Here is a 57,671-nt window from a genome sequence, read left to right as displayed (position 1 = left end):
TGCGATTCCGTTCGTGCAGCAATTGGCTGATAATGTGGCGTATAAACGGATGGTTAATAACGCAAGCCTGCAAAAGTTCAGACGGGACACGGTGTTTGGCGAATATAAGCTGACTGCGAGAGAGAAGGAGGTAGCTGCACTATGGCTGGCGGACAAAAGTGCGCTGCATATCTCGAGCGCGCTGGGGATCAGTGAGGGCTCTGTACGGAATGTAGTAAAGAGCATTTATATCAAAATGAATGTAAATGACCGCTCCCATTTTGCCAAAAAGCTTATATGAACGTAAAAAAGCGGCGGCTAATCCGCGAAGCCAGGAATGACTTCGGGATTAGCCGCCTTGCGTTCAGGGTTTGATAGAGCGCAGCTTTAGCCGCAAGAACAATTCAATACCGGCTTGCGCGCAGCCTGGGTCTCATCCAGACGGCTGATCTCCGTAGTATGCGGAGCATTGATTACGATCTCCGGCGTTTCCTGGGCTTCCTTGACGATTTGGATCATCGTCTCGATGAACCCGTCGAGCGTTTCCTTGCTTTCGGTTTCGGTTGGCTCGATCATCATACATTCCTCTACCGTCAGCGGGAAATACACGGTTGGCGGGTGGTAGCCGAAGTCGAGTAGCCGCTTAGCCACATCCAGTGTCCGTACCCCGTACTGCTTAAGGTTTCGGCCGGACATGACAAACTCATGCTTGCAGATACCCGGATAAGGGATTTCAAAATACGGCGCGAGCCGGTGCATCATATAGTTGGCGTTCAGCACGGCATTCTCAGAAACCTCACGCAGGCCGTCCGGCCCGTAGGTACGGATATAGGCATAGGCACGGACCAGGATGCCGAAGTTGCCGTAAAAGGCTTTGACGCGTCCGATGGATTCCGGACCGCCGAAGTTCAGCGAGTAGCTGCTGTCTTCGTTTTGGATCACCGTCGGCTGTGGCAGGAACGGAATCAGCTTCGCCTTCACGCCGACTGGTCCGGCTCCCGGACCACCGCCGCCGTGCGGGGTGCTCATCGTCTTGTGCAGATTCAAATGCACGACGTCGAAGCCCATATCGCCGGGGCGGGTAATGCCCATAATCGCATTGGAGTTCGCTCCGTCGTAATAGAGCAGGCCGCCCGCTTCGTGTACGATCTGAGCGATTTCAATGATTTGTGTTTCGAACAATCCGAGTGTACTCGGGTTGGTTAGCATCAGGGCTGCGGTATCGCTGCCGACAGCCGCTTTCAGCGCTTCAAGGTCAACCATCCCCTTATCGCCCGATGGGATCGTTATCGTTTCCAGGCCGGCTGCAGAGGCGCTGGCCGGATTGGTTCCGTGCGAGGAATCGGGCACGATGACCTTGGAGCGGGTCTCGCCGCGGCTCTCATGGTAGGCGCGGATCATCATCAGGCCGGTCCATTCCCCATGGGCACCGGCGGCTGGCTGCAGAGACACGGCATCCATGCCGGTCAGGGCGGCCAGGTCCTTTTGCAGAGTATGCATCAGTTCAAGGGCACCCTGAATGCTCTCTTCCGGCTGGTAAGGGTGAATCTTGGCCAGTCCCGGGAAGCGGGCGACGTCCTCATTGATCTTCGGATTGTATTTCATAGTACAGGAGCCGAGCGGATAAAAGCCGTTGTCCACGCCGAAGTTGCGGCGGGACAGGGCGGTATAGTGGCGGATGACATCCACTTCCGATACTTCCGGCAAGACTACCGGCTCGCTTCTCAGCAGTCCGGCGGGAATCAGGGCATCGATGCTCTCTTCCTGCGGAACATCACACACGGGCAGGGAATAGGCCGTGCGGCCGGGACGGCTAAGCTCAAAGATCAGACTTTGTTCCGGTTTCATATACAGCCCTCCAGTGCCACTTTGAATTGGTCAATTTCCGTTTTGCTTCTTTTCTCGGTGACAGCGACCAGCATATGTCCGTTCAATTCAGGATAGTCCCGGCCCAGATCATAGCCGCCGAGGTAGCCTTCCTTCAATAGCCTGGAATTGATCTCGCTGACGCTGGAGCCTTCCGGCAGTTTCAGAACAAATTCATTGAAGAACGGTGCCGTGAACGCTGAGGCTGCGCCCGTTAATTCGCCCAGCTTGGTGGCTGCATAATGGCTCTTGCGGATGTTGAGCTCCCCAACCTCGCGCATGCCTTCTTTGCCCATGACGGACAGGTAGACGGAAGCGCACAGTGCGAGCAGCGCCTGGTTGGAGCAGATGTTGGAAGTGGCCTTTTCGCGGCGGATATGCTGCTCGCGTGCCTGCAGTGTCAGTACGAAACCGCGTTTGCCGTTACGGTCAACGGTCTGTCCGACGATCCGGCCCGGCATGCGGCGCATGAGGGGTTCGGCTACGGCGAAGAAGCCGCAGGTAGGACCACCAAGTGAAGCGGGAATGCCGAGCGGCTGGGCGTCACCGACAACAATGTCTGCGCCAAGCTTGCCCGGCGTTTCGAGAATGCCTAGCGCCAGCGGATTGGCACTGACCACGAGCAGGCCTTTCACGGCATGGATCAGCGGCTCCATCGCACCAAGGTCCTCAATGGCGCCGAAGAAGTTCGGCGACTGTACCAGCACGGCTGCAGTGTCGCCGTCAATTGCGGCGGCTAGCTTGGCCTGATCCGTTACTCCGTTTGTGTAGTCAATTTCCACAACATCCAGGCCCCATGCACCCGCTGAGGTACGCAGTACCTGACGTGCTTCGGGATGGACGGTGCGGGAGACGATCAGCTTTTTGCGTTTTGTCGCACCGGCGGCAAGCACCGCAGCTTCCGAGAAGGCGGTCGCGCCGTCGTACATACTGGCATTCGCTACTTTCATGCCGGTCAGCTCGCAGATATAGGACTGGAATTCGAAGATCGCCTGCAGCTCACCTTGGCTGATCTCCGGCTGGTAAGGGGTATAGGCGGTATAAAACTCCGAGCGGGAAATCACATGGTTAATGACAACAGGGATATGATGGTCATAGAGCCCAGCACCGAGGAAGCTGGCGTGAGTGTCGAAGCTGGCATTTTTGTCGGACAGCTCCTTCATATGGCGCAGCAGCGCGTATTCATCAAGTGCTTCTGACATCGGCATCGTTCCCTGATAACGGACAGCTTGCGGGATGTCGGCGAACAGCTCCTCCACGGACTGAATCCCTACAGCCTCCATCATCTCCTTGCGGTCTTGCTCGGTCATCGGCAGATAACGGTGCTTCATTGCGGCTTCACTCCTTGGCTCTTTTTATAGAATGGCGCTTTGACCACGGCTGCTTTAAGCTGTTTGCCGCGGATCTCCACGTATACCTCTGTTCCAAGCTCCGAATAGGCGGCGTCCAGCAGGGCCAGACCCAAATTGCGTTTTAGCGTTGGAGACTGTGTGCCTGTCGTGACCTCACCGATCTTCACACCATCCGCATAGACCGGATAATGCGAGCGCGGAATCCCGCGGTCAATCATTTCCAGGCCCACGAGGCGGCGGGGCAGTCCGGCTTCCTTCTGCTTCACCAGTGCGTCCTTGCCGATGAAGCTGGCTTTGTCCAGCTTTACGAAGAACTGGACTCCCGCTTCCAGCGGTGTAATATCGGCCGACAGCTCCTGGCCGTACAGCGGCAGCTTCGCTTCGAAACGAAGCGTATCGCGCGCGCCGAGTCCGGCGGGAGTCAGACCGTGCGGAGCGCCTGCCGCAAGCAGGCCGTTCCACAGCACAGCTGCCGTATCCAGTGGCGCGTACAGTTCAAAACCGTCCTCACCGGTATATCCGGTCCGGGAGAGCAGAACCTCTACGCCGCAGACTACAGCGCGCTCGATGAAATGGAACGGTGCAAGCTCCGCAAGGGGAGCTGAGGTAACTTCGGCCAGAATCGTCTCAGCCAGAGGGCCTTGCAGTGCGAGCAGCAGCGTCTCATCGGAGACATTGTTCAGCGTCACACCGCTGAATTCATCTGTGAGATGCTCCTGCAGCCACTGGAAGTCCTTGTCGATATTGGAGGCATTGACGACCAGCATGTAACGCTCTTCGGCCAGTCGGTAGACCAGAAGATCATCGACTACCCCACCGCTTGGGTAGAGCATCAGGGTGTACTGCGCACCGCCATCCTGAAGACGGCTGACATCATTGGTGGTCATCCGCTGCAGAAAGGCTTCCGAGCCGTTGCCGCTGACCATGAATTCGCCCATATGCGATACATCGAACAGTCCGGCCTGCCGGCGTACAGCCTCATGCTCCTTCACGATTCCCGTGAATTGCACCGGCAGCTCCCAGCCGCCGAAATCAATACATCTGGACTCCGCGTAGGCGGAGTAGAGGTCGTAAAAAGGTGTTCTTTTCAAAGCATCCATCGGCTCACTCCCTTGTCTGATTACATGCGAAAAAGGACAGGCAAAAGACAAATATGCACAACCCGCATATAAGCCTTTCGCTCTGTCCCTTGTACCTGAGAGTTACCCTGCTGACCAGCGCGCAGGTTTCCCCGTTGGTGATCCGAATCCCTGCCGGGCAGGTTTCAGATAGCTCTCCAGAGATGCGTCCGGCAAAGGTCCTTTTGCCTGAGAGATTCACCCTCCCGGGCTTACTCCTTCGGCGCTGTCTTCTCAGAGACAGTCTCTCCCTATGCCATCATTCGCAAACCGTATTGTTTTCTACTGACTCCATTAAAGCGGGTATACAACTCCGATGTCAACAAAAAAACGTCAAAAAGATGACAAATTTTATTTTCCTGTCAGTTATATTGACATTGAGCGGCGCAATAACTTAGTCTATAACTAATTTTATAACTCCAAATTTGGAAAAGAGGCGGCTTAAGAATGAGTGAAGTGCTAGACAACCTGTTGTACAGCGAAGAGCATGAATGGGCGCAGCAGGGTGAAGGGCGCACAGTACGTGTCGGAATTACGGACCATGCCCAGCATCTGCTTGGCGATATCGTATTCGTGGAGTTTCCTGAAGTGGGTGCGGCCCTCTCGGCTGGCGACAGTGTAGGCAGCATCGAATCCGTCAAGACGGTATCTGAGCTCTATTCTCCGGTATCGGGAACAGTGACCAAAATCAACGATGCACTCGAAGCCAGCCCGGAGCTGATTAACGATCAGCCATACAGCGGCGGATGGATTTTTGAACTGGAAATCACCGGGGAGTTTGCCGAAGTCGCGTCTGGACTGCTGGATGCAGCGGCTTATGGCAAGTTGATTGAAGAATAGAATAACCTACGGACACTAGTTTTCTGCATATAAAATAAAGACAGGCCTTCACATCGCATTTCGTGTTACTAATGTGTGAGGTCTGTCTTTTTTGTGATTTTTAATGTGTACTTATACATTGGAATCCGTCTTTAATTAGGGAATTCGAATAGCCCGGGAGACAACTGCGGTGCGATGTTCCAAAACACAGGATGTAGAGCGACCGCATTACCCGCGAACACTATGCACAGCAGGGCGAAATGTTAACGTGTACGCGGCCGTATGGCAGGCCTTATTAAGGCTACTCCTTTTCCTGGAGCTGCCGAAGTACCGTAATCTCCACGCGCCGGTTTTTCTGCCGTCCTTCTGGAGTAGAATTGCTCACAGCAGGACGGGTATCTGCATATCCGGCATATTGAAACGTATCCGGGTTCAATCCCTCTTTATCCAAAAAGAAGCGCAGCACCGAGAGGGCACGGGCGCCGGATAATTCCCAGTTATCGTTATAACGGGAACCAGCAGACACCGGCATATTATCAGTATGGCCTTCGATACTGATTGTTGCTCCAATGCCGCGGAATAGTCCTGACAGCTGACGCAGCGCAGGGAGGGCGGGCGCTTTGAGCTCGGCTCTGCCTACATCGAACAGGTAACGGTCACTGAGTGTAATGGCAATACCTTGCGGTTTATCCGCCACAAAAATCTGGTCACCCAGATGGTTGTCTTGGACATACTGGGTGATGACGCCCATGAGCGCAGCCAGTTTGGCTTCTTGCTCGCGGAAGGCCTGCTCACGCGCCGAAGGCTCCGGGTCGGCAGGGGGCGGACTGGCCGTCGGGCCGGTAGCCGCATTCTTTTGCTCCTGGCCTGTATCCGCGCTGTCTCCGTTCCCCCCGTTCTTCCCATTCCCCGTTCCTGCGGATTGTAGCCTTTTTTGACCCTCCAGAACACCATTTCCACCATCTAATACCGGATTTCCACTTTTAAAAGTGTCCGATAAAGAGCTCGTGACGATGTTGAATTTATGTGTATCCAAACTGCTCATGGCAAACAAAATCACGAAGAAAATAAGCAGCAGTGTAATCAGATCCGCGTAGGTGATCATCCACCGGTCGCGGTTCTCCCGTCCATCTGTGCGAGGCTTTCTGCGGTTTCTCTGTCTCATGAGGGACCTCTGGTAATATCGCTGCCGTGTTCCTTGGCGGAACGGTTCAAGAAGGAACGGAGCTTTTTACGCACAAGCTGGGGATGATCCCCGTTCTGCAGGGCAAGAATGCCTACCATAAGCATTTCCATAGTACCCAGCTCACTTTGGCTGCGGGATTTGATCTTGGAGGCAATGGGTAAAAATATTAGATTAGCGCTGGCCACACCGTATAGCGTCGCTGTAAAAGCAACTGCGATGGAAGCTCCCAAGTTAGAAGGATCGGTTAGACTGCTGAGCACGCGGATCAGACCCATAACCGTACCGATGATGCCCATGGTGGGCGCATAGCCGCCTGCGGCTTCAAAGATTTTGGCATAGCCTTCGTATTTGAGCTCTTTAGCATCCATCTCCAGTTCCAGAATCTGCCGGACCTGCTCGGGGTCTGTTCCGTCAACAATGAGCATGAGTCCTTCACTGGTAAAGGGGTCGGGATGCTCTTCGGCTCTTTTCTCCAGGGCCAGCACACCGCCGCGTCTTGTGATTGTAGCCATGGAGATCAGTTCTTCTGCCTGTTGTTCCATGGTGTCCGCATGTTTGCCAAAAGCTACCCGCACAGCCGCTGGGACGCAGCGCAGTCTGGAGGCCGGGAAGCTGATCAGCACGGCGGCAAGCGTGCCTCCGAATACAATGAGTGCAGCATTTAACTGCAGCAGGCCGGACAGGCTTCCGCCTTCCCAGAAAAAGCCGCCGATGAGTGCTGCTAGACCAGCCAGCAAGCCAATAATTGAAGTAATATCCATGAGTTCAAGCTCCTTAAATTTCTATATATTATGGTTTGCATGAATCTGGGCAACACTGTATAATAAACGGGAACAAGTATTCTTATCTTCCATATATTTCAGATCGTATGGAGAGAGAATCATCAGGGCCACAATTATAATATATTCATATATTTTAGACGATAGAGGGGAGACGGGCAAATGAATGATATTGTCGTCAGTACGCAGACTTTTCAGTTGGAGTCCGAGTACACACCCCAGGGCGATCAGCCTCATGCCATACAAGAGTTAGTGGACGGCATCCGGCAGGGCAAGAAGCACCAGACGCTGCTGGGAGCGACCGGTACAGGGAAGACCTTTACCATCGCACAAATGATTTCCAAGCTGAACCGGCCCACGCTGGTTATTGCGCACAACAAGACGCTGGCTGCCCAGCTTGCGAGTGAGTTCAAGGAGTTTTTTCCAAGTAATTCGGTCGACTACTTCGTCAGTTACTACGATTATTACCAGCCAGAGGCGTACATTCCCTCCTCCGACACCTATATCGAGAAAGATTCCAGCATAAATGAAGAAATTGATAAGCTGCGCCACTCTGCGACCAGTTCTTTGTTCGAACGGCGTGACGTCATTATTGTGGCCAGTGTTTCCTGTATTTACGGCCTCGGTTCCCCTCAGGAATACGGAAGCCTGCTGCTGTCGCTGCGTGTGGGTATGGAGAAGCCGCGGAATCAGATTCTGAGCCGGCTTGTGGATATCCAGTACCAACGCAACGACATTAACTTTGTGCGGGGCACTTTTCGCGTGCGCGGTGATGTGGTGGAGATCTTCCCGGCCTCACAGGGTGAGCATGCCATCCGTGTAGAACTGTTCGGCGATGAGGTGGAACGGATTACTGAAATTGATGTGTTGACCGGAGAATTAATCGGAGAACGCGACCATGTGGCTATTTTCCCGGCATCCCACTTTGTCACCCAGGAAGAAACCATGCGTGTGGCTCTGGTCAATATTGAGCGTGAGCTGGAAGAACGGCTGGCTGTGCTCCGGGATGCAGGTAAACTGCTGGAGGCCCAGCGTCTGGAGCAGAGGACCCGTTACGATATCGAGATGATGAAGGAAGTCGGCTTCTGTTCCGGGATCGAGAACTATTCCGGACCGCTCACCTTCCGTGAGCCGGGAGCAACCCCTTATACACTTATGGATTATTTTCCTGACGATATGCTGATTGTAATCGACGAGTCCCATGCGACATTGCCGCAGATTCGGGCGATGTACAACGGTGACCGCGCGCGCAAGACAGTTCTCGTGGAGCATGGCTTTCGCCTGCCATCCGCGCTGGACAACCGGCCGCTGCAGTTCGAAGAATTCGAAGACAAGGTGAATCAGATTGTATATGTATCCGCCACACCAGGCCCTTATGAAATTGAACATTGCGAGACGATGATTCAGCAGATTATCCGGCCTACGGGTCTTTTGGACCCGATTATCGAGGTTCGTCCGACAGAGGGGCAGATTGATGATCTGATCAGCGAAATCCGTGACCGGGTGGAACGTGACGAGCGTGTACTGGTTACGACTCTGACCAAGAAAATGTCCGAGGACCTGACTGATTATTTCAAGGAAATCGGCATCAAGGTCCGCTACATGCACTCTGACATTAAGACGCTGGAGCGTATGGCGATTCTGCGTGATCTCCGGTTAGGCGCCTTCCATGTTCTCGTGGGGATCAATCTATTGCGGGAAGGCCTGGATTTGCCGGAGGTATCCCTCGTCGCGATTCTTGATGCCGACAAGGAGGGTTTCCTGCGTTCCGAGCGTTCACTCATTCAGACCATCGGCCGTGCGGCCCGTAACTCCAATGGCCGTGTAATCATGTACGGTGACCGTATCACAGACTCGATGGAAAAGGCTATGTTCGAAACCCAGCGCCGCCGGGAAACGCAGATTGCCTACAACGAAAAGCATGGAATCACACCCACAACGATCAACAAGAAAGTGCGCGAAATTATCGAGGCCACTAAGGTTGCTGAGTCCAAGGCCGAGTATCTCACCGGCGTGGGCGGCAAGATGAGCAAGAAGGATCGCCAAAGTCTGATTCAGCGTCTGGAGGCCGAGATGAAGGATGCCGCCAAGAACCTGCAATTTGAGCGTGCCGCAGAGCTGCGCGACGCTCTGCTGGAGCTTCGGGCAGAGTGAGGTAGTGACTTATGCAAACTTGTTTTGCACAGTAAAGTACAGGAACGGCGCTGCATATGGCCGTTCCTTTTGGATAAATTGCTCTAGGCCCTTGCGTATCCCGAAGGGACAGCCCGCAGTTCGCAGTCTGCGCATCCCGAAGGGACAGCCTGCAGTTCGCAGTCTGCGCATCCCGAAGGGACAGCCCGCAGTTCGCAGTCTGCGCATCCCGAAGGGACAGCCCGCAGTTCGCAGTCTGCGTATCCCGAAGGGACAGCCCGCAGTTCGCAGTCTGCGTATCCCGAAGGGACAGCCTGCAGTTCGCAGTCTGCGTATCCCGAAGGGACAGCAGTTGTCCCTGAAGCGCCAACAGTCCAGCGGTCCCGTTAGGGACAAGCGCTCTTCAGTCCACATCAACTAAGCCCATCCGCCCTCACTCCTTCGCCAGCAGCATTGCGGGTGTCCAGAGGGTGCAACCCTTGGGGCCCTCCCTTGGCTAAGGGAGGGTTTGGGAGGGATCGAAAATATTTTGATATAGCTTTGTAATAGGCTTGATATCTAGGAGGTTATACCGTTGGCGAATGAAAATATTGTAATTAAGGGTGCCCGAGCGCACAATCTCAAGAACATTGACGTAACGATTCCGCGTGACCGCTTCGTCGTGCTGACGGGACTTAGCGGCTCCGGCAAATCGTCGCTTGCATTCGATACAATCTACGCTGAAGGACAGCGCCGTTATGTGGAATCCCTGTCAGCGTATGCACGACAGTTCCTTGGTCAGATGGAGAAGCCGGATGTTGATTCTATTGACGGGTTATCCCCGGCGATTTCCATTGACCAGAAGACAACAAGCCGCAACCCGCGTTCTACTGTAGGTACAGTTACGGAGATTTATGACTATCTCCGGCTGCTGTTTGCCCGGGTAGGACATCCGCATTGTCCGGATCATGGCATCGAAATTACTTCCCAGACCGTGGAACAGATGGTAGACCGGATTATGCAGTATCCCGAGAAGACCCGGCTGCAGATTCTGGCACCGGTAATCTCAGGGCGCAAAGGTGAACATAAGGGACTGTTCAGCGACATCTCGAAGCAGGGCTTTGTCCGTGTGCGCGTGAACGGTGAACTGCGTGAGGTTACTGAGGATATCGTGCTGGAGAAGAATAAGAAGCATACGATTGAGGTCGTGGTGGACCGTGTCGTCATTAAGGATGATGTACAGACCCGGCTGACGGATTCGCTGGAGACCGCGCTGAAACTGTCCGGCGGGCAAATTCTGGTTGATATCATTGGCCAGGAGGAGTTGTTGTTCAGCTCGAACTTTGCCTGTCCGATCTGCGGGTTCAGTATCGAGGAACTAGCGCCGCGGATGTTCTCTTTCAACAGCCCCTTCGGGGCTTGCCCGGAATGTGATGGGCTTGGTGTGAAGATGGTTGTCGACCCGGATCTTCTAATTCCTGATCAAGAGAAGAGCATTGAAGAAGGCGCCTTTTTGGCCTGGACCGGCAACACATCGAACTACTACCCGCAATTTCTGATGTCGGTTTGCGAGCATTTCAACATCCCGCAAAATGTGCCGGTAAACAGTCTGTCACCAGAACATATGCAGAAGCTGCTGAACGGAAGGGGGAGCGAGAAGATCCGCTTCCGTTATGAGAATGACTTTGGCCAGCGGAAGGACACGCTTGTCGTCTTCGAAGGGATTATTCCCAATCTGGAGCGGCGATACCGGGAGACGTCTTCCGATGGCATTCGTGAGTTCATTGAAGGCTTCATGAGTGCCAAGCCTTGCCATGTGTGCAAAGGTAAAAGATTGAAGAAGGAAATTCTCGCCGTAACGGTCAATGAACGGAATGTTGCGGATGTTACCGATCTGTCGATTGGAGATTGCCTTGAATTTTTCGACAACATTGCTCTGAGTGAGAAGGAAACAGCCATTGCCAACCTGATTCTCAAAGAAATCAGCAGCCGCCTCGGCTTCCTGGTCAACGTAGGTTTGAACTATTTGACGCTCAGCCGTGCAGCGGGCTCACTCTCCGGCGGTGAAGCGCAGCGGATCAGGCTGGCAACCCAGATCGGCTCCAGTCTGATGGGCGTGCTGTATATCCTCGATGAACCGAGTATTGGTCTGCATCAGCGGGACAATGACCGCCTCATCTCAACACTTGGGCATATGCGCGATTTAGGCAATACCCTGATTGTGGTTGAACATGATGAAGATACGATGATGGCTGCCGACTATATTATTGATATTGGTCCGGGTGCGGGTATTCATGGGGGGCAGGTCATGGCACAAGGCACACCTCAGGAGATTATGAATGATCCGAATTCCCTGACCGGGGAGTACTTAAGCGGACGCAAGTTCATTCCGGTTACCTCCAATCGGCGCGCTACAGATGATCGCTGGATTGAAATCCGCGGGGCCAAAGAGAACAACCTGAAGAATGTGAACGTCAAAATTCCACTTGGTGTTTTCACGGCTGTAACCGGTGTTTCGGGTTCGGGCAAGTCTTCGCTTATTAATGAGATTCTCTATAAGAGTCTGGCGCGTCAGCTGAATAAGGCTGTCAAGGTGCGGCCGGGTCAGCACAAAGAAATCCGCGGGCTGGAAAATCTGGACAAAGTCATTGAAATTGACCAGTCGCCAATCGGACGTACACCGCGTTCCAATCCGGCAACCTATACGGGTGTCTTCGATGATATTCGTGATTTGTTCTCCAAGACGAACGAAGCCAAGGTGCGCGGCTTCCAGAAAGGCCGATTCAGCTTCAATGTCAAAGGCGGACGCTGCGAGGCATGCCGTGGGGATGGCATTATTAAGATTGAGATGCACTTCCTGCCGGATGTTTATGTTCCCTGCGAAATATGCAAGGGTAAACGTTACAACCGTGAGACGCTGGAAGTGAAGTATAAAGGCAAAAGCATCTCCGATGTACTGGAAATGACCGTAGAAGATGCAACAGAATTCTTTAAGAATATCCCGAAGATTCACCGTAAAATGCAGACCCTGCTGGATGTTGGGCTAGGGTACATCAATATTGGTCAGCCGGGAACCACCTTGTCCGGCGGTGAGGCACAGCGCGTGAAACTGGCCTCCGAGCTATACCGGCGCAGTACCGGCAAGACATTGTACATTCTGGATGAACCGACAACGGGACTGCATGTAGATGACATAGGCCGTCTGCTTGAGGTGCTGCATCGTCTGGTAGACTCTGGTGAATCCGTGCTCGTCATTGAGCATAACCTCGATGTGATCAAGACCGCCGACTATATCATTGATATGGGCCCAGAAGGCGGTAGTGGCGGGGGGACTGTTCTTGCTACAGGAACACCGGAGAAGATCATCAAAGTGGAGGAATCCTACACTGGCAGATACCTGAAACCAGTATTACTCCGTGACACCGAGCGAACCAAAGCTCTCGAGCTGCAGACCTCAGATAGCATATAACCGTTAGGATTCGAAGCAGGGCAGAGGCGTATCTGGCTTGTAGCCGAAAACAGGAAAGGGCCGAGGAATGCACCACGGCCCTTTTACATAAATGGAAACTATTTAATGACTGCTGATCCCGATGATGATTTTGAAGGCATTGCGCGTTTTTCTTGAACGCTTGAAGCCCTCTCTAAAATCCATAATCCATACGGTCTTTCTTATCCATACTCTAATATACAATGAGTGGAATTTGATAGGGTGCACAACACCCCTTTCTTCGATCTCTGTGCCATCAGTCAGTTCCGTTTCCGTTCTTAGTAGCCATCTGTTGCCAACACCGAACTCAATATATTTCAGAAGACATTACTCCTTGGACGTAGTTACAGGTTCGGATTCCAGAATAGCGGTAAGCTGTTCCTGAAGGGCAGGTACGCCTACGCGTCCCGTAAATGCATGGAAATTCTCCTGGTCTTGACGCTGTTCCGTGTAGAAGGAAATGAGCTGCTCCAGAACGGGGCCCACCCGTTCTGCCTGTACGCGGCCCTTCAATGGCCGGGCGAATTCAGCTGCAGGACCATGGTCTCCGCAGCCAAGCGTTCCGCCAACAGCAATATCGAACGCATCGGTCATGCCGTCCGGTGTCTTGATCAGCGTGCCTTGCAGGCCGATATCGGCAACCTGCTTTTGTCCGCAGGCATTGGGGCAGCCGATGAAGTGAATGCGCAGCTTCTCATCAAGCCGGATATGCTCATCCAGATAGGCAGCGACACTGACAGCTCTCTGTTTGGTCTCGACGAGGGCCAGGTTGCAGAATTCATTGCCCGTGCAGGCGATTGTGCGGCTGATGAAGGGTTTGGCTGATGGGGACAGCCGCTGCAGCACTTGTGCATCCAATAGAGCGCTAAGCTTCTCATTCGGAACCCCGCTGATGATGATGTTTTGTGACATCGTGGTGCGGAGCTTGCCTTCACCGTACTGATCCGCAAGCTCGGCTAACTGATCCAGCTCATCGCTGTTCATCCGGCCGACGGGAACATTCAATCCAACATAACTGAGACCTTCCTGAACCTGTGGATGGACTCCGTCAAAATAAGCGGCTTGCCAGCCAATCGTCTGGTCCTCGCCGCGCGGGGGTAGCTCGCCTACGGCTTCAATCAGTTTTTCTTTGAATTTCTCCGCGCCCCAATCGGCGACAAGGAATTTCAGGCGGGCGTGATGACGTTTCTCCCGGTAGCTGTAATCCCGGAACAGTGTGATAACACCGGCAGCTACCTTCAGTGCCTCTTCAGGCTTAACGAAGACATCAAGCTTTTGCGCCAGATGTGGTTTGGCTGACAGTCCGCCGCCAACCATCAGATGGAACCCCAGAGTTTCAACACCATCGATGACTTTTAGCGCAGGTGTATAGGCCAAATCATTAATTTCCGCTTGTGCGTTATTGTACTTGTTAGCAGACACGGAGATTTTGAATTTGCGGGGCAGGTTGGAGAAGTCACGGTTCAGCATAAAAAAGTCATTCAGTTGCTCTACTATATCCGCCGTATCAAACAGCTCATCCTTGTCGATCCCTGCCAGCGGGTTGCCGACGATTGTCCGCGGACAATCGCCGCAAGCTTCGAAGGAATACAATCCGGCGGCTTCGAGACGCTTGAAGATATCCGGCAGATTCTCGACAGTAAGCCAGTGGAACTGGATGGCTTGGCGTGTAGTCACATCAACCAGGTTCCGCCCGTACAATCTGCCGATTTCAGCCAGTGCTCTGGCTTGACCTGAAGTCATAATACCGGTGTTGATCCGCACGCGCATCATGAAATGGCCATCCCGCGGCTTTTGCTGATATACCCCGGCCCATTTGAACAGATCCATATCATCGGCCGGGATGGAGCTGTAGCCCTCCAGGGCATATTTTTCAATAATGGTGCGGATCACATCCAGGCCGTCCTTCTGCAGTTTGACGAATTCGAATTTGCTCAGTTTCTCGGGAGCAGCATTCCATATCGGTTCGTAAGCCATATCTAACTTCCTTTCTGGTGATGTATCGGATGAATCAAGAAGCCCTAAGATTATAAGCCCGATGGTAACATAGCCTGGAGTCATCCGGCAGTGAGGGTTGTAGCACAACAGTATAACGATTGTTTATCAAAAAATAAGGACTTGCTGATAGTTCAAATAGACATACCTAGGGCATGTCCGTCGTAAGATTCAAAGAGGGGTATATTCGTTGATTAATAGATAAAAGCTGAGTTCTTTGACAAAGAGTGCACAACAGCTACTTTTGTGATCTAAATTGCTGATGTGCAGTATATTTTTCCGGAGAAAAAAATTTTTTGTGACAATTACATAATTTTTTAAGGATTTTCTATTGCGTCACTGAAATGGTAGCGATAACATAGAAGGAGATATGGAATAGATGAACTAGCTTGACAATACTCTTGGGGAGGTAATGCCATGCTGCTTGCTGAAGCTGCCGCGCAAGGACCGTCTAAATTTCATACCTTCGATGTATTTATGATTTTGTTCACCGTTCTGATCTTCATTGGAGTGATTCGGCTGCTACGGGCACCTCAGAAGAACAAATTCGCTATTGCTTTTGGAGTGGTGAGTCTGTTGGTGTTCGTGGTTTCGGACTATGCAATGGTGATGAACTGGATAAGTTAGTACACAAGTGACAATTACAGAGCATTATATTCTAGGAAGACACCTTTAACCGCCACTGGCGCTGCTGAAGGCGTCTTTTTATCATTACTAAAGGGTATATCCATTAGATTTCAGCAATTCATAGATACAGAGAGGGCCGGTGAAGACGGATGTGGTGGGGGAAACGAAAGTATAGAAAGAGTCTAGGCTTGCTACTGTGCGGAGTGCTGCTGTCCGGTACGGGGAGCGGTGCCCATTCAGCACTTGCAGCGGTAATTCAAGACAGTAGTCAGGCTGGAGCCAAGGACTTCAGGGTTGGGGCTTTCAAGCAAGTAGGAACCGCAACAGCTGCCGGCAAAAAGAATGTGGTGATGACAGATGACGCGGTGCCGCAGATTATAAAAGAGGTGTCCCCCTCTGTGGTGGGCATTATCGGCAAATATTCCGGTGACCGCAGCAGCGGACCGGATGACCGGTACAATCTGACCCATGGCTCGGGAATTATAGTCAAAGCGGACGGCTGGATTATAACCAATGCGCATGTCATAAAAGACTTGCAGAACGCGGTAGTGGTAACGTCAGACGCTAAAAGCTACAACATCACAACATCCTATATCGATGAAGTCAGTGACCTGGCGCTAATCAAAATCAATGCCAAATCCCTGAAGCCCGCCAGGTTTGCCAGTCCATCAAGCAAGCTCCAGGTGGGGGAAAAGGTGATTGCTATCGGGACCCCTATTTCCTTTTCGCTGCGGAATTCGGCTACAGTGGGTGTGGTCAGCGGACTGAACCGGGCCGTCGATGCCGCCTATCGTCTGATTCAAAGTGATACGGCTATTAACCCCGGGAACAGCGGCGGTCCACTGGTCAGTATGAAAGGGGAAGTGCTGGGGGTGAACAGTCTGAAATACGCTGCGGTTGGTGTGGAAAATATGGGATTTTCCATTCCGGCGGATACCGTTCAGTACATCATGAACCAGTTGTTCAAATATGGTGAGGTAAAACGTCCCAGCCTGGGCCTGGAGCTTGAGGAGAGCTGGTCCGCGATTGTTGGGCTGCCTGCACAGGACCCGCTGACTGTAACCAAGGTCGTATCTGCAGAAGCAGAACAGGCAGGAATTAACGCAGGCGATGTGCTGTATGCGATTGACGGACATCGTGTTGCTTCACTGGTGGATATCAATGAGTGGTTCAAGAGTTATAAACCGGGTGCAGCAGTGAAGTTGCTGATGCAAAGTGACGGGGATATTGTGACCCGCAAGCTGGTGCTTAGTCAGGGTGACCCGCTGACCGGAGGAGAGGGGGGGGAAGGTGATGGAGATGCTGAAGCACAGACAGAAGAATAGCGGGCTGCCAGTGGAGGTACGACGGATGACAAAAAGCAGAATGATGCGGTGCGGGATGTGCGCGTTGCTGGCTGTGTTAATGCTGCTGGCAGGTCTGCCACTCCAGCAGGCGCAGGCAGCGGAGCAGAAGCAGCTGCAGCTGAATCTCAAGGTCGGTAGCACTACCGCAACCGTAAACGGCGAGAAGGTTGTGATTCCAAAGCCCATAGAGGTTAACGGAACGGTGCTCGTGCCGCTGGGTATATTCAAAAAAGCTTTCGGCAGCACAGTCTCCCTTGAAGCGGACAATGTGGTTAAGGTGATGTACGGGCCCCACACTGGGGCGATGACCATCGGCAGTACAACTGCCTGGAAAGACGGGGTCAAGATCACGCTGCCCGTAGCCCCGCGTATGGTTTCGGGAACACTGCTCGTACCGATGCGCTTTGTGGCCGGAGTTCTGGGAGCACGGGTCTCTCCTGGCAGCGGTGGTGGACTGCTGATCACGCTCTCGCCATCAGAGGTTGATGAAGAAACGCCGGGGAGCAGCGGAATCGACAGTGATGTCGGCAAAACACGGATAGGCAACAGCTACTATGGGTGGAGCATGAACTATCCATCCGGTCTGGTGGTCGGTGACAGCGGCGGCAATGAAAGTGTAGCGACTTTTACAAATACAGAGAATCTGTATTATCTGGAGGTTCACGTTTCACCGCTGGAAATAGCGGCAGATCCCGATGAATTGCTGGAGAGACTGGTTCGTGCGGCAGAAGAAGGCGGGGAGACGATTCTGGACCGGGTGGTTTTTCCGAATGCGGAGGTTCCCTACGCCCGAATTGTCAGTAAGGATTCCAGCGGTGCTCTGTGGGAAGGACGTCAATATTACAGTAACGGAAAATTATACGAGCTCTACCTGACTGACGATAATGCAGGGAATTACAAGGATCTGAATCCATACGCTTCACTGTTGAACTCATTTATCCCTTCATTTAATGCCGGCGACAAAAGTATCCGCGATCTCTCAACGGTCAAAAACGGTCTGCGCGAAGGATACAACGACGATTACGGAATAACTCTACAGGTTCCTGCAGGTTGGACTATGGATGATCAACACCTGTATTACGAGAGTAACAAGGGAAGCCATCTGCTTGTAAAGGTTTCTTCAGCGCCAACCGGGTCTACACTGGAGAGCTGGAGCAAAGATCTGGATTCACAGGTTAGTGATACCTTTATGCCGGGTGCATATGCCATGCAGAAGGATATAGAGGCCGTGGTCTCCGGTGAGCCTGTGCGCGTGAAGGAAACGGATCTGAATCCGGGCAGCGGCTGGAGTACAGAGTATCAGATCCTTTTGCAAAAATCCGGCTACCGCTACTACGTCGAATATTTGGCAGCAGCAGGGCAGGATGAGGATAAGGCTCGATTTAAGACGATCTTAAGCTCTATTGATATTGATTTTTCCAGAATCAAGGAGAACTTTGGCAGGCTGGAAACCGATGATTACATAGCGCTCCGCAGCCAGGCTGTAACCAAAAGCTCCAAGACCTACGGCTATAGCATAGATATTCCACGGCTGTGGATACCTTATCAGGATGTTTTTGAGAGTCAGACCGTAGAATACCGGTTCACCGGCGGACGCTTCCAGATCAATGCTACCCCTGAGGGTTCCGTGGATTATGCGGTAGGCTTGCTGCAAAGTTACTACAAGAACAGCAAAAATGATCCCAAAGGCCCTCAGCTAATCAGCATGGAGGAGATTACGTTTGCGGGAGTCCCGGCCACGCTGCTGACGGTCCGCCAGACTAGGGGCGGTATCCCTGGACATATGAAGCAAGTGGTTTTTGGTAAAAATGATCTGGTCTACACCCTCACCATAAACGTGAATGACGCCAACTCGACGCCTGCCCAGCAAGCAGCTCTCGATACAACGCTGAAGTCCTTCCACATAGCGGAGGGTGGGGAGTAGGGGATTACTAATGTAATTACGTGGTCTGACTAAGAACGTCCTATTGCCATTCTTGGCAGGTTGGGGCGTTCTTTTTTTTAATTAACCATATCCCTATAAATCTTGGCAAATCAATGGCGAACTGGTGTGATGTTTGATACAATTAACAGGTTAAAAAGCTTTAAATGACCCGCCGGTAAGGCGGTTTGGGAGGATATAAATGAACGAGCAAGGAATACGCAGAGAAGACGTGGAGCTACTGGCTCCGGCGGGTGACTGGGACTGCATGCGTGCGGCGGTGGCGAATGGGGCGGACGCTGTCTTTTTTGGCGTAGAAAAGTTTAATGCACGGGCGAGAGCGAACAACTTCCGCATGGACGAGCTGCCGGAGATTATGGCATTCCTGCACAGCTATGGTGTGAAGGGGTTCCTGACCTTTAACATACTGGTATTTGAGAATGAGCTGCCTGACGCTAAGGAACTGATTGATGCTTGTGTAGATGCGGGTGTGGACGCAGTAATCGTGCAGGATCTAGGGCTGGTCAAAATGATCCGCGAGATCTCCCCGGACTTCCCGATCCATGGCTCTACGCAAATGACGATTACTTCACCGGAGGCGGTGGAGTTCACCAAGCCTTGGGGGCTGGAGCGCGTAGTGCTCGGCCGCGAGAATAACCTGAAGCAAATCCGTACGATCGGGGAGCAGGCCCGCCTGCCCATGGAAGTTTTTGTACATGGGGCGCTGTGCGTATCCTATTCCGGCCAGTGCCTGACCTCGGAAATGTGGGGCGGACGCTCCGCTAACCGCGGGGAATGCGCTCAGGCCTGCCGTCTGCCGTATGACCTGATGGTGGATGGCGAGATCAAGCCGATGGGCGATGTCACTTATCTGCTGTCACCTAAGGATCTGGCAGCGATTGATCTGATGCCGGAGCTGATCGAGGCAGGAGTCACCTCCTTCAAAATCGAAGGCCGCCTCAAAAGTCCGGAATATGTAGCTAATGTGGTAGGTAAATATCGTAAGGCAATTGACCGGTATTTTGAAGGGAACTGGTCACCGACCTCCAAGGAAGATATCCGTGAGCTGCAGCAGAGCTTCTCCCGCGGCTTCACGCATGGCTTCCTGGAAGGCACAAACAATAAAAAGCTTGTGGACGGCACCTTCCCGAAAAGCCGCGGCGTCTATATGGGGACCGTAGAGCAGATTCTGCGTGATGGTGTAGTGTGCCGCATTCATGCACCGCTGAAGCGTGGGGATGGCATTGTTTTTGACGCCGGCGATCCGACGAAGAAAGAAGAAGGCGGACGCGTCTACGATCTGCGCCGCAAAGGCGTGAAGCTGGAAGGCGAAGCCGGGGAAGGCTGGATCATTGATATCGTGCCAGGACGCAATGACGTGGATCTGCGCCGCCTCCATGTCGGCGACCGCATCTGGAAGACGAATGACCCTGCGCTGGACAAGGCGCTGCGTCAGACCTACGAAACCGAGAAGCCTTACCGGGTCTTCCCGGTGCATGTGAAGGTAGAGGGGCGGGCGGGTGAGCCGCTTGCCACCTGGTGGACCGACGTTCAGAAGAACGTGACGGTCCGCGTGGATTCGGAGCTTCTGCTGGAAGCCGCGCAGAAGCGTCCGATGGATGCCGCCCTGCTGGAGGAGCAATTCGGCCGCCTGGGCGGGACCGTATTCCAGCTGGAGGCTATGGAGTCGCACCTGGAAGGCGACGTGATCGTGCCTATGCGCGAGCTCAACAGCATCCGCCGCCAGGCGGTGGAGCTGCTTGCGGGCGAGCGCCCGAAACCTCCCGTCTACGTGAAACGGGAGGTTGAGGTCTACGGCGGCGCTTCCCGCAGGGGCGCCGCAGGTCCGCACGGTGAAGCGGAGCTCACCGTGCTGTGCCGCAGCCTGCCGCAGGTGCAGGCTGCCCTCGAAGCCGGCGTAACGAACATCTACGCCGACTTCGAATTCATCAAGCAGTTCCCGGCAGCGGTGGACGCTGTACGGGCTGCAGGGGCCAGTATTGCGCTGGCTACGCCACGCATTCATATGCCAGGCGAGAACGGTTACCATGCCAACATCCTGCGTTTGCAGCCGGATGCTGTCCTGGTGCGCAATACCGGAGCGCTCTATTACTACTTGAAGCGCCGCATGGAGCAGCCGGATGCCGTACATCCGCGCCTGATCGGCGATTTCTCCCTGAATATCGCCAATCACAAAGCGGTAGATCTGTTCCTGAACGCAGGCTGCGACGCAGTAACACCGTCCTACGACCTGAACATCCAACAGATGGTCGATCTGCTGGAACATAGCGATACCTCGCGAATGGAGGTCGTGATCCATCAGCATCTGCCGATGTTCCACACCGAGCACTGTGTCTACTGCACCTTCATGAGCGAAGGCACAGACTATACGAACTGCGGCCGTCCCTGCGAGGAACAGCGAGCTTCCCTGCAGGACCGCATCGGCATGGCCCACCCTGTTCGTGTAGATGAGGGGTGCCGTAATACAGTCTACAACGCAGTGGAGCAGTCTGGAGCGGAATATCTGAACAATTTCCGTGAGCTCGGTGTGAACTCCTTCCGTGTCGAGTTTTTGGAAGAAACGCCGGAGCAGGTTGCTGAGGTCCTCAGCCTCTATAGCCGTGCGCTGCGCGGAGAGATTTCCGGGACACAGGTATGGAAAAGCCTCAAGGCTACCAACCAGCTTGGAGTTACGCGCGGTCAATTGGTGAACGCGAAGTAAGCCGGAACGTTCGGGCGGTGTTCGATTAGCAACAACGCAGGTTCTGTTTGTATAGTGCCTGCATTTCGCCCCAATAAATCCCAGGGTTAGTGTAGTTAGGAGCTTGTAGATAAGCTCTTAGCGCACCGGCCCTTTTTTAATACATATCCCTTGCGGCCTCAATAACATCCCTGCCAAAACACACCCATAACTGCTATAATTAAAGCAAATATGCCATTTTCCCTTTAGTAATGAAATGGAAATTAGAGAAGATCATAGAAGGAGTCCTGTCATGAAGATCCGTAAAGCTATTATTCCCGCAGCCGGTCTTGGCACCCGTTTTCTGCCGGCGACCAAAGCCATGCCCAAAGAAATGCTGCCGATTGTAGACAAACCAACCATCCAATACATTGTTGAAGAAGCGGTCGCTTCCGGCATTGAGGATATCATTATTGTAACGGGGAAAGGCAAACGTGCGATCGAAGACCATTTTGACAATTCATTTGAGCTGGAATTCAATCTGGCCGAGAAGCAAAAGTGGGAGCTGCTGGAGTCTGTGCGCAAATCCTCCGAAATGGCCGATATCCACTACATCCGTCAAAAGGAACCTAGAGGCCTGGGTCATGCTATCTGGTGTGCCCGTAAATTTATCGGCAATGAGCCATTTGCTGTTCTTCTGGGGGATGATATTGTCGAAGCGGACAAACCCTGCCTGAAGCAGATGATTGAAATTTACGAACAATATAAATCCTCCATCGTAGGCGTTCAACCTGTGCCTTGGGAAGAGGTTTCACGGTACGGTCTGGTGGACGGTACGGAATTGGCTGATCGGGTCTTCAAAGCAAACCGATTGGTGGAGAAGCCCAAGAGAGAGGAGGCTCCGTCCAACCTCGCGATTCTGGGGCGGTATATCCTGACTCCGCGTATCTTTGACATGCTTGGCGAGCAGCAGGTAGGGGTAGGCGGAGAAATCCAGCTGACCGACGCCATCTCCCGCTTGAGCGAAGTGGAGCGCATTATTGCTTATGATTTCGAAGGCAAACGCCATGACGTCGGCGAGAAAATGGGCTTCATCCAGACCACCATTCACTACGCGCTTCAGCATGAGGAGCTCAAGGAAGGCCTGCTCGACTACCTCAAAGCAGTGATTGACAGCGAAGCACAGAAAGCAGCGAAGTAAAGGCTACCGATAGCATTTTTTTGACCCTGGCCCCCGGATTCATCTCTAACTAATTATTATTCAATCCAAAAAGAGCGCCTCACTGAACTCAGTCAGTGGGGCGCTCTTTGATTTACAATCTCATTTCCCTTAGTACTGCGTATTTACAATAGCATCGATCTGAGCGGCTTCCGCTGGATCTGCGGCAATCAGCTTGTCATAGACTGGCTGATCTTGAGCAGCATTTGCTTTCTTTAAGGCGGCCAAGTACCAACGGGCAATCTCGCGGTTGGCTGCATCCTTATAATCTTCGGACAGGCCAAGTTTCAAGGTATTGGAGGCCGCTTGAACTTGACCTGCCATCAACTGGATTCTGCCCGCATTGAGTGCAATTGCAGGAGTGACAGGGAGTGACTGGACCAGCAAGTCGGCTTGTACCTGGTTGTAAGCATTAATCCCGACATTTAGATACATGACTTTACCGTCAGCATCCTGCTGGGTGAAAGCCTGCTGAGCCAGCTCATAAGAGCGGGCAATAAGCGAACTGTACCAGTTCGTATCCCAGAGGGTTTTGCTGTTCACAACATCTGCATAATGATCACCAAGCCCAAGCTTTAGGGTCGCCGTGGCTTCCTCGTTTTGTCCTGCGATCTGCTGCATTTTTGCCGCATTCAGAGCAATCGTCGGTGTTACCGAGAACGGACGGCCCTGCAGCTGCTCAGGAGGCAGAGTTTTCAGATGCTCCACACCATCCGTTACATGCTTATAAGCATCAAGTCCTGCAGTTAGGTACTCCTGCTTCTTAGCTTCGTCCTTTTTGGCATTTGCGGCACTTGCCAGCGCCTGGGAGCGGCTGATCAGAGCATCATACCATTCAATATCCCAGTTAAACTTATCTGCGTTGTCCCGATAGACAGCGAAGGAGAGCTCGCTTTGGCCTTTCAATTCATAAGATGTAGCCAATAGCTGGAGCAGCTTCTTGTTATATGGCTCATCCTTAAGCGCACGGTTGATCACGGTGAACGATTCGTTCAAGTACTGCTGATCCTGAGTTTGGCCATACACCTGCTGGTCCATAGAGGCGAGGTATGCCGCTGCTTCCGGATGGTATGGACGATCCTTTAACGCGGCTACCAGAGGTGCCTTGAGCTCCTCATATGATTGACTTACACCCATCAACTCCTTGGCCTTCACGGCCGAACTACTGGAGCTAATGGCGCTAATCGACAGGAAGAGCATAAAGGCTGTTCCGATAGCCAGGGCTGCAAGGTAACCATAGCGTACCCCTGTTGTATTCCAATTCCGGCGCAGCGGCTTGCTGTCCATGGCAACGCCCATTCCGGCAAGACCGATGAATATCAGAATGCCCATAAAAGCATAGCTGAGATTGAAATCCAGCAAGCTGTGGAGAAGAATCGATAAAGCAATAATATAGAAAAAGAATCCATTCTCAAATTCATTTTTATCCCGTTTAAGATATCCACGAATGTATTTGTGGAAAATATAGCCGATAAAACCCATGAACACGATAAATCCGACAATACCTACCTCAATCAGATATTGCAGGAAGAAGTTATGCACCTGGCGGCTTGTATACGGGTTGTTCTGATAGTGCTCATACAGCGAAGTCCAGCCCCCGCCCCCTGCTCCAAGTATCGGATAGTCCTTAATAACCTTTACGGCATCCTTATAAAAAGTAATACGTTCAAGTACACTGTGCTGCTTGAAGTTGATGTTCTCCAGACGTGTTTCCATGTTGGCAGGAAGTACGGTGCGTACGCTTGTACCGATCAACAGGAAGGCAACAACCGCAACCAGCACAACTGAGAGGAGCGGTAGCCACAGACTAGAAAGCTTGCGTGATTCCCAGCCGCCGAGCTTGTTCTGCAGCCAAGGAGAGAGATACTGCTGAATGGCCCAGCCAAGTACGGCGACCACAGCAGAGGCCCCAAGCAGATAAGCCCAGCCCTTTAATGCTGCAGCAGAAGTGAAAGCTGTATTCAGTTCCGTCCCAAGATTGGTCATCGGGCCCGCAATGGCAAGCGAGGCAATGCCGGCAATAGCAAGATGAATAATCCAGAGAATCTGCTTTGCAGGCTTCAGGGACAGTAGCAGAAGAATGAAGACCACAGGCAGCATCACTAATCCCCCGCGGGACAAGGTCAGCAGCAATGAAATAATGATAGGAACGAGCATGAATCCATGCGTCAGCGTTCCATACCACTTCTTGGATCGAACCAACGCGAAGACAGCCACAAATAGAAATGCCATCAGAAAAGCCGCGTATGTATTCGCATATTGGAAAATCGAGGTCAACCGCAGGCCATTGGAGTCCGTCATTACCGCATCCAGATATTTGCCTCCGCGTACAGTATCGGAGAACCACCCCACCAAACCTCCGGCTAATTTCCAGCTGCCCAGCCAATTTAGCAGACCAAAACCTACAATAAAATAAGAAATAGCCAGTATAGCATTTTGAATGACAACATTTAGTTGCTTTTGCTTGAGCAGATATAACGCTATAATGAAGACTGCAATATACATACTCTGAACAAAGAGGATATTCATCGCCATATAATGCGAAACAGCGACAAACAATGACAGGGCATACGTTATAGGAAGCAGCAGCGAAGCCACAACCAGCAAGTCGCGTTGTTCCTCCAGCTTGAACTTCTTATAGAACAAGCCCATCCAGACCAGCAGCAAAAGACCGCTGAGTAAGGAAGACACATAAATCGGCTTTTCAAAGTCGATCTGCTGCCCATTAAACAATCCTACCTGAAATGGGGTCCATACCAAAAACATAATGAAAGCAACAACCAATGCCCACACCGGGCTGGATATCTTTTCAACATTTCTCGACTGAGCTGCATTTTTACCGTATACTGGTTTCGACACGTTTTAATCTCCTTTTCCTGTAGGTACGTCAATATTTTAGCATACGCGTTTACTCATAGTCAGTAAAAAATGAATTTTTAATAAGATTGGGAAACTACATAAATAATAACAAGCTATTGAGAGGGGTTACTTTTTTATGAAAGGTATTATACTAGCTGGAGGTTCAGGAACAAGGCTGTATCCTCTGACCATTGCAATATCCAAACAGATTATCCCAGTGTATGACAAACCAATGATTTATTATCCTATGTCAGTCTTGATGCTGGCTGGAATACAAGAAATATTAATCATCTCCACACCAAGAGACATTATAGGGTTTAAAGAGTTATTTGGAGATGGCTCAAAGCTGGGTCTGGAAATTTCTTACGCCATTCAAGAGGAACCTAGAGGTCTGGCTGAAGCATTCATTATTGGGGAAGAGTTTATCGGGGGGGAACCTGTATCCTTGATTCTTGGAGATAATATCTTCTACGGTCAAAGCTTCGGAAGATTCCTTAAAGAAGCTTCTGAAATAAAAACAGGTGGAACTATTTTTGGATATTTTGTTAAGAATCCAGAGGCTTATGGAGTAATCGAATCAGATGAGAACGGGAAAGTACTATCAATAGAAGAAAAACCCCTTAACCCTAAGTCTAACTATGCGGTACCTGGTCTATACTTTTATGATAATCAAGTAGTTGAAATCGCCAAAAATATTAAACCCTCTGCTAGAGGTGAATTAGAAATTACTGAGATTAATAACGAATATTTACGGCGGGGCATGCTGAACGTTAAGCTGCTTGGTAGAGGTATGGCCTGGATGGATACTGGTACTCATGATGCTATGCTAGAAGCGAGCAATTTTGTTGAGGCAATACAGAAAAGACAAGGTTTATATGTTGCTTGCTTAGAGGAAATTGCCTTTAAAAAGAAGTATATTTCAAAAGAACAATTGTTAACCTTAGCCAAGCCTCTTATGAAAACAGACTATGGTAAATATTTATTGCAAGTTGCCGAAGATTTCATTTAAAAAATAGATTTTAATGAAAAAATAATGAAATATATGGAGGGCCTTATGGGACAATTTATTTTTCATAAAACACATATTGAAGATTTAGTTGTTATCGAACCGCAAATTTTTGGGGATCATCGTGGTTATTTCATGGAGACTTATAATTACAATGATTTTAAAAATGCTGGCCTGGACATGGTATTCGTTCAAGACAATCAATCCAAATCTAAAAAGGGTGTTCTTCGGGGCCTGCATTTTCAAACTCAGTTCCCTCAAGGAAAATTGGTAAGAGTTCTTTCTGGAGAGGTATTCGATGTTGCTGTTGATTTAAGAAAGGATTCTCCTACTTACAAACAATGGCACGGAGTTCTACTCTCTGGAGACAATAATAAGCAGTTTTACGTACCAGAGGGATTTGCCCATGGCTTTGTAGTATTGTCTGATGAGGCAGAGTTTGTTTATAAGTGTACAAATTACTATCGTCCTGAATTCGAAAGTGGCATACTCTGGAATGATCCAGAGTTGAATATTGATTGGCACCTGAATGATATTTCTGACGTCTTATTGTCTGACAAGGATATCAAGCTCAAGACGCTAAAGGAATTAGGTCTGTAGATAACTTATTTCGAAGAAAGACTATAAATAAAAAATAAGGGGAAGAATGTATTGTCTATGAATAATGAAAACATAAATCAAACGGTAGCTGAAAAAGAAGGGATCCAAGCACAAAAAACTATTTTAGTTACTGGTGGGGCAGGGTTTATTGGCAGTAACTTCGTACTGCACATGGTTGCAAAGTATCCTCAATATAGAATTGTTAATCTGGACGCTTTAACGTATGCGGGGAACTTGGACAACCTCAAGAGTATTGAAGGGAATAGATCTCATGTTTTTGTTAAGGGAGATATTTGTGATGCGCAGCTTGTTAATAAGATTTTTGATGACTATGAACCTGATGCAATAGTGAACTTTGCTGCTGAATCACATGTTGACCGCAGTATTGTTGATCCACAGGTATTCCTGCGAACTAATATCCTAGGAACACAGACGTTACTGGACGCAGCAAAGAATTATTGGGCTTCAAAACCTGATGCTAGATATGTTCAGGTGTCCACTGATGAGGTTTACGGGTCTCTAGGAGAAACAGGGTACTTTGAAGAAACAACCCCCTTGGCACCTAATAGTCCTTATTCAGCCAGTAAGGCATCTGCTGACATGTTTGTTAGAGCCTATCATGAGACTTTTGGATTAAATACTTCTATTACTAGATGCTCAAATAATTATGGGCCATACCACTTCCCAGAAAAACTAATTCCTTTAATAATTTCGAATGCGCTTGAAGACAAAGAAATTCCTGTCTATGGGGATGGTATGAACATTCGTGATTGGTTGTTTGTTGAGGATCATTGCAGAGCTATTGATTTAGTTCTCCATAAGGGTAAAGCGGGAGAAGTGTACAATGTTGGTGGGCATAATGAGAAAGCTAATATTGAAATAGTGAATATTATTTTGGAAGAGTTGCGTAAGCCAAAATCCTTGATTAAATATGTTGGGGACAGATTAGGCCATGATAGAAGATATGCGATAGATGCCGAGAAAATCAAAAATGAATTAGGCTGGGAACCAAAGGTAATGTTTGATGAAGGAATTCGAATGACTATACGTTGGTATTTGGACAATCAAGAATGGCTAAATAAAGTAAAAAGCGGAGAATATGAAGAATATTATCGCAGAGTGTATTCTAGGGAATAAATCGTATATCGCGGATCGATTCTAGGGAGAAATGAATATGAGAGTCTTAGTTACGGGCGCTAAAGGGCAACTTGGGTATGATGTAGTTAGATGTTTGAAGGAAAAGGGAATCCAATCTTGCGGTATAGGAATTGAAGAGATTGATATAACCAACTTAAAAGAAACTAGAAATTTCATTCGGAATTATCATCCGGATGTAGTTGTACACTGCGCTGCGTATACTAATGTGGATTTAGCGGAAAGTGAATTCGAACAGTGTAGAATAGTAAACGTGGATTCTACTGAGAACATTGCTTCAATATGTAAAGAAATAGATGCCAAGATGGTTTATATCAGTACGGATTATGTATTTTCAGGTAAAGAGAGCGATCCATACGAAGTCTATTCTACAGTTAGTCCGTTATCAGTATATGGGCAGACAAAATTGGATGGAGAGCGCGTGGTGTTAGAGAAAGTAGAAAAACACTTTATCGTTAGAACATCATGGGCATTCGGTGCAAATGGTAATAATTTTGTGTCATCGGTATTGAAAAATGCCGCTGTGAATAATGAAATTAACGTTGTTTCAGACCAATTTGGTTCTCCAACATTCACTTATGACTTAGCGCAACTCATTGTAGAAATGCTTCAGACTAATAGTTATGGTGTGTACCATGCTACAAACGAAGGTTACTGTAGTTGGGCGGAATTTGCTGTTGAGATATTCCGACTAATGAATTTAGATGTGAAAATTAATTTTATAAAGTCAGAACAATATGTAACAAAGGCCATACGTCCTAAAAATTCCAGATTATCAAAGTCAAGCCTTGAATTATTTGGATTTCATCGCCTACCTGATTGGAAAGACGCATTAGTTAGATACTTAAGAGAAATTGATGCCATTTCAAATGATTGATATAAAAGCACTTATTTTAATTAGTAGGGACGAATACTATGAACTATTTCAAGAATTTTTGGCGGTACAAGGGACTCTTACATGAATTTGTCATTAGAGATTTGAAGATCAAATATCGTCGTTCAGTTTTAGGTTACCTTTGGAGTCTGTTGAATCCTCTGTTAATGATGGGGGTTCTAATCGCTGTTTTTTCTAATATTTTCAGGTTCGACATTCCTAATTTTCCTGTATATCTCTTGGCAGGTCAGATTATTTTTGCGTTTTTTTCAGAAGCTACATCGTTATCAATGAATTCAATTCTCAGCGCTGGGCCACTTATTAAGAAAGTATATATACCTAAATATATATTTCCACTTTCGAGGGTCATCTCGTCATTCGTTAATTTATTATTTTCATTAGTCGCAATGATAATTGTTATTTTTGCAACTGGTGCACCAATTACTCCTGCTATCTTATTGTTCCCATTACCTCTACTTTATATCTTGATGTTTTCCATTGGTATGGGTTTAATTATGGCGGTTCTAGCAGTCTATTTCCGAGATATGATTCATTTATATACTGTACTACTTTCAGCTTGGACGTATCTGACGCCGATTTTTTATCCTATTAGTGCCGTTCCTAACTATGTAAAATCAATAATTTATGCTAATCCGATGTATTATTTTGTTGAAGCTTTTCGGGATATTGTACTATATAGCAAACTGCCGGACTTACAGACAAATATTGCTTGTCTTTCATTTTCAGTTCTGTCGATAGTATTTGGTCTATTAATATTCTATAAAAATCAACACAAATTTGTTTTGCATATTTGATCAATATTATGAAATGAAAGGATTCGGACAATGTCAGAATTTGTGGTTGATGTATCTAATGTTTCAATGAAATTTAACCTTGAGCGTGAAAGAATTAATAGTTTAAAAGAATATACTATTAAACTCTTGAAGAGAAATATAGAATATAATGAATTTTATGCCTTGAAAAATGTTAGTTTTAGTGTGCAGAAAGGCGAAGCTTTTGCGATTGTAGGCGGTAACGGTTCAGGAAAGAGTACAATGCTGAAAATAATTTCTGGTATTTATAAGCCGACATCTGGGAGTGCCCAGGTTAATGGGAGCATAGCCCCCTTGATAGAACTAGGTACGGGTTTTGATGTTGAACTCACTGCTAAGGAGAATATATTTTTGAATGGAGCTGTTCTGGGTTATTCCAAAAAATTCATGTTAGAGAAATATGATGAAATTATCGATTTTTCTGAGTTGCATGACTTTATAGATGTTCCATTAAAAAACTTTTCATCTGGTATGGTTGCTCGCCTTGGTTTTTCAATTGCGACTCTAGTTAAACCAGATTTACTAATTGTTGACGAAATTTTGTCGGTTGGAGATCAATCTTTTCAAGAAAAGTGCGAGAAGAGAATGAGTGAACTTACTGCGGGAGGAACTACATTACTGCTTGTTTCGCATTCAATAGATCAAGTTAAGAGTATTTGCCAAAAAGCAATCTGGCTAAAAAAGGGACAAATGATGGCGGCGGGTCCAGTAGATGATGTGTGTAGTGCGTATCTTCAAGGGTAGTTATTTCATTGATAATGAACAGATCAGGGGAGTGAGACTTTTTGAGTAATATGACGGTATTGATCACTGGTGCTGGGGGATATATTGGTAGTCATGTAGTTAAAACATTACTGGATATGGGTGTTAACGTTTCAGCTGTTGATAATAATACTGAGCGTATTGATTTTCGAGCGAACATTATAGAACATAATATTTTTTCTGGAAGTAAGGATATTTATGACCAATTAGGAAGACCTGACGTTTGTGTCCATATGGCTTGGAGAGATGGGTTTGTTCATAACGCTGATTCCCATTTGAAAAATTTATACTCACACTATGAATTCGTTGAGAACATGGTGAACGGAGGATTAAAACATATTGCTGTAATGGGTACTATGCATGAAATTGGATACCATGAGGGTGAAATAAATGAGGATACTCCGACAAACCCTTATTCATTATATGGAATTGCGAAAAATAGTTTGCGTCAATCCTTGATTACTTTTTTAAAGAATAAGGATGTTACATTCCAATGGTTGAGAGCATTTTATATTTATGGAGATGACTTGAAAAATAATTCTATATTCACTAAGATACTTCAGGCTGAAGAGGAAGGGAAAGAATTATTCCCTTTTTCAACAGGTGAAAATAAATATGATTTCGTTACTGTAGATGAACTTGCTCAACAGATTTCATTAAGTGTCCTGCAAACTGAGGTTGATGGTGTTATTAATTGTTGTTCTGGAAAACCTGTATCCTTAAAAGAGATGGTTGAAAACTTTTTAGAACAAAAGGGATTAAAGATCAAACTGCAATATGGCGTATATCCTGAACGTCCATATGATTCTCCTGCGATATGGGGAAATGATGAGAAAATCCAAAGAATTGTAGCATTATCCAATTAATAATGTTTGTAGTTGGGCAAGAGGGAATTAATTAATGAGGGAGTTAGAAAAATGTCTCTGGTAAAAGACGAGATTGAAATGAAAAGAGCAGCTGTATTTTTATTTTACGATACTGATGGGATTGTTGATGATTATATAACGGTTATGTTAGAGGACCTAAAGAAAAACATAGATCGTTTAATTATTGTTTGTAACGGTAAACTGTCAGTTGAAGGTCGTCGGAAATTTGAGGAGTTAACTGATGATATCGTTGTAAGAGAAAACAAAGGATTCGATGTGTGGGCATATAAAGAGGGGATTGAGTATTTAGGCTGGGACAATATAGCCAAATATGATGAATTAGTTTTAATAAATTACACGATGTTTGGTCCGTTTTATCCTTTTAAAGAAATGTTTGATGACATGGGCAAACGAGATATTGACTTCTGGGGTATTACTAAACACTATGGGTCAAAGGATGATTGGACTGGTGGGCTAATGAAGTACGGGTATATTCCTGACTTCATTCAATCATTCTTCATCGTAATGCGAAAGAGAATGCTGAACAGTTTTGAATTTAAAAGATATTGGGACAATATGCGGCCCATAGGTTCATATATTGAATCTATGGCTTATCATGAAGGAATCTTCACTAAAGATTTTAGCGATAGTGGTTTTACATGGGATGTATACATTGATACAGATGATCTTAAAGAACATACTCAGGCACCTACTACATACGCACCTTTAGAGTTGCTTAAAAGAAGATGCCCTATAGTCAAAAGAAAGGTTTTTTTCGATTATTATGATTTTTATCTTCAGTATAATACTGGTGAAGTTGGATTAGAGACGTATGATTATATAAGAGAGAATTTGGACTATAATGTAGACCTCATCTGGGATAATATTCTTCGTACAAGTAACCAAGCGGACATTAAAAAAAATATGCAGTTGAACTATATACTTCCTACTTCTTATGTTGACAAGAATGTAGAAATTAAAAACCGAAAAGTTGCATTAATTATGCATCTGTATTTTGAAGATTTGCTTCAAAGTTGTTATGAATATGCTGAGTCAATGCCTGCTGAAGCTGATATTTATATAACTACTAATACAGAGGCAAAGAAAAAATCAATACATGAAGTTTTTGATAAAATAAAGTGCAACAGGCTGGAGGTTCGAGTAATTGAAAACCGGGGAAGAGATGTTTCTTCACTTTTAGTTGGTTGCAAGGATATCCTTATGAATTATGATTATGTTTGTTTTGCCCACGATAAGAAAACAGCACAAATAAAACCATACAGTGTGGGGGAATCCTTTAGCTATAAGTGCTTTGAAAATATATTATCTAGTAAACAGTATGTTACAAATATCATTAATACATTTGAACAAAATCCTAAATTGGGATTATTGACACCACCGCCTCCAAACCACGGGATATATTATTCTACAATTGGCTTGGAATGGTCCAACAATTTTCATAATACAAAACGATTATTGGAAAAACTCGGGATGGACCGGGTTTCAATAGATATTACAAAGGAACCAATTGCACCTTTGGGTACTATGTTTTGGTTCAGACCAAAAGCATTGAAATCTCTTATTTCATATGATTGGGAATACGAGGATTTCCCTAAAGAGCCTAATGATATGGATGGTACATTACTACATGCAATTGAACGGATTTACCCTTTTGTTGCACAATATGAAGGTTACTATCCTGGGTGGGTAATGTCAGATAAGTTAGCAAGAATAGAAGTAACGAATTTAAATCATATGCTAAGAAAAGTTAATTTAGCCGTATTTGAAAACGAAATGTATAGGCATAGAGAACATAGTTTTATTGTAGAAGGAATAAGAAGAACAACAGGTAAACAGAAATCATTGAGATATATGATTAAATCGGCTCTTCGTAAATATTTACCACCTAAAGTGGTTAATAGACTTAAGTTAATAAAAAGAAGAATTTATGGATAAGTATCTTCTTATGAAATAAGTAAAGATATAGATGAGGAGTAAAAAGAATGGTTTTTAGTTCATCGATTTTTCTTTTTTGTTATCTTCCATTGGTGTTACTATGCTATTATTTGCTGAAAATTGAATACAGAAATGCATTTCTATTATTAGCGAGTTTATTTTTTTATGCCTGGGGAGAGCCAAAGTTTGTATTTGTAATACTTCTTTCCATCTTGATAAATTATATTTTTGGATATTTAATAGATTTTTTCTGCACTAAATATAGCATTGCATTAAGCAGAATAGTCATGATTATCTCCGTGATAGCAAACTGTGGGTTGTTATTTTACTTTAAATACTTTGATTTCTTTATTTCTAGTGTAAATAACATTACTGGATTTAATTATTCTCTTCACCATATTATTTTGCCGATTGGTATTTCGTTCTTTACTTTCCAGGGCCTCTCGTATACTATTGATGTCTATCTCAAGAGGGTCGAAGTGCAGAAGAATTTATTGAAATTTGCTTTGTTTAAAGCCTTTTTTCCTCAGCTAATTGCTGGACCGATTGTAAGATATGTTGATGTTCATGATCAAATCGATAATCGTGTATCCACTGTTGATGATTTTGCTTATGGAATTAGAAGGTTCGTTATGGGTTTAGGCAAAAAAGTGATTATTGCAAACACATTAGGGCAAGTTGCAGATAATATTTTTTCTCTGCCATATTATCAAAATTCGATGGCTACTGCATGGGTAGGGGCTATTTGTTACTCGTTACAAATCTATTTTGATTTTTCAGGTTATTCTGACATGGCAATAGGACTTGCAAGAATGTTTGGATTTAAATTCAAAGAAAATTTCGATTTTCCATATGTATCAAAATCCATAACTGAATTTTGGAGAAGATGGCACATTTCGCTATCTTCTTGGTTTAGAGATTATTTATATATACCCCTTGGCGGAAACAGAAGGGGTAACGTTTATGTAAACTTGACTATTGTTTTTATTGTAACGGGTTTATGGCATGGTGCTGCATGGAATTTCGTTATCTGGGGTTTGTGGCATGGATTTTTTAATATTCTTGAACGAATATTGAAAAGAATCAAATTAAATATTGTAGTTCCAGCAGTTCTTAGATGGTTATATACCATTATTGTTGTGATTATTGGATGGGTACTTTTTAGATCTCCGGAATTAAGTTATGCTACTGATTATCTTAAGATAATGTTTGGACTTGCTAGATCTTATGATGTGGGATTTTCTGCTTGGTACTACTTGGATCCAATGGTTTTAACTGTACTTATCATAGGGTGTATCGCTTCCTTGCCATTATCTAAGTATATACAAGAAAATGTTGGGAAATATGAAGAGCACAATGGATTGAGTCTGTTTATTCAAAACGGATATGTTTTAGTATTATTAATCATTTGTATTATGTTTCTAGCCACGTCAACCTATAATCCCTTTATATATTTTAGATTTTGAGGAGTAATAAATATGAAGGCATATAAAATTTTCAATCTAGTTATAGTTGTTTTCTTTGTAACAGCATTATCTATCCCATTAATTTGGATTAATAAAACACCAGGGAAAATTTCCACAACAGAAAATAGAGTGCTAGCAAACTTCCCTAAGCTTACAGGAAATAATGGAGCAATAAATAGGGGGTTTATTAAAGAATTTGAATCTTGGTTTAATGATAATCTAGGTTTTAGAGATGCCTTAGCCCAAACGAATACGAAATTGCAATTTAATTTGTTTGGAAAGTTAACAAGAACAGATGTATTAGTAGGGAAGGATGATTGGCTTTATTATATAACTCCTGATATTATTAAGGACTATCAACACTTAAATCTGCCAAATGAACAGGAATTGAATAAATGGGGCACATCTTTGGGGCGAGTATCTAACTATTTAAAATTAAAAAAAATTCCTTTCATAGTAATGTTGAATCCAGATAAAAAAACAATATATCCTGAGAATTATCCTAATTCAATATTAAAAGTTGGTACTACATCAAGAACGGATTTAATTACCGATTATTTCACTAAAAAAACTGACTTGGATTTCTTTTCGACCTACAATGCACTAATCCAAGCAAAAAATAATGCTATTGTATATTCACCAAGGTATGATATTGGACATTGGAATAGTTACGGGGCTTTTGTCGGATATACAGAACTAATGAAAAAAATTAAAAATTATTATCCTGATATTAAAGTTTTCTCCATAGATGACTTTGATATAAATAGTTATCAAAGAGAAGAAAAAATATATAACGCTATTTCGTTTTCTGAAACAGATAAGTCATTTGATTTAAAAAGTAAAAGACAAGCTACGCAAACTTATGGATTATTAGATAACTTACAACTTTCCAATGGAACAATGGCTGTTACATATCAAAATCGTGATAAAAGTTTACCTAAAGCTCTTATATTAGGGGATAGCTATCTCTATGGGTTTATGACACCCAATTTAGCAGAGAGTTTCTCTGAAACAACATTTATCTATACTGACAATATTGATAGAATTAGAAGCTTTGTAAATGACTTCAAGCCAGATATAGTTATTTATGAGAATGTAGAAAGAAGTTTTGTTAAAACAATGGATATTTTATCGAATTCTACTGAGTTTGAGGATTATAATAACTATAAGAGTCTACCTGTTGTAAACACTTCACCTTCAATGTGGGTTGATTATATCAATAATGAACCTGTACAAGAGCAACAAGCGGTTGTTTTAGACAAGTCAAGTGAATTAGTTCATATTAGTGGCTGGGCTTTAGATCCGCAATCTGAAGATTTAGCATCTGATATATTTTTGAAAGTGGGAGACGAATACTATCCAGGATCGTACGGAGCAACTCGTACTAGCGTCTCTGATTATTTTAAAAATCCTAGTTTCACGAATTCTGGTTTTACGTTCGATGTGGATACTAAGGAATTGTTAAATGTGGACAAGATTAGTTTTATAATAATTTCAAAAGATAAATCTTATCAGTACTCCCCAGTTGAGTATACAGTACAAATTAAATAGCATTAAGATTGCTAAGGAGTGCTCAAGAGGCGCTCCTTTTTTGTTGCGATTCACAGTCGCATCATCAAGGTGGTTCAAATCCAACTGGGAACTTTACCCTTATAAAAGTGCTGTAGCAGTAGCACCCATCCGACAACCTTTGTTTGTCGGATGGGTAGGGTGTCTTCCGTGAGGAAGAATCCGAGAGGCCTGCAGGTCAAGTCCAGCTCGGAATGCAGTGAACCACAGGTTGCTGAGATTGTTGGGCGACCCGCCCGAAAAGCGGGGAAGCCTAAACGAAATCGTATATCTTACAGGAAAACAAACATAGGGACATGAACTGTAAGACTCATCGACGTGATTAGGGTTAGAATGGATGGAACAGAAGGTGCAGATAACTCAGGGAAGTCTCGTAGCCTCGGCGCGAACGCGAGCAAGGTAGGGAAATATATAACCGAGAGGGAAAGCCGAACCAAAGGGTTGCGAGGTGGCGGACCGTTCCATAGTAGCGAGTATGTCTGGGCCAATGAAAGTTGGTAACAGACCGGAGGAGAAAACCTGGACGAAGGCGAGTAGCCAGGAGGAAACGTGGTGTCGCATAACCTGCTTTTACTCCAAAAGAGGAGAGGTAGAGGCCAGTTATAGATTTCGTGAAGGGGTTCGGTTTCTAGGATTCGACTTCCAGAGGGATTATTTGACCTTAGCAGACGCGAAAGTGAAAAAATACAAGGGTGAATCCGAAACGGGGCCCGCAGATAATTGGGAAACAACCTTAACAGAATGGCATGGAAACTTAATGAATTAAATCCATAACTAGGGGATTTTTTCGGAATAGGCAATGAAAGGAAATGTTTCAACGTCTGGAAAATGGACGCGAATGAGGGTGCGAGTCTTTATGCCATCGAAAGAAATCTACAGTGCCAAATCAATTGATTCGAAACAAGAGACTGGAATCAGCGGGAATGGTATTTCAAACAAGCTTACTCATCACACGTTCTTAATTCAGGAGTGAAATAGACAATCCGGCGACGGGTGAAGGAAGCTCACTCCTGAAAATGGGGAACTGACGAAGGAAAGCCGTGTGCAGGAAATTTGCATGCACCTTTTGACGGGGAGTCCGAAGGAGTAACCCCTCGTCTTACCCTACTGATTAGAAACAGAGTTTTTTTCGATTAGACAAATAATCACTCCATCGTAATCGTGCATAGCATGTAGTGTGATATATTGATCCGAACAATTTTTTCACCTGGGGGTTTCGTTAATGAAACTGTTTATTACCGGCGGAGCCGGATTTATCGGCAGCAATTTTGTAATATACATGCTGCAGCAGCACCCGGAATATAGAATTGTAAACGTAGATGCTTTGACGTACGCGGGAAATCTGGAGAACCTGAAGTCTATTGAAGGAAACCCAAATTACACCTTCGTAAAAGCAGACATTACGGATGTTCAGGCAGTGGACGCGCTTTTCAGCCAAGGCGTTGACGTTGTAGTCAACTTTGCAGCGGAATCGCATGTGGACCGGAGTATTTTGGAGCCGGATGTATTTGTGAAGACGAATGTATTGGGGACTCAAGTGCTCTTGGATGCGGCAAAAAAATATAGCGTGACCAAGTTTGTTCAGGTCTCCACGGATGAAGTATACGGAACACTCGGCGCAACTGGTCTATTTACAGAAGAAACGCCTCTGACTCCGAACAGTCCTTATTCCGCAAGTAAGGCAGGCGGGGATTTATTAGTGCGTGCTTATCATGAGACGTTTGGCTTACCGGTAAATATCACCCGTTGTTCCAACAACTACGGGCCGTACCAGTTCCCAGAGAAGTTGATCCCACTGATGATTTCGCGTGCGCTGGCGGATCAGGCTCTTCCGGTATATGGCGATGGGATGAATATCCGCGATTGGCTGTATGTTGAGGATCATTGCAGTGCGATTGACCTAGTTATTCATGAAGGCGTGAATGGCGAAGTGTACAATATTGGCGGGAACAATGAGCGCACGAATGTGCATATTGTAAACACGGTGCTGCAGGAGCTGGGCAAACCGGATTCGCTGATCACTTATGTTCAGGACCGTCCTGGCCATGACCGCCGATACGGTATTGATCCAACTAAAATCACAAGAGATCTGAGCTGGAAGCCTAAGCATACTTTTGAGACAGGAATTAAGGAAACGATACAGTGGTATCTGAATAACCAGGAATGGTGGACCCGCATTCAATCTGGAGAATACCAGAAATATGCTGCACTCCAGTACGGCAGCCGTCTGGGGGATTCTCTGTAATGCTAAAGATGAAGGTGCTTGTTACCGGCTCAGCCGGGCAATTGGGTCAGGACCTGGTTCTGTTGCTGCAGGCGCAAGGTCATGAGGTTCTGGGCTGCGACCGTCAGGAAATGGACATTACCGACCTGGATCAATGCGTGGAGATCATTGGCGGATTTGCTCCGGATGCTGTCATTCATTGTGCTGCACATACAGCAGTAGATGCCGCTGAGACTGACATCGATGCGGCTTACCTGATTAATGCCACTGGAAGCCGGAACGTAGCGCTTGCTGCGGAGAAGGTGGGAGCGAAGATGGTATGCATCAGCACGGATTATGTTTTTGATGGCATGGGGACACAGCCGTACCATGAATATGATAATACCGATCCTCAAAGTATCTATGGCAAATCGAAGCGGGCTGGAGAAATCCTGGTGCAGTCCTTATCGACGAAGTTTTTCATTGTGCGGACTTCCTGGGTGTACGGAAAGTATGGCAATAACTTTGTGAAAACCATGCTCAAGCTGGGGCAGGAAAAACCGTTGCTGCAGGTAGTACACGACCAAGTCGGCTCGCCGACCTATACGGTGGATCTGGCCAACTTCTTGCTGGAGCTTATACAGACGGAGAAGTACGGCGTCTACCACGCCTCAAATAGTGAGCTCTGCACCTGGTATGAGTTCACGCAGGCGATTTTTGCTGAAGCAGAAGATATCCTGGGATTGAAATTCACTGCAAAGCTGGAACCCTGCACAACAGAGCAGTTTCCGCGTCCGGCGCCGCGTCCGGCGTATTCGGTGATGGAGCATCTATCCATTCGCACAAACGGGTTTCACGAAATCCGGCCATGGCGTGAAGGGCTAAGGGGCTTTTTGCTCGAGCTAAAATAAATTCATGGAGACTCCTGAACCTTAATGACGGTTTGGGTTTTTTTTCTTTAAAATAGCGGCAAGACTCCTTGTTGGTGGTGAGAACTGAATAGACTCCCTTTACTAGATACATAGCCACCCATTCCTGTTTTCGGTATAATGGAGTGTAGCTGATTCAGCTTCTGGGTCAGTCGCTTATCTGTTATATAAACCAGAATTCGAGGACTCTTATGAACAAGAAAATCAATAATATTATGAACAACAAAACAGTCAGCATACATATTGTTACCTATAACAGCGCAGATGACATTATGGATTGTCTGACGGCAGTTATTGCCCAGGACTATCCCATTGAACAGATTGTGGTAGTAGACAATGCTTCGGCGGACGGTTGCAAGGATAAGGTGAAAGAGTTCAATCATACAATCGAAGCGGAGGCCCATCCAGCTCAACAGCAGGAAGCAGGGGTGGTTGGCACGTTGAAGGGGGAGGCAAGAGTTCCTTCACTGATTCTTTTGGAGAACCATACCAACACCGGCTTCGCCCCCGCCCATAACCAGGCCATTGCTGCCACGAATACAGACTATGTGCTGGTTCTCAATCCGGATCTTACGCTAGCGCCGGATTATGTATCCAGACTCATCAAGCAGATGGAGGCCAACCCGCAGATTGGCAGTGCGACCGGCAAGCTTTTACTAAAAGCGGATAACTCTCTTGTAGACAGTACGGGACTGCGGATGAACAAGGCACGGCGAGCGTTCGATCGTGGTGCGGGAGAGCCTGCAGCGAACTGGCTCGAGTCGGGGATGGTGTTTGGTGTGTCTGGTGCGGCTGCAATGTATTCCCGACGGATGATTGAGGACATCAGTATAGACGGCGAGTTTTTTGATGCGGATTTCTTTGCGTATAAGGAAGATGTGGATGTGGCTTGGCGGGCTGGACTCTTCGGCTGGTTAGCCTATTATGATGCGGAAGCGATTGGTCACCACGAACGGGGCTGGAAAACATCTGGACGTGACAGCAAACCAATGTTCATCCGGAGAATCTCCTATATTAACCGTTACAAAATGATCTATAAAAACGAACCCGCCCGCAAGCTGTTTTCTACATTGCTCTATGCTTTGCCTTACGAGATCGCGGCACATGGGTATATGCTGCTTAAGGAACCGAAGCTGATCAAAGCCTGGAGCTCCTTTTTTGCACAATGGAAGAACCTCAAGGGAAAACGTAAGTATATTCAAACCAAAGTTAAAAGATTGAGAAGCGAGTAAACCAGATGTGAAAGAGAAGATAAAGAGAGATAAGATAAATAGAAGAGCTGCGGGAAACTTGCAATATATTCAAGCAGTCCATTTTGTATGTGTGGTACAATTTGCTAAAACCTCCTAATCAGGCCGAGCCTATCAGGGAGGTTTTTGTGTTATAATGATTGTCGATAGATTACTATATTTGTCAGGAGCGTACCAGCATTGAGTGTAGATGTCAGTATCATCGTCCTAAATTACAACACATGCCGCCTGACGATGGATTGTCTGAGGTCGGTGTATGATTCGGAAACTAAATTTTTCTATGAAATTATTCTAATAGACAATAACTCCCGGGATGACTCGGTAGAGAGGATCAGCCGGGAATTTCCCGGTGTGATGCTGATCGCCAATTCAGAGAATGTCGGGTTTGCCCGTGCCAATAATCAGGGGATGGAAGTTGCTTCAGGCCGGTATGTGCTGCTGCTGAATTCGGATACGGTTGTGCGGAGGGATACCCTGGAGACGATGGTCTCCTTTATGGACAGCCGGCCGGATCTCGGAGCTTCGGGCTGCAAGGTGATTTTGCCGGATGGTTCATTGGATAAAGCCTGCAAGCGGGGGTTTCCTACTCCATCCGCTTCCTTCTATTATGCATTTGGCTTCAGCAAGCTGTTCCCGGACCGTCCGAGATTCAATGGTTATCAGTTAGGTTATCTTGATCCTGATCAGGACTATCCTGTAGATTGTCTGGTCGGGGCGTTCATGCTGTTGCGGCGGAAGACAATTGATCAGGTGGGAGGGCTGGACGAGGATTTTTTCATGTATGGTGAGGATCTGGATTGGTGCTTCCGGATCAAAGAGGCCGGCTGGGGGATTTATTATTATCCGCAGACCTCCATTGTCCATTTGAAGGGTGGCAGCGCGCGGCGCAGACCGTTCAAGATCGTCTATGAGTTTCATAGAGCGATGATTTTATTTCACCGTAAGCATTATAGCAAGCGGTACAACAGTATGATTAATGGAGCGGTCTATGCTGGAGTGGGTGTGAAGTTCATGCTTTCGCTTGTGCGTAATGCTCTGATCCGTCCCCGGTCCGTGCCTTCACCGGCGCAGACCCTTACAGGCTCTGGAGAATCAGGTTCAAGAACGGAATCGAATGCTGAGGTGAGATTATGATACGCCGTAATCAGAGGTTTTTAACACAGCTGTATATCTTTGCCGACTTTATGGTGATCCAGCTGGCATTTCTGGCCGCTTGGTGGCTTAAGTTCAGAAGCGGCTGGCTGGAATACTCCGAGACCCTGCCTATAGAGTCTTATGCGTATTGGAGCTTTATTTACGGCGGAATTGCCGTGCTAATCGGGATTGTGCTTGCCTTGTATCAGCCGAAGCGCAAAAAACGTTTTGTCGACGAGTTCCTCAAGATTTTTCAAGTGCATATCATGGCCATCTTTATGCTGCTCGGCTTAATGTTCTTTCTGAAGGAAATTGACGTATCCCGGCAATACCTTGCGATCTATATGGGTTTTAATGTGCTGTCCATCATGCTGTACCGCTATGTGTTGAAGAAGATGCTGAAGTCCCTCCGTGAAAAAGGCTTCAACCGTCAGTTCGTCCTGATTCTGGGGGCTGGTACTTTGGGTAAAAGATTCTACAACAACTTGGTGCAGTACCCGGAGCTCGGGTATGAGACCATCGGCTTTCTGGATGACTACCACACATGGGATGGCATTGAAGGGGAACGCTACAAGCCGATTTTGGGGACAGTGGATGAATTGCCCGGGATGCTGGAAATGCTGCCGGTCGACGAAGTGATTCTTGCCCTTCCACTGGATGCCCATTCTAAATATCCGGCAATTATCGCCGCTTGCGAGAAGGCCGGAGTACGGACGCTGATTATTCCCGATTTCTTCGATTATTTGCCCGCCCGTCCGTACTTTGATAACTTTGCCGGAATGCCGATGATTAATGTGCGTGACATTCCGCTGGATATGACCGGCAACAAGCTGGCCAAACGTGCCTTTGATGTCCTTTTCTCGCTGTTCGCCATTATTATGATGTCGCCAGTGCTGCTCATTGTGGCGCTCGGCGTGCGTCTAACTTCCCCGGGTCCGGTTATTTTCAAACAGGAACGGGTAGGATTGAACCGGCGCAATTTCATGATGTACAAGTTCCGCTCGATGAAGATGCAGGAGGATGGGGAGGAAGATACAGGCTGGAGTACTCCGGTTGATCCCCGCCGAACCCGGTTCGGAACCTTTATCCGAAAGACCAGTCTGGATGAGCTGCCACAATTTTTCAACGTGCTGCTTGGCCAGATGAGTGTGGTAGGACCGCGGCCGGAGCGTCCCTTCTTTGTAGAGCAGTTCCGCGGGGAAATCCCGAAATATATGGTCAAGCATCATGTACGTCCGGGAATTACCGGATGGGCACAGAGCAACGGCCTCCGTGGGGATACCTCCATTGAAGATCGGATCAAGCATGATATTTTTTATATCGAGAATTGGTCGCTGCTGTTCGATATCCGGATTATTATTAAGACCATTCGCAATGGCTTCAAAAATGCTTATTGAACTTATAACAGCTAAATAGATTGATCTGTTGAAACGGGTGCCATCCTTGATGCTGAGGAAGACATATCCGTTTCTTCTTTTTTTACTCCAACTGTTGCAAAGGAAACCACATCTATGAAAAAGACAAAAGGTATTGCCACAGCCGTTATGATCTTCGCTTTGATCTCTGTGCTAGTGATTACACGGGGTGACCCGGATAAAGAGTTGGCAACTGGCTTTGCATTCACCGTATTGTTGCCCACGCCATGGGTGGGATTAACGGCCATACGTATACAAACACCCTTGAAGCCTTTGCTGCTAATTACGAGCAGGGAAGCCGTGTCTTCGAGGCGGATTTACTCCTTACGACTGATGAGCAACTGGTCGCCCGCCATGAGTGGACGCATAATATGAGCAAGATGCTCGGCCAGCAAACGATATTGCCTGCTGTCAAACAAGGCACTGTGCTGGATTATGCCCAGTTTATGGACAGCCCTATTCTGAATATCTATTCACCGCTGGATATGGAGGGAATCCTTGATCTCATGCAGTCTTACCCTGATGCCTTCATCGTTACGGATACGAAGGAGATCAAGCCGGAGCTGGTAACACAGCAGTTTACACTGCTTACCGAGGCTGCCGGACGCCGTGATCCGGCCCTTCTGGAACGGATCGTTCCGCAAATTTACAGCCAGGACATGCTGGATGTAATCCATAGGGTGCATGTATTCCCTGAGGTACTGTATACCCTTTATCAATCGCAGGACAGTAATGAGCAGGTGATTGATTTTGTAAAAGAGAGCGGTGTGGATATCACGATGCCAACCACCCGGGTCACCAGGAGCTTTGTAAAAAAACTGAAAAAGGCCGGCGCCCGTATCTATGTGCAGACCCTTAATGATGAAGCGGAGATTGTGAAGCTGTCTCGCATGGGTGTGGACGGGTTCTATACGGACTTTGTTTCTGAAGAAGATTTGAGGCAGTTCAATGGACTGCGTTAAGGAGCGGAAAAAGGCGAAAAAATGTTCGCATTTTTCCGCTCTTTAAATTGACACCCCCCTTAGTGCTGGCATAGACTAGAGATACAGCTTTTGCGGTAGCGGAAGTGTTTTTGGCATGAAATACAAGCATGTAAATCGCACCTAATCAATCGGTTGAATAATGAGGATGGACGAAGATGAATGAAATCAGGCAAACGATTCAGCTGTGGCGGCATGTATTTAAGCTGGATCCGGACCGTGACCTTGGAGAGGCTGAACTGGCTGCAGTTTGTTTATCGGGAACAGATGCGATCCTAATCGGCGGTTCTACCGGGGTTACTTATGAGAACACGGCTGCTCTGCTGGCCCGTGTGCGTCAATTCGAATTGCCTTGTGCCCTTGAAATTTCAGATCTTGAAGCGGCTGTGCCGGGTTTTGATCTGTATTTGATCCCAATGGTACTGAACAGTCCGGAACCAGACTGGATATTGGGCCATCACCGCCGGGCAATTGAGCGTTACGGAAGCTTCATTCCGTGGGAGCATTTCCTTGCAGAAGGATATATTGTGCTGAACGGGGACTCTTCCGTGGCCCGTCTTACAGGAGCGGACAGCTCGCTGAGTGGAGAAGGTGCGGCTGCTTACGCACAGATTGCGGACAAGCTGATGAGCCTACCAATCGTTTATCTGGAATATAGCGGTACATTTGGCGATATGGGGACGGTGCGAACCGTAAGAGAGACGGTGGAGCATAGTCAGCTTTTTTATGGGGGCGGAATTACCTGTGAAACTGAAGCTGAACAAGCTGCAGCCCTATGTGATACAGTAGTGGTCGGTAATATCATCTACCAGGATGTGCAGCAGGCGCTGCTCACTGTACAGGTGGTTAAGAGAACACCGCAGATTGACTGTACAACATAGAAGAACGGCGAAGACGTTTTCTTAATTTATGATATTGAGAAAGGAGCATGTCACACATGCAACTTGTTAACATACAGGATGCCGTAAGCCGGCTTAATCCTCCGCAGCGTCAGGCAGTAGAAACCACAGAAGGTCCCTTGCTCATTATGGCCGGAGCAGGAAGCGGCAAGACGCGTGTGCTTACCCACCGCATTGCCTGGCTGATTGCGAACCGTAAAGCGCCGCCTTGGGCGATTCTGGCGATTACCTTTACTAATAAGGCCGCCCGGGAGATGCAAGAACGTGTCTCCAAGCTGGTAGGGCCGGAAGGTCGGGATATTTGGGTCTCCACTTTTCACTCGATGAGTGTGCGGATTCTGCGCAAGGATATTGAACGGATTGGATTCACCTCTAATTTTTCCATTCTGGATTCAACCGACCAGCTGTCTGTTATCCGCAACTGCATGAAAGATTTGAATATCGACACGAAGAAGTTCGAGCCCAAGGCTGTCCAGTCGATGATCAGCACCACTAAGAATGAACTCATCACACCAGCGCAATATGAGCAGAAAATCGGCGATTATTTGGAAGGTCTCGTGGCCAAGGTATATACCATGTACCAGAAGCGGCTGAGAGCCAACAACTCGCTGGATTTCGATGATCTGATCATGAAGACGATCGAATTGTTCAAGGAAGTGCCGGAGGTGCTGGATTTCTACCAGAAGAAATTCAAGTATATCCATGTCGATGAGTATCAGGATACGAACAGGGCGCAATATATGCTCTGCCGGATGCTGGCGGACAGCCATCACCGCATTTGTGTTGTCGGCGACAGTGACCAGTCGATTTACCGCTGGCGTGGGGCGGATATTACGAATATCCTGAATTTTGAAGAGGACTATCCCGAAGCCAAGACGATTATGCTGGAACAGAACTACCGCTCTACCTCGAACATTCTAAATGCGGCCAATGGTGTAATTGCACTGAATACGGGACGCAAGCCCAAGAAGCTGTGGACGGATTCTGCGGAAGGCGCGAAGATCAAAGTGTTCCGCGGCGACTCCGAGCATGACGAAGGCTATTTCGTCACGGGAGAAATCAGTAAAAATGTCAAGGAGGGACAGGCGTATCAGAATCACGCGATCTTGTACCGTACCAATGCGCAATCACGCGTAATAGAAGAAATTCTGATCAAATCGGATATTCCCTATCAGATTGTCGGGGGGATCAAGTTCTATGACCGCAAAGAAATTAAGGATCTGCTGGCCTATCTGCGGCTGCTGTCCAATCCAGATGACGATATCAGCCTAACGCGGATTATCAATGTTCCGAAGCGGGGACTCGGGGATACAACGGTGGGTAAGCTGGCTGCCGCCGCTGCATCTCAAGGTGTCTCTATCTTCCGGGCGCTGCAGACGGTGGATGATCTCGGCTTCGCCGGACGGACGCGCAATACACTGGTAGAGTTTTACGATATGATCGAGGCGCTGCACCGGATGGTGGAATTCCTGTCGGTGACGGAGCTGACGGAGAAGATTCTGGAGCTATCGCAGTACCGCTTGGAGCTGCAGAATGAGAACACCCTGGAATCCCGCTCCCGTCTGGAAAATATCGACGAATTCCTGTCCGTAACCATGGAATTCGAGAAAAATAATGAAGACAAGTCACTGGTCTCGTTCCTTACTGACCTGGCGCTGATCGCAGACATTGACAGCGTGAACGATGAGGAGGAACGCAGTGACGCTGTAGTGCTGATGACCATGCACAGCGCCAAGGGGCTAGAGTTCCCGACTGTCTTTATTATCGGGATGGAAGAGGGCGTATTCCCGCACAGCCGTGCCTTCCAGGACAATGACGAACTGGAAGAAGAGCGGCGTCTGGCGTATGTAGGGATTACCCGTGCGGAGAAGCAGCTGTTCCTCAGCTGTGCACGGATGCGCACGTTGTTCGGCCGTACGACGGCCAATGCGCCGTCGCGCTTCCTGGAGGAGATTCCGGAGGAGCTGAAGGAAGATACAGGAGGGGCTTCGGACCGCTTCCGGCGCGGCGCGGAGGTTGGCGGTGCTTATGGGGGCCGAGGCTTTGGCGGAGGCAGCCGGGGGAACTTCGGCAGCCGCAGCGGCGCTGCCGGGAATGCGCCGGCAGGAGGCGGGAACGCCGGCTTCGGCGGCAGCACAGCGTCCGCGGCGACCGGTACGAGCCGCGTGACCGTGACCTCCGGAGGCGCGCAGCGCGCTCCAGGGGCATCGGCGCCCGGCGAATTCAAGGCCGGCGACAAGGTCTCTCACGGCAAATGGGGCATCGGCACCGTTGTGTCGGTGAAGGGCAGCGGCAATGATACGGAGCTGCAGATTGCTTTTCCGGCGCCGGTGGGTGTGAAGCGGCTCCTGGCCGGCTTTGCGCCGATCACCAAAGTCGAATAATTCGGCTGCGATTAACGACTGTGTTTTTGGACCACGCTAACCGTAGGAAACAATTTGATGGAGGGATGTCCCCCGATGGATGCTATGCACACTATGGAGGAGCTCGTAGCTGAGCTGAATCAATATAACTATCATTACTATACTCTGGATGCGCCGCAGATCAGCGACAAAGAGTATGATGTTCTTTACGATAAGCTTGTAGCCCTTGAAGCAGAGAGCGGCATCGTGCTGCCTCATTCTCCTACTCAGCGTGTGGGGGGAGAACTGCTCAAAGGGTTCACACCCCACAGGCATCTGGCACCCCTATGGAGTCTGGATAAGGCGCAGAATATCGAACAGCTTCGCAGCTGGAATACTCGGGTGCTGAAGCTGGTGAATGATTATAACGCCAAAAACCCTGAAACCCCTCTTCCTGCGCCCTGCTATGCGGTAGAACTGAAGTTTGACGGCTTAACGCTTAATCTGACCTATCGTGACGGGGTGCTGGTACAGGCAGCCACACGCGGCAATGGGGTGACCGGAGAAGGCATTCTTGCCCAGGTAAAAACCATCAAATCGGTCCCTTTGACGATTCCATTTAAGGAAGGTCTCATTGAAGTGCAGGGCGAAGGGATTATGAATCTTTCTGTGCTGGCGGACTATAATACAAGGGCCGCTGAGCCGCTCAAGAATGCCCGTAACGGGGCAGCGGGAGCGCTGCGCAACCTCAACCCTAAGACAACCGCCGACCGCCGGTTGAACGCTTACTTCTATAATGTAGGCTATGCGGAGGGTGTACAGTTCACAGACCATCAGGAAATGATGGATTTTCTGAGGAACAACCGTTTTAAGGTCAACCCATACCTTACCTACTTTGATCATTTTGACGATGTTACCGAACAACTGGCAGAAATTGAAGAGACCCGTTCCGGTCTAGACTATCTGATTGATGGAGCGGTTATCAAGGTAACTGATTTCCGCATCCGTGAGGTACTCGGGTACACCGATAAATTCCCGCGCTGGGCGGTGGCTTATAAGTTCGAGGCGGAAGAAACCACAACGGTCCTGGAATCGGTCAGCTGGAACGTGGGCCGCACCGGCAAGGTCACCCCGCTGGCACGGGTGGAAGCAGTGGAACTGGCAGGAGTAACCGTCCAGAACTGCACCTTGAACAACGTTGGTGATATCGAACGCAAGAATCTCAAGCACGCCCTGGGTACACGTGTGTTCATCCGCCGCTCGAATGATGTCATTCCCGAGATTCTTGGCAAGGTAACAGAAGAGAGTGACGGCGGGGAGATTATTTTCCCTGAGGATTGTCCGGCCTGCGGTTTTCCGCTGGAAATGCGCGGCGCGCACCTCTTTTGCAACAACAAGCTGAATTGCAAACCGCAGATCGTCGGGCGGATCACCCATTTTGCTTCCCGGGACGCAATGGATATCGAGACTTTCAGTGACAAGACGGCCGGGCAGTTGCATGAGGAACTGGATGTGCGGGAACCAGCTGACTTATATGAGCTGACCTTCGAGCAGCTTGTGAAATTGGAACGTTTTGGGGAGAAGAAAGCCGATAACCTCCTTAAGGCGCTGGAAGAGAGCAAAGGGCGGGACCTAGCGTCTTTCCTGTTTGCCCTCGGTATTCCGAACACTGGCAAAGCAACCACCAAAATGTTAGCCGATCACTACCGCAGCCTGGAAGCAGTCATGAATGCAACCGCCGAGGAATTGTCCGGGCTCCCTGACATTGGAGGCATTGTAGCCGAGAGCATTGTGGGCTTTTTTGCGGATCCCTTTGTAGTAACCAGTATTAACCGTATGCTTACACTCGGTGTAGAGGCGAAGGCACCTGAGGCTCCACGCCAAGTGAATACCAATTCTTTCTTCAGCGGCAAAACAGTAGTACTCACAGGCTCGCTGCAGAAGCTTACCCGGGAAGAAGCAGCGGAGCGCCTGGAGGCGCTAGGCGCCAAGGTATCCGGCAGTGTCTCCAAAAAAACCGATCTCGTCATCGCCGGCGAAAAGGCAGGCAGCAAGCTGGCCAAGGCTCAGCAGCTGGGTATTCAAGTGATCGAGGATGAGGAAGAGCTGCTTCGGCTATTGGAGAGTTAGACGCAGACAACAAAACAGATGCATTCACAAAGTCCTGGTTCGATAACATCGAATACAGGGCTTTTTGCCATATCCATTTATAATATAAAATAGAGAGAAGGCTATTTATGGATTAGAAAGGATACTTGCCTGTGATACAAGAAACGATCCTGCTTGTGGATGATGAGAAAGAAATTGTAGAACTGCTTGACATTTATTTCCGGAATGAAGGATACCGGCTGCTTAAAGCCTTTGACGGAGTGGAGGCACTGAAACATCTCAGAGAAGAAACAGTAGATCTAGTTATTATGGATGTAATGATGCCCAGATTGGACGGAATTGCGGCTTGTATGAAAATCCGGGAGGAGAAAAACATGCCGATTATTATGCTCTCTGCCAAAAATACGGATATGGACAAAATTCTCGGGCTGAGCATAGGGGCTGATGATTATGTCGGAAAGCCGTTCAATCCGCTGGAGATCGTGGCACGGGCTAAATCACAATTACGCCGCTACCATCGATTCAACAAGGATGCTCCGGCAAGGGGCAGCGAGAATGAACTCATTTTCGAAGATTTGGTTATAGATATTGCTAAGCACGAGGTCAGTGTAGATAACCGGAAGGTGAAGCTGACACCCCGGGAATTTTCTATATTGGAACTGCTGGCAAAGCATCAAGGGCAGGTGCTCAGTATGGAGCAGATTTATACGAATATCTGGCCTGATCCATTTCTGGATGGCGGCAATACAGTGATGGTGCATATTCGTAATATCCGTGAAAAAATTGAATTGGATCCTAAGCACCCTCGTTACATACAAACCGTGTGGGGGATCGGATACAAACTGGACGGGCCGTCCTGAAAGCTTGAGGTGAGAGACGTTGAATGCGAAATATATAAGTACAATCCGTTGGAAATTCATCTGGGCGTTTATGTTGAGCGTTTTATCTGGTGCCATTCTACTGCTGGGTGGATACCGGTTGGTGAATGCCCTGCTCTATTTGAACCCTTCTCCCCCGTCGGCGGCGTATTCACAGTTACTGAGATGGGTCATTAATCATATTGGTTCCGTACCTGTGATGACTGCTGCAGGAATTCTTAGCTTTTTGTTCTTCTTTTTTATCTTCACACGAAAAATAGTCTCATATCTGGAGGAAATCACACGCGGTATCCAGCAAATTACAAAGCTTGGAGAATCGCATCGGATTGAGATTAGAACTGCGGATGAGCTGGGGATGCTGGCGGAGAACATCAATATCATGTCTGAACGTCTGCAGCAATCCCTTCTGGAAGAACGCAAGGCTGTCGAAGCCAAAAATGAGCTCATTACAGGTGTATCCCATGATTTGCGCACCCCGCTGACTTCAATACTCGGCTATCTTGAATATATCGAGCAGGACCGATGCCGGGAAGAAACCGAATTGCGCTATTATGTAGACATCGCCTATCAGAAAGCACAGGTGCTGCGAAAACTCATTGATGATTTGTTTGAATATACACGTGTTAACAACGGAGGACTGCCACTCGTGCCAGAACGTCTGGATTTAAAAGCCTTTATGCGCCAGTTGGCAGAAGAGGCGGTTCCAGAGCTTACTCGGGCAGGGATGATCTACGAAATGGTGGATGAGACTGAATCCTTGTGGATCGATGCAGCTCCTTATGAATTGCTGCGCGCCTATGAGAATCTGATTGCGAATGCGATCAGATATGGACGGGATGGTAAAAAGATAGAGATCGGTCTGGCCCGTGAAGGCGATGAAGCCGTGGTGCGGATCAGTAACTTTGGTGAACGGATCGCGGAAAGAGATCTCCCGCATATTTTCGAACGCTTTTACCGGGCTGAACGCTCCCGTTCTCAATACACCGGTGGCTCCGGCCTGGGCTTGGCAATTGCGAAGGGAATTGTTGAACGTCATCAGGGAGTAATCTCGGCTGCAAGCGATATGTACCGGACGGATTTTATCACACGGTATCCGCTGTCTCGGAACCCTTCTTAAGAAAATCTTCAGAACTTTGCCGGGTGCATCTTAAGAAATAGCCGTTATCCTGTGTGACATGAGGTGATTATCACCTGTGTGACTGGAGGGATAGAATTTGAAAAGATTCAAAACGGTACGCTCCGGCTATCTGTACATTTTTGGGGGAACTGCGCTGCTCAGCGGTATTTCTCTTGCTGCTGTATACTCGTTGGCTGCATTGCTGTATTCCCGCTATACTGCAGCTTCCGCGGTCTATTGGGTCCGTAGCCTGCGTTGGCTGATCAATCATATCGGCCGCATACCACTCGCCGTACTGATGTTTACGGCGGTTTTCCCCGTAATCTTTCTGCTTCGGTCGCAAAAAATATCCGATGATCTCAAAAGTCTGCTGCAGGCTTCCGAAGAATTGTCTACCTTTGGTTCCTTCCGGGAGCTGAAGGTGGTCAGCGGTGGTGAGCTGGGCCAATTAGCGGGACATTTACATAAAATCAACAGGCCGGAAAAAGCGGCGGACCAAGGTCCTTGCGCTTATAATCTGAAGAATTCGGCTGATCCGGTTTTGGGAAATGAAGCGCTTATGGCACTGACTTTAAGAACAAGAACGTTGATGCGATTGCTGAATGAAGCGTCCACTGGAGAAGGGGAGCAGATTCAGATATTGCAGGTAGAGGCGGCGAAACGCGAGGCAATGGGCATGGAGAGGTTCATGGAGAACCTGATGGTCCGCTCATGAGCCGACAGGACGCCCGGGCAAGGCGAAAACTGTTGCGCATTTTTTATACTGCTTTTGACATCGGGGTAGCCTGTGCCCTATTGCTGGTGGCCCTTATAGTCTACGTTCATCTATACGGGGATGCTGTATTAGACCGTCATCCAGAGAAGTTGAAGCTGGCGGAATCCAGTATAATTCTTGCCTCCGATGGGACCGTGCTGCGCAGAATTCCATTGCCGGAATCAGGATATAGGAGGTCGGCCCGTTTGGAAGAGATGCCTGAACTGCTAATCAAGACCTTTTTGGCGGTCGAAGACCACCGATATTACAGTCATCAGGGCCTGGATTATACAGGAATTCTGCGGGCTGCATTGCACAATGCGGTGTATCTGGACAATGCTGAGGGAGGCAGCAGCATCACTCAGCAACTCGCCCGCAATCTATATCTGAACAGAGACAAAAATCTGTTGCGAAAGCTGAATGAAGCTTCCCTTGCTATAGCTTTGGAGAAACGGCTGTCGAAAGAGGAGATACTGCAGCACTACCTTAACCAAATCTATATGGGCCAAGGACAATATGGAGTGAAGGCGGCGGCCGAGCATTATTTCGGCAAAACGTATATGAAGGAGTTAGAAATCTGGCAAATTGCTGCTTTGGCGGCTATTCCAAAAGGCCCCTCTGTTTACAATCCTGAGTCGGCGGGGGAACGTCCCGTGGAGAGGAGAAAGCTTGTTCTGCGGATCATGGAGCAGCGGGGATTGATTACCCATGAGGAGATGGTGGCTGCTGCGAAGCAGGAGATTAGGCCTGAAGCGGGTACAGAGGCGTATTCTCCTGGAACAGGGGCTTCCTACATTAATACCGTGCTTAAAGAAGCCTCCCGGCTGACCGGGAAGACGGAGACAGAACTGCAGACAGGCGGCTACACGATTGTGACGGGAATGAATCCCGGTGCCCAGCTAGCGCTGGAAGAGACTTTCCGCAATTCTGATTTCTTCCCCTCCGATGGGAAAACGCAGCAAGTGGAGGCAGCCATGGTTATAATCAACCATGATAATGGAGAGATTGTGGCGTTAACCGGAGGACGTGATCCAAGTATAGGCAGCCTTAATCGGGCAATTATTGATGCACGTCAGCCGGGCTCCGCTTTTAAGCCGGTTATTGATTACGGTCCGGCGCTTGAGAGCGGAAAATTCATGCCGGACAGTCTTCTTCTTGACCGGAAACAGAGATATGGGAGTTACAGCCCTGATAATCATAATGGCATATACCGGGGGCAGGTAAGCATGAGTCAGGCACTACAGCAATCTATTAATGCTCCGGCAGTCTGGCTGCTGAAGCAGGTGGGGGTTGAGAACGCCCGTGCATTCGCAGCCAAGCTCGGGATAGTGCTGCCGCAGGAAGATAATAATCTGTCAATTGCGCTTGGTGGGCTGCATACAGGTGTCTCTCCTCTCAAAATGGCACAGGCATACAGTGTATTCGCAAGCGGTGGAACCTTTAACGAAGCCCATACCGTTCGGAGCATATCAGATGCGCAGGGTAAAATGTTGTACAGGTATGCATCTAAAAGAAAGCAGGTTGTCTCACCGCTCACTGCTGCAAACATGACTGCAATGCTTCGCGACGTAGTGAACAAAGGGACAGGTGTAAAAGCACGGATGAACATCCCGGTAGCCGGGAAGACCGGAACGACCCAGGCTGATCTGCCAGGCGTCACCGGCAAGGCCAACCGGGACCTTTGGTTCGTCGGGTACACCCCTGCTTGGACAGCCGCTGTATGGATGGGGTTTGACCATACCGACAAGGATAACTTTATGACCGCGGGCAGCGGGATGGCGGCTGCTTTATTTTCCAACGTGATGAACAAGGCGTATACAGGCTCCGGGCGATAAAGGTCTATACCCGCTTCGCACTAGGCAACCAAGCATCCTTATCATATCCGCGTTGTTCCCAATAGCCGACATGATCTTCTGAAATGAGCTCAATCCGGTTCAGCCACTTCACTGATTTATAGGCATACATTTGCGGAGTCACCAGACGTACAGGGCCTCCAAGCTGGTTCGGAATAGGTTTGCCGTCGTGCAGCACAGCAACCATTACATCCTTCATCCGCGCTTGGTCCAGAGTCAGCGAATCGGTGTAGACACCATCACCGGAATAGAACTTTACCGTTACTGCCTGCTCCTGCACTCCGGCCATGTCGAGCAGCTTTGCGAGCGGGAGGCCCTCCCATGTGTTTTTATAGACCGACCAGCCCGTGACGCAGTGAAAATCGCTGACCTGCACCTCACGCTGCAGCTTGACGAATTCATCCCAATTCCAAGTGAACTTCCTGTCAACGAGGCCATCGATGGTAAATGACCAATTGCTGTTATCGAAGGAAGGGATATCTGTTACGGTATAGACTCGAAAACTGCCTTCTGCTCCGCCTCCAATGGGTGGAGCGGAATCCGCCAGCGGCACAGGGTCAGGAATCAGGGCATTGGCGTTGCTTGCAGCATATTCGGCGGCTCCAGGAAGCTGTAATGATTTGCCGATCCAACGTACAAAGGTTGGACCGAGCGTTATAGCGAGGCCTGCTCCGACAGCCACCTTAATAAAACCCCGCCGCGTATACACTGGTTGAGGTCCGTTTACAGCTGCCGGTTTCTGTTTAACTCCATAATTCAGGGGCTCACCTTCTGGTGCCATTTCCGGTACAATGGAGCGCTTCTTGGGCTCTTTCAGCCATTTGACCCTGGTAATGGAGTGGTAGATCATGACCGGAAGCCCCACCCAGGTGAGAAGATCATGAACAAACAGCGCCGCATTGGCCGCTCTCGGTCCGGCAAGCCTGAACTGCCAGAGGACAATCCCGGATACAATCCAGCCGGTCAGCATAGCCATCACAAAAACCACATTGGCTTTTTGCGAATTTTTTCCGTTCAGTCTTTTCCAATGCTTGGCCGCAAGCAGCAAATAGTAGAGGACCGGAACAAGCAGTACCAGCCCAAAAGCAATATGAGCCCACTTCAGCCACACCCGACCCTCACCAAGCAGCTCCCGCCAGAAACCACCAACCAGCATTAAACCGCTCACGGCCAGAATCAATACCAGCCATGCATTCCACATGTGAATGGAAACAAGCTTTTTGCCATACCCTTTGCGGAGCCCCGCCAGTGCCTTTTTCAATGATGTCCCTCCTCTAACCCGTGATCGGTGGTGAATCATTCAACTTTTAACTAATTGTACCGCATAACTCAGCGAATGAATAATTCTCTTTAGGGTAGGCTTGTCCATACGCTTATCAAAAAGCCCATCATTCTCAACAAAGGAGAAGGATGGACTCATCACAATAGTTTGAAGAACGTGCAACTTGTTGTTTATTACTCTGCTGCCCATTCCTCCAGTTTTTGATCTCCGGGGAGCAGCAGTGCAAGCAGGCCTAACAGGGGCAGGAATCCACATGCTACAAATACAGTCCCGATACCGATCCGGTCAATGAGCGCACCAATGACAACAGAACCAATACCGCCTAGTCCGAAAGCAAGTCCGGTGATCAGTCCTGAGACCGTCCCGATATTTCCCGGATACAGCATTTGGGCATAAATTACGGTTACGGAGAAGCTGGATAACAGGATGAAACCTGATATGACCAGCAGAACAAGCGCCCAGGTTTGACTTACAAAAGGAAGCGCCAGTGCAAAAGGGACGGTTCCCACCATAGAGATCAGTATTAGATTGCGTCGTCCAAAGCGGTCAGCAAGCGGGCCCCCAAAGAATGTGCCAACCGCCCCGGCAGCGAGGTACATAAAAATATAAATTTGAGCATGATCAATGGTCATTCCATAGTTCTTCATTAAGTAGAAGGCATAGTAACCGCCGATAGAGGCGCCGTACCAGGAACGAACAAATACGAGAAAGACTAGAATGATAGTGGCAGTCAAAATACTTTTGCTGCGTGCAGGATCTATGGTGCGTGCAGCTGACTTTTTACGGAAGGTGTATCCTTCGTTTAGCATTTTCCGGTACCATCTGGCTACGTAGGTTTGAACAGCAATACCTGCTGCAGCGATGACAGTGAACCCGAGCGCGCCCATCTGCCCGAAAGGAATGAATACCCATTTCATCAAAAGCGGACCCAAGGACTGTCCGGCGTTGCCGCCAACCTGAAAGATGGATTGTGATAGTCCCTTCCGCTGTCCCGCAGCCATATGAGCTACACGCATCCCTTCGGGGTGAAACGCTGCTGATCCGAATCCGACAAGCATAACTGAAAAAATAACCAAGGCATAATTACCGGCAAAAGCCAGCAAAAATACACCTGCGAAGGTGCAGCACATCCCTAGCGGAAGCAATATAGGGCGTGGTTTGCGGTCAGCGGCATAGCCGATAACGGGCTGAATCACGGAAGATGTGATATTGAGGGCAAAAGCGATCCATCCCACTTGAGCGTAAGAGAGCAGCATATTGTTCTTAAGGATAGGAAACATTGCTGGAATGAGCGCTTGAATGGAGTCATTAAATAAATGAACAAAGCTGACTGCTAATAAAATACGGTATATCGTAGCCTGCTGCAGGTGGCGCTGCTGTTCTTCATTTATTACTGGTGGGGAGGCCGGAATGGAATTGTCGTTCATTGGATCTCCTTTCGAGATGGTTATGGATATTGGTTATTGCTGATTTTCATTTAGCCTTATTGTAGCCATAAGTATTGTACTATGGAAATCAATTTGTGCCCTATCCATGCTAAATATACGCCGCCTTATTTATTTATAAAAAAAGCTTGCAAACATTAGGACGGCATGATATATTATCTCTTGTGCTTATGAGGCATCGACGCTGATTGAAAGAGCGAAGAAGAAATAAGTTGACAAGAAACAACGGAACATGATATGATCTAATTCCTGCGCTTGACACGAAGTGTTGAGATGTTAGGAGCAAGTTCTTTGAAAACTGAACAAATGGAACGCGTTAATTTTTATCAGATTCATTTAATGAATCGTCAGTTTCAAAATGAGCAATCGCTCTTTCTAAATACCAATTTGGAGAGTTTGATCCTGGCTCAGGACGAACGCTGGCGGCGTGCCTAATACATGCAAGTCGAGCGGAGCTTATCCTTCGGGATAAGCTTAGCGGCGGACGGGTGAGTAACACGTAGGCAACCTACCCTCTAGACTGGGATAACTACCGGAAACGGTAGCTAATACCGGATAATTCCTTCACCCTCATGGGCGAGGGATGAAAGGCGGAGCAATCTGCTACTAGAGGATGGGCCTGCGGCGCATTAGCTAGTTGGTGGGGTAA

Annotated in this window: 43 protein-coding genes, 1 rRNA gene and 1 riboswitch (1 of these 45 running past the window's edge); of the genes, 34 read left to right on the top strand and 10 right to left on the bottom strand. The window is 48.0% G+C overall.

The annotated features are described in order from the left end of the window. Positions 1-280 carry the 3' portion of a helix-turn-helix transcriptional regulator gene (locus A3848_RS23155; protein WP_178382064.1) on the top strand. The gene continues 584 nt to the left of window position 1, outside the view, so only the last 280 of its 864 coding nucleotides appear in the window; its start codon lies beyond the left edge, outside the window; the stop codon is at positions 278-280. Between the two features lie 86 nt (positions 281-366). Here the strand turns inward: A3848_RS23155 and gcvPB are convergent, their stop codons facing one another. The 3 genes from gcvPB to gcvT are packed head-to-tail and all read right to left on the bottom strand — an operon-like array spanning position 367 to position 4,297. After that, on the bottom strand, positions 367-1,827 hold the full coding sequence (gene gcvPB / locus A3848_RS23150) for an aminomethyl-transferring glycine dehydrogenase subunit GcvPB (protein WP_074087243.1): 1,461 nt from the start codon (positions 1,825-1,827) through the stop codon (positions 367-369). Then, a complete protein-coding gene (gcvPA, locus tag A3848_RS23145) occupies positions 1,824-3,176 on the bottom strand; it encodes an aminomethyl-transferring glycine dehydrogenase subunit GcvPA (protein WP_074087242.1) in 1,353 nt (450 codons plus the stop codon). Before gcvPA ends, gcvPB begins: the two co-directional genes overlap by 4 nt. Next, entirely contained in the window at positions 3,173-4,297 is a 1,125-nt protein-coding gene (gcvT, locus tag A3848_RS23140) for a glycine cleavage system aminomethyltransferase GcvT (protein WP_074087241.1), read from the bottom strand. The genes gcvPA and gcvT overlap by 4 nt, the downstream gene beginning before the upstream one ends. A 185-nt stretch (positions 4,298-4,482) precedes the next feature. Next, positions 4,483-4,578, bottom strand: a riboswitch (glycine riboswitch). Between the two features lie 184 nt (positions 4,579-4,762). Between gcvT and gcvH the strand changes: the two genes are divergently transcribed. Beyond that, positions 4,763-5,155, top strand: a complete 393-nt coding sequence (gene gcvH, locus A3848_RS23135) for a glycine cleavage system protein GcvH (RefSeq protein WP_074087240.1) — start codon at positions 4,763-4,765, stop codon at positions 5,153-5,155. Positions 5,156-5,435: 280 nt separating this feature from the next. On the opposite strand, the gene A3848_RS23130 is transcribed toward gcvH, so the two are convergent. Then, the gene (locus A3848_RS23130) at positions 5,436-6,299 is read right to left on the bottom strand and encodes a flagellar motor protein MotB (RefSeq protein ID WP_074087239.1); all 864 of its coding nucleotides are present in this window, start codon (positions 6,297-6,299) and stop codon (positions 5,436-5,438) included. Further along, positions 6,296-7,081, bottom strand: a complete 786-nt coding sequence (locus A3848_RS23125) for a flagellar motor protein (protein ID WP_074087238.1) — start codon at positions 7,079-7,081, stop codon at positions 6,296-6,298. Before A3848_RS23125 ends, A3848_RS23130 begins: the two co-directional genes overlap by 4 nt. 180 nt (positions 7,082-7,261) lie before the next feature. On the opposite strand from A3848_RS23125, the gene uvrB reads away from it, so the two are divergent. The 3 genes from uvrB to uvrA all read left to right on the top strand — a co-directional run bounded on the left by uvrB (position 7,262) and on the right by uvrA (position 12,680). Then, positions 7,262-9,253 carry an excinuclease ABC subunit UvrB gene (gene uvrB, locus A3848_RS23120; protein ID WP_074087237.1) on the top strand — a complete coding sequence of 664 codons (1,992 nt, stop codon included), beginning with the start codon at positions 7,262-7,264 and terminating at the stop codon, positions 9,251-9,253. Positions 9,254-9,344: 91 nt separating this feature from the next. After that, positions 9,345-9,653: a hypothetical protein gene (locus A3848_RS31910; protein ID WP_178382063.1), complete on the top strand. Its 309-nt coding sequence runs from the start codon at positions 9,345-9,347 to the stop codon at positions 9,651-9,653. 153 nt (positions 9,654-9,806) lie between these two features. Next, a complete protein-coding gene (gene uvrA / locus A3848_RS23115; RefSeq protein ID WP_074087236.1) occupies positions 9,807-12,680 on the top strand; it encodes an excinuclease ABC subunit UvrA in 2,874 nt (957 codons plus the stop codon). A 102-nt stretch (positions 12,681-12,782) separates the two neighbouring features. Here uvrA and A3848_RS23110 read toward each other — a convergent pair whose 3' ends face one another. Continuing rightward, a complete protein-coding gene (locus A3848_RS23110) occupies positions 12,783-13,019 on the bottom strand; it encodes a DUF3977 family protein (RefSeq protein WP_074087235.1) in 237 nt (78 codons plus the stop codon). 6 nt (positions 13,020-13,025) lie between these two features. Continuing rightward, a complete protein-coding gene (locus A3848_RS23105) occupies positions 13,026-14,675 on the bottom strand; it encodes a nitrite/sulfite reductase (protein WP_074087234.1) in 1,650 nt (549 codons plus the stop codon). A gap of 435 nt (positions 14,676-15,110) precedes the next feature. On the opposite strand from A3848_RS23105, the gene A3848_RS23100 reads away from it, so the two are divergent. From A3848_RS23100 to galU, 5 genes are all read left to right on the top strand, one after another. Further along, positions 15,111-15,320: a hypothetical protein gene (locus A3848_RS23100; RefSeq protein ID WP_074087233.1), complete on the top strand. Its 210-nt coding sequence runs from the start codon at positions 15,111-15,113 to the stop codon at positions 15,318-15,320. A 149-nt stretch (positions 15,321-15,469) separates the two neighbouring features. Beyond that, a complete protein-coding gene (locus A3848_RS23095) occupies positions 15,470-16,645 on the top strand; it encodes a S1C family serine protease (RefSeq protein ID WP_371916098.1) in 1,176 nt (391 codons plus the stop codon). 25 nt (positions 16,646-16,670) lie between these two features. Further along, the gene (locus tag A3848_RS23090) at positions 16,671-18,590 is read left to right on the top strand and encodes a stalk domain-containing protein (RefSeq protein ID WP_178382062.1); all 1,920 of its coding nucleotides are present in this window, start codon (positions 16,671-16,673) and stop codon (positions 18,588-18,590) included. A 199-nt stretch (positions 18,591-18,789) separates the two neighbouring features. After that, the gene (locus A3848_RS23085) at positions 18,790-21,309 is read left to right on the top strand and encodes a U32 family peptidase (RefSeq protein WP_074087228.1); all 2,520 of its coding nucleotides are present in this window, start codon (positions 18,790-18,792) and stop codon (positions 21,307-21,309) included. 271 nt (positions 21,310-21,580) lie between these two features. After that, positions 21,581-22,468 carry a UTP--glucose-1-phosphate uridylyltransferase GalU gene (galU, locus tag A3848_RS23080; RefSeq protein WP_074087226.1) on the top strand — a complete coding sequence of 296 codons (888 nt, stop codon included), beginning with the start codon at positions 21,581-21,583 and terminating at the stop codon, positions 22,466-22,468. Positions 22,469-22,597: 129 nt separating this feature from the next. Here galU and A3848_RS23075 read toward each other — a convergent pair whose 3' ends face one another. Continuing rightward, positions 22,598-25,345 carry an O-antigen ligase family protein gene (locus A3848_RS23075; RefSeq protein WP_074087224.1) on the bottom strand — a complete coding sequence of 916 codons (2,748 nt, stop codon included), beginning with the start codon at positions 25,343-25,345 and terminating at the stop codon, positions 22,598-22,600. 136 nt (positions 25,346-25,481) lie between these two features. Between A3848_RS23075 and rfbA the strand changes: the two genes are divergently transcribed. The 23 genes from rfbA to A3848_RS22955 all read left to right on the top strand — a co-directional run bounded on the left by rfbA (position 25,482) and on the right by A3848_RS22955 (position 54,277). After that, on the top strand, positions 25,482-26,354 hold the full coding sequence (gene rfbA / locus A3848_RS23070; protein WP_074087223.1) for a glucose-1-phosphate thymidylyltransferase RfbA: 873 nt from the start codon (positions 25,482-25,484) through the stop codon (positions 26,352-26,354). A gap of 45 nt (positions 26,355-26,399) precedes the next feature. Beyond that, a complete protein-coding gene (gene rfbC / locus A3848_RS23065; RefSeq protein WP_074087222.1) occupies positions 26,400-26,951 on the top strand; it encodes a dTDP-4-dehydrorhamnose 3,5-epimerase in 552 nt (183 codons plus the stop codon). Positions 26,952-27,008: 57 nt separating this feature from the next. Further along, positions 27,009-28,088, top strand: a complete 1,080-nt coding sequence (gene rfbB / locus A3848_RS23060) for a dTDP-glucose 4,6-dehydratase (protein WP_083612352.1) — start codon at positions 27,009-27,011, stop codon at positions 28,086-28,088. Positions 28,089-28,125: 37 nt separating this feature from the next. Continuing rightward, on the top strand, positions 28,126-28,983 hold the full coding sequence (gene rfbD, locus A3848_RS23055) for a dTDP-4-dehydrorhamnose reductase (RefSeq protein ID WP_074087220.1): 858 nt from the start codon (positions 28,126-28,128) through the stop codon (positions 28,981-28,983). A 101-nt stretch (positions 28,984-29,084) separates the two neighbouring features. Further along, positions 29,085-29,795, top strand: a complete 711-nt coding sequence (locus tag A3848_RS23050) for an ABC transporter permease (protein WP_256702538.1) — start codon at positions 29,085-29,087, stop codon at positions 29,793-29,795. 30 nt (positions 29,796-29,825) lie between these two features. After that, a complete protein-coding gene (locus A3848_RS23045; RefSeq protein WP_074087218.1) occupies positions 29,826-30,557 on the top strand; it encodes an ABC transporter ATP-binding protein in 732 nt (243 codons plus the stop codon). Between the two features lie 50 nt (positions 30,558-30,607). Beyond that, on the top strand, positions 30,608-31,441 hold the full coding sequence (locus A3848_RS23040) for an NAD-dependent epimerase/dehydratase family protein (protein WP_074087433.1): 834 nt from the start codon (positions 30,608-30,610) through the stop codon (positions 31,439-31,441). 12 nt (positions 31,442-31,453) lie between these two features. Continuing rightward, positions 31,454-33,397, top strand: coding sequence for a rhamnan synthesis F family protein (locus A3848_RS23035; protein WP_218619017.1), 1,944 nt, complete (start codon positions 31,454-31,456; stop codon positions 33,395-33,397). A gap of 479 nt (positions 33,398-33,876) precedes the next feature. Next, positions 33,877-34,863 (top strand): MBOAT family O-acyltransferase, encoded by a 987-nt coding sequence (locus A3848_RS23030; RefSeq protein WP_256702537.1) that lies wholly within the window; start codon positions 33,877-33,879, stop codon positions 34,861-34,863. A 12-nt stretch (positions 34,864-34,875) separates the two neighbouring features. After that, positions 34,876-36,414: an alginate O-acetyltransferase AlgX-related protein gene (locus A3848_RS23025; RefSeq protein ID WP_074087214.1), complete on the top strand. Its 1,539-nt coding sequence runs from the start codon at positions 34,876-34,878 to the stop codon at positions 36,412-36,414. 1,240 nt (positions 36,415-37,654) lie between these two features. Beyond that, a complete protein-coding gene (gene rfbB / locus A3848_RS23015; protein WP_074087211.1) occupies positions 37,655-38,677 on the top strand; it encodes a dTDP-glucose 4,6-dehydratase in 1,023 nt (340 codons plus the stop codon). 8 nt (positions 38,678-38,685) lie between these two features. Then, a complete protein-coding gene (gene rfbD, locus A3848_RS23010) occupies positions 38,686-39,546 on the top strand; it encodes a dTDP-4-dehydrorhamnose reductase (protein ID WP_074087432.1) in 861 nt (286 codons plus the stop codon). A 209-nt stretch (positions 39,547-39,755) separates the two neighbouring features. Continuing rightward, positions 39,756-40,796, top strand: a complete 1,041-nt coding sequence (locus tag A3848_RS23005; protein WP_074087209.1) for a glycosyltransferase family 2 protein — start codon at positions 39,756-39,758, stop codon at positions 40,794-40,796. A 252-nt stretch (positions 40,797-41,048) separates the two neighbouring features. Then, positions 41,049-41,948: a glycosyltransferase family 2 protein gene (locus tag A3848_RS23000; protein ID WP_371916031.1), complete on the top strand. Its 900-nt coding sequence runs from the start codon at positions 41,049-41,051 to the stop codon at positions 41,946-41,948. Further along, positions 41,945-43,345 carry an undecaprenyl-phosphate glucose phosphotransferase gene (locus tag A3848_RS22995; RefSeq protein WP_074087206.1) on the top strand — a complete coding sequence of 467 codons (1,401 nt, stop codon included), beginning with the start codon at positions 41,945-41,947 and terminating at the stop codon, positions 43,343-43,345. The genes A3848_RS23000 and A3848_RS22995 overlap by 4 nt, the downstream gene beginning before the upstream one ends. Positions 43,346-43,590: 245 nt before the next feature. Continuing rightward, on the top strand, positions 43,591-44,325 hold the full coding sequence (locus A3848_RS22990) for a phosphatidylinositol-specific phospholipase C/glycerophosphodiester phosphodiesterase family protein (RefSeq protein WP_083612308.1): 735 nt from the start codon (positions 43,591-43,593) through the stop codon (positions 44,323-44,325). 185 nt (positions 44,326-44,510) lie between these two features. Then, the gene (gene pcrB / locus A3848_RS22985; RefSeq protein ID WP_143192453.1) at positions 44,511-45,224 is read left to right on the top strand and encodes a heptaprenylglyceryl phosphate synthase; all 714 of its coding nucleotides are present in this window, start codon (positions 44,511-44,513) and stop codon (positions 45,222-45,224) included. Between the two features lie 56 nt (positions 45,225-45,280). Then, positions 45,281-47,626: a DNA helicase PcrA gene (pcrA, locus tag A3848_RS22980; RefSeq protein WP_074087203.1), complete on the top strand. Its 2,346-nt coding sequence runs from the start codon at positions 45,281-45,283 to the stop codon at positions 47,624-47,626. 75 nt (positions 47,627-47,701) lie between these two features. Then, positions 47,702-49,714, top strand: a complete 2,013-nt coding sequence (ligA, locus tag A3848_RS22975; RefSeq protein ID WP_074087201.1) for an NAD-dependent DNA ligase LigA — start codon at positions 47,702-47,704, stop codon at positions 49,712-49,714. 131 nt (positions 49,715-49,845) lie between these two features. Continuing rightward, the gene (locus tag A3848_RS22970; RefSeq protein WP_083607025.1) at positions 49,846-50,553 is read left to right on the top strand and encodes a response regulator transcription factor; all 708 of its coding nucleotides are present in this window, start codon (positions 49,846-49,848) and stop codon (positions 50,551-50,553) included. 19 nt (positions 50,554-50,572) lie between these two features. After that, complete coding sequence (locus A3848_RS22965; protein WP_143192164.1) at positions 50,573-51,688, top strand: sensor histidine kinase; 1,116 nt, start codon at positions 50,573-50,575, stop codon at positions 51,686-51,688. A 97-nt stretch (positions 51,689-51,785) separates the two neighbouring features. Further along, on the top strand, positions 51,786-52,403 hold the full coding sequence (locus A3848_RS22960) for a hypothetical protein (RefSeq protein WP_074087199.1): 618 nt from the start codon (positions 51,786-51,788) through the stop codon (positions 52,401-52,403). After that, complete coding sequence (locus tag A3848_RS22955; protein ID WP_074087198.1) at positions 52,400-54,277, top strand: transglycosylase domain-containing protein; 1,878 nt, start codon at positions 52,400-52,402, stop codon at positions 54,275-54,277. The genes A3848_RS22960 and A3848_RS22955 overlap by 4 nt, the downstream gene beginning before the upstream one ends. Before the next feature lie 4 nt (positions 54,278-54,281). Here the strand turns inward: A3848_RS22955 and A3848_RS22950 are convergent, their stop codons facing one another. Together A3848_RS22950 and A3848_RS22945 are read right to left on the bottom strand one after the other, a co-directional pair. Next, positions 54,282-55,556 (bottom strand): molybdopterin-dependent oxidoreductase, encoded by a 1,275-nt coding sequence (locus A3848_RS22950; RefSeq protein WP_074087196.1) that lies wholly within the window; start codon positions 55,554-55,556, stop codon positions 54,282-54,284. A 194-nt stretch (positions 55,557-55,750) separates the two neighbouring features. Next, positions 55,751-57,004: an MFS transporter gene (locus A3848_RS22945; protein ID WP_143192163.1), complete on the bottom strand. Its 1,254-nt coding sequence runs from the start codon at positions 57,002-57,004 to the stop codon at positions 55,751-55,753. Positions 57,005-57,406: 402 nt separating this feature from the next. Here A3848_RS22945 and A3848_RS22940 point away from each other — a divergent pair. After that, positions 57,407-57,671: ribosomal RNA gene (locus A3848_RS22940) — 16S ribosomal RNA — on the top strand; the annotation flags it as partial.

The organism is Paenibacillus sp. P32E (assembly GCF_001909085.1).
Classification (GTDB): domain Bacteria; phylum Bacillota; class Bacilli; order Paenibacillales; family Paenibacillaceae; genus Paenibacillus_AQ; species Paenibacillus_AQ helianthi.
This window is presented reverse-complemented; position numbering and strand designations above follow the sequence as displayed.

Coding starts and splice junctions, on each gene's coding strand:
- A3848_RS23040 (WP_074087433.1), top strand. CDS start 30,608: ATGACGGTATTGATCACTGGTGCTGGGGGATATATTGGTAGTCATGTA.
- rfbB (WP_074087211.1), top strand. CDS start 37,655: ATGAAACTGTTTATTACCGGCGGAGCCGGATTTATCGGCAGCAATTTT.
- A3848_RS22955 (WP_074087198.1), top strand. CDS start 52,400: ATGAGCCGACAGGACGCCCGGGCAAGGCGAAAACTGTTGCGCATTTTT.
- A3848_RS23130 (WP_074087239.1), bottom strand. CDS start 6,299: ATGAGACAGAGAAACCGCAGAAAGCCTCGCACAGATGGACGGGAGAAC.
- gcvH (WP_074087240.1), top strand. CDS start 4,763: ATGAGTGAAGTGCTAGACAACCTGTTGTACAGCGAAGAGCATGAATGG.
- A3848_RS23125 (WP_074087238.1), bottom strand. CDS start 7,081: ATGGATATTACTTCAATTATTGGCTTGCTGGCTGGTCTAGCAGCACTC.
- A3848_RS22990 (WP_083612308.1), top strand. CDS start 43,591: ATGGGTGGGATTAACGGCCATACGTATACAAACACCCTTGAAGCCTTT.
- A3848_RS23105 (WP_074087234.1), bottom strand. CDS start 14,675: ATGGCTTACGAACCGATATGGAATGCTGCTCCCGAGAAACTGAGCAAA.
- A3848_RS23095 (WP_371916098.1), top strand. CDS start 15,470: ATGTGGTGGGGGAAACGAAAGTATAGAAAGAGTCTAGGCTTGCTACTG.
- gcvT (WP_074087241.1), bottom strand. CDS start 4,297: ATGGATGCTTTGAAAAGAACACCTTTTTACGACCTCTACTCCGCCTAC.
- uvrB (WP_074087237.1), top strand. CDS start 7,262: ATGAATGATATTGTCGTCAGTACGCAGACTTTTCAGTTGGAGTCCGAG.
- A3848_RS23000 (WP_371916031.1), top strand. CDS start 41,049: ATGGATTGTCTGAGGTCGGTGTATGATTCGGAAACTAAATTTTTCTAT.
- A3848_RS23100 (WP_074087233.1), top strand. CDS start 15,111: ATGCTGCTTGCTGAAGCTGCCGCGCAAGGACCGTCTAAATTTCATACC.
- A3848_RS22995 (WP_074087206.1), top strand. CDS start 41,945: ATGATACGCCGTAATCAGAGGTTTTTAACACAGCTGTATATCTTTGCC.
- A3848_RS23025 (WP_074087214.1), top strand. CDS start 34,876: ATGAAGGCATATAAAATTTTCAATCTAGTTATAGTTGTTTTCTTTGTA.
- rfbC (WP_074087222.1), top strand. CDS start 26,400: ATGGGACAATTTATTTTTCATAAAACACATATTGAAGATTTAGTTGTT.
- A3848_RS22945 (WP_143192163.1), bottom strand. CDS start 57,004: ATGAACGACAATTCCATTCCGGCCTCCCCACCAGTAATAAATGAAGAA.
- rfbD (WP_074087432.1), top strand. CDS start 38,686: ATGAAGGTGCTTGTTACCGGCTCAGCCGGGCAATTGGGTCAGGACCTG.
- rfbA (WP_074087223.1), top strand. CDS start 25,482: ATGAAAGGTATTATACTAGCTGGAGGTTCAGGAACAAGGCTGTATCCT.
- ligA (WP_074087201.1), top strand. CDS start 47,702: ATGGATGCTATGCACACTATGGAGGAGCTCGTAGCTGAGCTGAATCAA.
- gcvPB (WP_074087243.1), bottom strand. CDS start 1,827: ATGAAACCGGAACAAAGTCTGATCTTTGAGCTTAGCCGTCCCGGCCGC.
- A3848_RS23090 (WP_178382062.1), top strand. CDS start 16,671: ATGACAAAAAGCAGAATGATGCGGTGCGGGATGTGCGCGTTGCTGGCT.
- A3848_RS23045 (WP_074087218.1), top strand. CDS start 29,826: ATGTCAGAATTTGTGGTTGATGTATCTAATGTTTCAATGAAATTTAAC.
- A3848_RS23085 (WP_074087228.1), top strand. CDS start 18,790: ATGAACGAGCAAGGAATACGCAGAGAAGACGTGGAGCTACTGGCTCCG.
- rfbD (WP_074087220.1), top strand. CDS start 28,126: ATGAGAGTCTTAGTTACGGGCGCTAAAGGGCAACTTGGGTATGATGTA.
- gcvPA (WP_074087242.1), bottom strand. CDS start 3,176: ATGAAGCACCGTTATCTGCCGATGACCGAGCAAGACCGCAAGGAGATG.
- pcrA (WP_074087203.1), top strand. CDS start 45,281: ATGCAACTTGTTAACATACAGGATGCCGTAAGCCGGCTTAATCCTCCG.
- galU (WP_074087226.1), top strand. CDS start 21,581: ATGAAGATCCGTAAAGCTATTATTCCCGCAGCCGGTCTTGGCACCCGT.
- A3848_RS23005 (WP_074087209.1), top strand. CDS start 39,756: ATGAACAAGAAAATCAATAATATTATGAACAACAAAACAGTCAGCATA.
- rfbB (WP_083612352.1), top strand. CDS start 27,009: ATGAATAATGAAAACATAAATCAAACGGTAGCTGAAAAAGAAGGGATC.